The sequence below is a fragment of the Neolewinella litorea genome, from assembly GCF_004803465.1.
Taxonomy (GTDB): domain Bacteria; phylum Bacteroidota; class Bacteroidia; order Chitinophagales; family Saprospiraceae; genus Neolewinella; species Neolewinella litorea.
On record NZ_SRSF01000001.1, the window covers coordinates 749,397 to 807,067 of the forward strand.

Sequence of the window (57,671 nt, forward strand, 5' to 3'; positions counted from 1 at the left end):
GGCGGCCGGCTTGCACGCCCAATCCGAGATCAGCGCAACGGTAGTTGATACTACGGGTACCACCCTGCCGGGTGCCAACGCCATTTTGCTGCGCACTTCGGACACGCTGCTTACTTCCTTCGGTACCACCAACAATAAGGGCGTGTTCATCATGCAGAACGTCCCGGCCGGGGAGTACATCCTGCGGGTATCCTTTCTCGGCTTCGAGCGGCCGGATCAACCCCTCACGATTACCGCTTCCGATCAGTACCTCGGACTTGGCGAACTGCGGATGTACCCGGCGGGCTTCCAACTTACCGGAGTGGAGGTGACGGCCGACCGGATCCCGATACGGATGAAGGGGGACACCATGCTCTACGACGCCGAAGCCTTTGCGGTAGGTGAGAATGCCAAGGTGGAGGACCTGTTGCGGCGGCTGCCCGGCATGAGCATCGACGCCAACGGCCAGCTGACCTGGCGGGGCAAACCGGTGCAGGAGGTGATGATCAACGGTAAGCCCTTCTTCGCCGGGAATTCTACCCTGGTGACGCAAAATCTCGACGCCAAAGCCCTGAAGAACGTCGAGGTATTCGATCAGAAGTCGGACAACGAGGAGATCACCGGCATCGACGACGGAGAGGAAAACACCACCGTCAACCTGGAAATGAAGGAGGAATTCAAAGCCAAGGTATTCGGTGAACTGTACGGCGGCGTGGGCACTTCCGGCAGCACCGACGACCAGCGGTACGATGCCGGGGGCAAGCTGTTCCGCATCAGCGACGCTACCCAGATCGGCGTACTGGCCACCATCAATAATGTCAATCGCGTGGGCTTCACCGGGGATGAACTCATGAACTTCAACCGCAGCTCCGGGCGGGGAAGCTGGTATTCCACGGGCGGGCAGGGCTCCCTACCCTACTACGACGGCGGACAGACGCCCGGCCAGAACCGCAGTATCGCGGCAGGTGTAAACTTCGGGCGCACGGTGGGCGAGAACGGGCAACTGACGATGGACTACACCCTCTTCGACCGGAAACAGGCCCAGCTGGTCGTGGAACGACAGGCCTTTACGCGCGCCAACAACCGCCGCACGGTCAGCTCCGCGCAACGCGACGCCTCGACCAACTATTCCCACCGGGTGAGTTTCGAATACGAGCACGAGTTGGATACCATTTCCCGTCTGACCGTGGAGGGAGCCGGCTACTTTTCCGGCAACGAGAACCGGGGGTTGGCCGTAACGGAGGTGACGAGCGATGACGTACCCAGCGATGAGTACACCGTAGAGGAATTGTCGGACGGCCTGTCGCCCGGGGGAAATGTCGGCATGCGCTACAACACCCGCCTTGGCGGCAAACGGGGCCGCACGTTCGGTGCCAATGCCTCGGGCTCTTACGCCAAAAACCAGACTGACCTGGAGGTACTTACCGAGGGGCTGGACGAAAACGGATCGGGCTCCCTGGCCATCGCGGGCAGTTTGCAGAACGGCCTGCAGTTGCAAAACCGGCGCACGAATTCAGTGAACTTGAACGGGGAGGTAAACTATACCGAACCCCTTACGGAGAAGCTTCGGCTCGAGACCGAGCTGGGCTATGGCTTCGACGAGGATGAGGGTGATTACCGCTTCCGGCTCGATGAGGAAAGTACCGTTAATCTGCTCACCCGCCGGTGGACTTCGCTGCGCGGCGGTACCGGACTCATATACCGCTACGGCGAACGCAACAACCTGCAGGCGGGACTCGACGTCCAAAGAAACAGCCTGCAGATCATGGGCGATACCGCGCGGCTTTCAAACTACACCTACCTGCTGCCGAACCTGGGCTACCGCGTCAACGCCGGAAAGGCGAACATCCGCTTCCGGTACAACAGCCGCGTACAGACGCCCTCAGTACAGCAGCTGCAAACCATCGCCCGACCCAGCCTTACCGGCCGCGTGACGGTGGGCAATCCCGACCTGGACCCCGCCGTGAACCACAATCTGAGCGCCAATTTCTGGTTTAACGACCAGTTCCGGGCCCTGAACTTCTACGGTTCCTTCGGGGGTGGCTATACCGATAACGCCTTCGGCAACAGCCTGACCTTCACCTCCAATCAGCAGATCTACCAGACGGTTAACGTGAGTCACGCCTGGAACAACTACGCCTACGTGGGCTCCACCATCGGCATGGCCTTCATGAACGGGGAACTGCGGCTGAACGCCAACTCGAACGGGAGCCGCGGACAGGGTTTTGTGGAGGGGTTGGCCCGCACCAACATCTCCCGAAATCTTTCCGCCTCCGGTGACCTGACCACCGAATTCAACGAAAAGACCTTTTTGAAGGCCGGGTACACCTACTCCCAGAACGTCAACAGCTTCGACGACGAGGAAAGCGTGGATATCGTGACGGTGACCCACGATCTGCTGGCCCAGTTCGAACTGGAGGTGAGTCCAAAATGGCGGTTGGAAACGCGTTTTCTCTACCGGATCTTCGAAGCCGCATCCTTTGCCGGTGCCACCAACATCCCCGACCTCCGGGCGCGCGTTGAATTGCGCCCCTTCAAGAAGGCTGGCCACTACTTCGTGCTCGGCGGAGAAGACCTCCTCAACCAGAATACCGTGATCAACCGCCAGGCCCAGGCCTTCGTGACCACCGAGACGATCAGCAACGGGCTGGGTCGCTATTTCCTGGCCACCTTCCACTACCAGCTATAGCGCGTGACGGACAAGTTTTTCAAAGTTTTCCGCCTAATGCTTGCACACCTTTCACGGGTCGGCCTATATTTGCAGCGCTTTAGAAATAAAGCATGGCTGAGCAGCCAGCAGACGCGGATGTAGCTCAGTTGGTAGAGCGCAACCTTGCCAAGGTTGAGGTCGCCGGTTCGAACCTGGTCATCCGCTCGAACGAGACAAAGCCGCTTCTCTCCGGAGAAGCGGCTTTTGTCGTTTATTGCGTCCTCACCCAATCCTCGGAGCCATCCCACCCTACCCCAGCCGACGCGCTGTTCTGCTTTCCGTAACCGCCCTGGGCGGTATGCTCTGGCTGATCAATTTGGGGTACAACCGCCCACTGTTCATCGACGAGGCCAACGTGGCGCGCAACCTCTTTGACCGCAGCTACGCCGAACTGTTCCAGCCACTCGATCACGCCCAGTACGCTCCCCCACTCTATCTGGTGCTGACGAAAATTCTGGGTGAGCTTTTCGGTTACCGCGAACTGGTGCTGCGCCTGCCAGCCTTTGCGGGTGGACTGCTGGCGGTCTGCGCCCTTTGGCGGGCCGGAATCCACCTCCGTTTGGGTTACTTCACGGCCGTACCCCTGCTCTTGCTCTTCGTTAATCCCGCCGCCCTGCGCTACGTCACCGAACTCAAGCCGTACGGACTGGATTTGGGCGTTGGTGCCGGACTGCTGGTCCTGGGCATCGTCACGTCTATCGCAACCTCCCGCAGGCAATTAATCATGTGGACAATAGCAGGCATGGTTGCCCCCTGGCTGTCGTTGCCGGCCGTTTTCGTCCTGGCAGCGGTCGGCCTGCGCGGACTCTACCACGATCGCCGGTGGGTGTTTCCGATCGTCGCCTGGCTGTTGTCCTTCGGCTTGCTGTACTTCACGGTGTTGCGGCCGTCCGTGGGCAGCGGCTACCTCAACAGTTTCCACCAGGACTATTTCCTGCCGTGGCCCGACACCCTGGCAGCCCTCGAGCAGTTTGGCCGCATCGGGTGGGGTTTAATGCGGCTGACTTTCGGGGTAACGGCGGTGGCCCTAATCTGGGGAGCCTTGCTGTTGGTGGTCGGATGGCTCCCGCGGCCGCGCCACGCCTGGCTGCTTTTGCCGCTGGGCATTGTGCTGGTGGTATCCGGTTTAAGGTATTACAGCCTTATCGACCGGTTAATGCTCTTCGCTCTGCCGGGTTTATGGCTTATCGCAGGACTGGCAGCCCAACGACTTTGGCGAAAGAGTAGTCGCGTCACCCGGGCAGGTCTGGTGGTTTTGACGCTGATCGCATTGGATGGGAGCCACAGCCTCCGGTATTTCCGGCAGCCCATTACTTTCAGCGACGGTGCGAAACTGGCGGAGGCGGCAAAGGAGGGCGCGTACCGCGTTCACCCCCTCGCAGAACCGGTGGTCGATTATTACTTGCGCATCCATCCGGTAACGTCCGAAAAGGGTCAGGCGTCGGTACGGAAACCGTATGGCGTTTACGGGTCCGGAGAGGAACATTGGTTGTATGATGTATTGACGGCACCCCGACCAAATCAGGACCTTCGGCGCGACAGTATCGGGGCGGCGGAGCGCGGGTGCCGGGTAGATTCCGAACCGCTGTACCGGGCCCGGATCCTGGTTATCAGATGTCCCTGACGGAATTACGATCCGTAACGACCTCAAGTAACTCCCGCAAGAACTGTACCTGGCCGGGACTCAAATGGCTCTTCAGGGCTTCCTTGACGGTGAGAAAGGTACCGGATTCAATTTCCATCAGGCGGTCTTTCAACTCGCCGGCATCTTCGTAAAGCATCTGCTTCAAGCTAGGGATCTCGTGCCAGTCGCCCTCCACGGCAACGGCTTCCTCGCGGTCGTCAGCGGGTTCCAGCTCAATCAGGTCGGGATTATCCATGTTCAGATCGCCCCCGGGAAGCCCCCAGCGCTCGGATTGCTGGGTAAGGAAGACCTCCAGGCCCCGCTCACGAAAACGATAGATGATGAGGCGGGCTTTTTTACGTAGTCCCATAGGTTTGGTAGGTAAAGAATGACCGGAGTGTGCGGGATCGCGCGGCCGGTACAAGCTAAATAACGTATGCCGTATTATTGTTTGGCAACGAAGATACAACGAAGCCTACCCCGGTACCGTTCTGAGCCTACAAACTACCGCAATGAAGTATTTCCTTTTTCTACTATTGCTAAATCCACTGTTGACCTTTGGACAGTCCGCTGACGGGGGCCTGGAAGGGGCCTGGCAGTCGGCCTTCGCCGGAGCCGAAGGGAAAACCAACGAACTATCCATGATCATCCAGGACGGCTATTTCGTCATGACCGCCTACAACCAGGAAGACAAAGCTTTTCTGGCTACCCTGGGCGGGTCCTATGAGGTGGCCGGTGATACCCTCCACGTAACTTACGAATGGGACAGCTCGGTACCCGAGAATGTCGGGATCACCCGCGCCATGCCGTACATGGTGAACGGAAGCCTGTTGGTCTTCAACAACGACAAGGTCTGGCAGCGTGTAGACGACGGAACAGGTCCACTCGCCGGTGCCTGGCAAATTACCGGACGCAAGCAGGATGGGGAAATGCGGCGCCGCGAACCCACCGGTCCACGGCGCACGATGAAGATTTTGTCCGGCAGCCGCTTTCAGTGGATCGCCTACAATACCGAAACGCGCGAAATGCTCGGCACTGGCGGAGGAACCTATTCGGCCGACGAACCCCAGTACATAGAACGGATCGAATTTTTCAGTCGCGACCCGCAGCGGGTCGGCGACCAGCTCAGCTTCGACTTCAAGATCCGCAATGACGAGTGGCACCACATGGGCCTCAGCAGTAAGGGCGACCCCATCTACGAAACCTGGGGCCACCGACCACCGCAGTAATTCACGGCTTCCCACTGACCCCCAAGGGGACCATTCAGTGCTGAATGAGCAGCCGCTGCGATGCAGATGGCGCAGACCCCAGGGGCCGTACCAGGTACATTCCGACCGGCAGCATCTGGACATCGATGCCCCGACTGGCTTCCTCCGCCGTATACACACCCACGCGCTGTCCGCTTGCCTGATAAAGGGCTACGGCCGAAGCTTGCTGGGGAAGAACGACGCGTACCGACGTATTGGCGGGATTGGGGAACAGGGCTAAGGATTCCGCACCGGTCTGGCCGGGGACGAACACCATGTTGCTTAAGCTGAAGGTACCGGCGTAGTCCATTTGTTTCACGCGGTAGTAAGCCCCTTCACTTGGCCACGGCTGGACAGCGGAGTAATTTTTTTCCAGCAATCCATTGTCCAGGAAAGCGATCTCCGCTACCGATTCGAATCCATTGCCATGGTCGGCTTCAAGCAGGTAACCGCGTACGTCAACCTCATCGGCGACCGACCAGTCGAACACCACATTTTCCCCCGCGGGCCGGTAGGAAAGATCCTTTGTCCAGGTTACCGGGAATGCCGAACTGGCAACGATGTTAATGGTGATGATATCGGTCTTAATTTGACCACTGTTGCCCTGCGGGCGCGAGTAAATCAACTGTACGCTTCCTACGGCAAACAGGTCGACGGTTATGCCGAAATCGCCCGAGGGAAGCGGGATGGGCGGGATAAAAGTTCCTTGTTCAATAGGGACAACAACGGGGGCACCGTCGATACTAGGATAAACCGTAATGGTAGCCAGCGTACCTTCACCTTGCACCTGCTGGATGCCGAGGCTACCGGAATTATTTCCAGCAATCTTCACGCAGTCGGAGTAGGTTTCCCCGACTTCGACCGTCGTTTTGAAGTTGTTGAGATAGGACTGCAGCGCCTTGCTGGGGGAGGTCAGACATGGGTTCTGCGCCGCACCGATAAGGGGGAGCAGCATCAGCGCGAGGCTGATACGAAAGTAAAGGTGTTTCATGTTATTAGGTAGTTAGACGAAAGAGGAGACAAAGAATAGACTCGTAACCGTGGCCGAAAGGTTAAACCCTCTCGTCGGTACAATATCTGATGTAAACCCTTTCCTACCCAAATGTTCGGCGGATGGCAGCCAAACGGAGTAGCCCCAGCAAGACTCGAACTTGCATTTTCGGTTTAGGAAACCAACGTTCTATCCCTTGAACTATGGGGCTGCTTCCCGGCGCCCGGCGGCGGGGCGGCAAATATACGTTTTACAGATCGGCTTCGGGCACAAAATTGAGCGCCGCGCCATTGATGCAGTAGCGTAAACCGGTGGGTTCCGGACCGTCGGGAAAGACGTGGCCCTGGTGCCCCCCACAGCGGGCGCAGCTTACCTCTACGCGCTCCATACCAAACTTGCGGTCCACATCCTGCTGGATATAGAGTGAATTGATCGGCTCGTAAAAACTTGGCCAACCTGTGCCGGACTCAAATTTTGTACTGCTGCTGAACAGCGGCAGTCCGCAAGCACGGCAGGCGAATACGCCGGCTTCCTTTACGTCATTAAGTGGACTGCTGAAGCTGGGCTCGGTCCCGTCTTCCCGCAGAACGTGAAACTCCTGGTCGGTTAGGATGCTCTTCCAGTATTTGGTGGTGGTGTCAATCCTGTTTATCTCGCCAGGCTGCGCCGGGGGGTCGTAGCGGTATTCGGGCAAATCCGGCGTAACCCCGGCCGCGACGTCGGAACTCGACGCGGTGGTCTGGGAAGTGGAGTTGCAGGCCAGTACGAAAAGCAGGGCCAGAGAAAGCAGGATACGCATGGTAGAAGATTTGTTGCTATAACGTCCGATTGGGGCGGGAGGGTTTAGGGGTTTCTATCCACTGTCGCCACCCCGGCTACCATTACTCGGCTGCCCCCCCGATCCAGGTGGGTAAACTGGTGGCATTAAACTCCCACAGCCACGGCAGGGCGAAGTAGCACACCAGCGCTATGACCAGAATGGAAATCAGGTTGAGCCAAAGTCCGGCGCGCACCATGTCCGGTATCGTCAGGTACCCCGACCCGAATACCACCGCGTTGGGGGGCGTGGCTACCGGCAGCATGAAGGCACAGGTGCCGGCCAGGCAGGCCGGCACCATCAGGGTGAAGGGGTGAACGCCTAGGGGCAGTGCGGCCGCCGCTAATACCGGCATAAGCATCGAGGTGGTGGCCACGTTGCTCGTAATCTCCGTCATAAAGTTAACGGCCGCGGTGACCGCCAGGACCACCACTAGCAATCCCACGCCCTCCGGTATTCGCAGGGATGCTCCGATGTATTCCGCCAGTCCACTCACGCCAAAACCGGCCGCCAGGGCAAATCCGCTACCCAGCAGCAAAATGATACCCCAGGGCAACTTCACCGCCTCCGACCATTCGAGCAGGGCCCGGTCGTCGCCCCCGGGGCCAGGCACCAGAAAGAGGGCAATACCCCCTATGATCGCGATGATCGGATCATCAAAGCCGGGCAGAAACCGTTCCAGTACGCTGGTCCGAAAGATCCAGGCCAGGGCCGTGACGCTGAAAACCGCCAGCACCTTTTTTTCCTCGGCGGACATAGGCCCCAAAGCGGCCAACTGACGGCGCACCTCTTCCCGCCCGCCGCGAAAGGCCCGCTGCTCGAAGCGGAAAGCCACCCGTGTTAGATACCACCAACACATCAGCAGCAGTATCACGGCAATGGGAAAGCCCAACATGAACCAGCGCGCGAAACTGATCTCGACGCCAAATGCTTCCCGGACCACGCCCGCGAAAACCAGATTGACCGGGGTCCCGATAAGGGTAGCCATGCCCCCGATGGAGGCGCTATACGCCACGGCCAGCATCAGGGCCTTGCCGAATTGCTGGTTCTCGTTCACTTGCGTGGAGGGGTCGTCGCCCAGGTGGGCGGCGATGGCTGTGGCGATGGGGAGCATCATGACGGCAGTGGCCGTATTGGAGATCCACATGGAAAGCAGGGCGGTGGCCGCCATGGCCCCCAGGATGATCATGCGCACGTTGGAACCGATCAGGGCAATGACGCCCAGGGCGATACGCCGGTGCAGGTTCCACTTCTCGATGGCCATCGCAATGAGGAAGCCACCCAGGAAAAGGAACACGTAGCGGTGTCCGTAACCAGCCGTGGTAACATCCAGGTCGGCCGCTCCCGACAGCGGAAAAAGCACAATCGGCAGAAGGGCGGTAACCGCGATGGGCACCGCCTCCGTCACCCACCAGACTGCCATCCAGACCGTAGTGGCCAGTACGGCCGTGCCCGCCGGGGGAAGACCTTCGGGGCGCAGGAACAACTGGCAGGCGATAAACAGTAGCGGCCCGAGGAATAAGCCCAGTGTGCGGGTATTCATGTTCGGGGAGTTGTATCATCCCCGCCCACCTTTCCGTGGCGGTTGGCCAGGTAGTCGTAAACCGTTTCCTCGAGCAGTTCCGCGGCGCGCAACATACTTTCCTCCTTGCTCACGCCCTTTCGGTCCAGGGCGAGGATGGCTTCCGCGCCAAGCTCGGAAGCGGAGAGTTCCGAGGTGCCGCAAACCGCGACGGTTGGCCGGTGATGACGCAGGACTCCAGCAACTACTTTACCATGTAAGGTTTGGCTATCGATTTTTCCTTCCCCCGTCAGTATCAGGTCGGCATGCCGGGCCAGCTTTTCGAACCCTACAGCTGCGAACAGGCCGTCTACCCCGCTTTCCAGTCGCGCGCCGAGAAAGGCCACGGCTCCCGCCCCCAGGCCACCGGCGGCACCCGCACCCTTGAGGTGGCGAACGTCAACCTTCAATTGGTCTGCTATGCAATCGGCAAAATGCGCCTGGTTGCTTTCCAGCGTAGGCAGATCGTCGTCCGTGGCGCCCTTCTGGCGGGCGTAGGTATAAGTGGCGCCCTCGGGGCCCAATAGTGGGTTATCGACGTCGCAGAGGGCCGTGATGGTGGCTTTGGCGAGCCCGGGGTGGCGACCCTCGGTAATGATCCGGTCAACGAATTTCAGACTGTCCGCCATGGGTACGAAATCGTAGCCCTGCTTGCTGATGAATCGATAGCCCAGGGCAGCCGCCATTCCGGCCCCGCAGTCGCTGGTGGAGCTACCACCCAACAGCAGGGTAATATCCGTGGCACCACGGGCCAGCGCGTCGTCAATCAAGGTTCCAACACCCACCGTAGTAGTGTTGCGCGGATCGCGGCGGGGCCCCGGTACCAGGTGCAGCCCGCAGGCGGTGGCTGATTCGATTACGGCCCGCCCGTTGCCGAGCAGGTATTCGGCATCGAGCGGACGGCGCAGGGGGCCGGCCACCGTCAGGCGACGGCGCTTCATCCCCGGCCGCCGGGCCAGCAGGGCAAGACTCCCTTCGCCCCCGTCGGCAAGGGGCTGCACGTTTATGTCTGCGTGGGGCAAGGCACGCCGCACCCCCCGGGACATTGCCCGGGCGGCAGCTTCGGCCGTAAGGCTTCCCTTGAATTTATCGGGGCAGATCAGAATATTCACCGGCGCGACGGGCTAAAGCTCCCGCACCCAGATGTTGCGGTAGGCGACCTTGTTGCTGTGGTCCTGTAGCTTGATCACGTCGTCGCCGTGGGCCACATAATGGGGTAAACCGATGTACTCGGTGGGGCCTTTGACCTCGAAGTGGTTCAGGACCACCACGCCGTTCATGAGCAGGGTGACGTAGGCGGGCCGGATTAGCATGCCGTCGTCGTTGAAGTGGGGCGCATTGTAGATGATGTCGTAGCTCTGCCACTCGCCCTGCGGCTTCAGCGCATTCACCAGCGGTGGCGTTTGCTTGTAGACCGATCCGGCCTGGCCGTTGGTGTAAGTATCGCTGCCTTCGCTTTCCAGCACCTGGATTTCGTAGCGGTTCTGTAGGAAGATACCGCTATTGCCGCGTTGCTGTCCTTCCTTATCGGGTTCGGCCGGCGACTTCCATTCCACGTGAAGTTGCATGTCGCCGAACTTGCGGCGGGTAGCAATATCGCCGGACCCGGGATTGACCACCAGGGTGTTACCTTCTTTCGTCCATTCGGCCGGGCCACCGCCGTTGGCGCTCACCCATTCGCTGGCGTCGGCTCCTTCGCCAAGCAGCACGATCGCGTCGGCGGGGGGGTCACCGAGTTGATTGCCGGGCTTGACCTTCGGCGGTACCGGTTCGTAATATTCCGTGGCTTTGGGGTCCGTAATTTGCCCGTAACACGATACGGCCACAAGGCAAAGCAGGAGAGAAAAGGTATGGCGCATGATTGATGTTCTAGTTCTCGCCAAGGTAGCAACTACCCATCAATTTGTTCCCTACTCACTATTCCGTTCGGTGAAGGGTACCGTGAAGCGGTACAGATCACGGGCGGCGGTGGATGCGGGGAACACCGCCCGTGCCTCGCGCTCGTGCTCATCCACGTTGCGGTACCGGGCGCTGAAGTGTCCCAGAATAAGCTGTCCGACGTCGGCGTTGCGGGCCACGAGCGCCGCCTGATGGGCCGTAGCGTGCCCCTTTTCCGCCGCCTCAACCGCCATGTCGTGCAAGAAGGTTGCTTCGTGGTACAGCAGGTCAACCCCTTGGACGTAATTGCTTAGCTCTGGAAAGTATAGAGTATCCGAACAGTAGGCGTAGCTGCGGGGCGGGGGCGCGGGTGCCGTGAGTTCTCCGTGCGGTATAAACCGGCCTTCCGCGGTGGTATAGCCACTCCCCTGCTTGATAGTGGGAATTGCAGCATAGGGGATGGAGTGAGCCTCGATCATGTCCTTCAAAATTGTGGCGGGGCGGGGCTTTTCCCGGAGAAGGTACCCGTTGGTCACAATGCGGTGGCGTAGCGGGAAAGCGTAGACCTCGAGTTCGCCTACTTCCGCGACGAGCGTCATGTCGTCGGCCGCATGCTCGATAAATTCCAGCGGGAAAGGCATTCCGTAGCGATCCAGTTCCAGCAACGGGGCAAGGCGGTCACGCAGTCCGGGTGGACTCAGGATGCGCAATGGTGCTGTACGCCCGGAGAGGGCCAGGCTGGTCAGTAGCCCCGGCAGCCCGAAGTAGTGGTCGCCGTGCAAATGCGAAATCAGGATAAGGCTGATGCGGCCCACGGACGCCCCCGCGGCCTGTAGCCGGAGTTGGGTTCCCTCCCCGCAGTCTACCAGTACGTCGGTCGATTCACTGTGCAGGAGGTGCCCTGAAGCATAACGACTCGCGCTTGGTACAGCTCCGTTCGAGCCCAGGATAGTAAGTCCGAAGCGCAATCCGGCTATTCGTCGCCGGGTTCGGCCTGCATATCGCGCTGCAGTTCCTCCATGAAAATGAAGTCCACTGCTTCGCTCTTTGTCGGCAGAATGGTCAGCACGGTGTCGACCTTGCTGATTTCGACCAACCGCTTGACGGCGGCGTGCTCTATACCTGTCACCACGAAGGTGCCGAGGTTGCTCCACAGGCGACGCGCCGTAAGGATGGCACTCAGGCCGGAGGAGTCAACGTACTTGACGAGGCTCAAGTCCAGGATAAGGTTCGTGATCCCTTCGTTGGCGAGAATGACGAATTCGGATTTGAGCTGCGGCGCAACGGCGGAGTTGAGATTTTCATCCTCGGGCTTGATGACGCTGTAGCGTTCCTGCTTGTCAATACTGAATTTCATCGGTTTTGATTTTTGTACGTTATCCGGCGCAAATGTAGCCAAAAGGTAAGGAATGTCGGTGCTTGCGCTTAATCTTCCACCCGCAGGTAAAAAGTAGTAATGACCACCAGCACCAACATCAGCAGAGCTACTACGCCCAGGCCCACCCGTAACCCTTCTACTCCCGGAAGCAGCGGCAGGCCCTCCGGCAGCCGACTGCTCTGGAAGTCCGAGACGAAGCCGATCACGGGCGGTCCGAACAGAAAGGCTGCGTATCCGATCGTGCTGACCGAACTGATGCCCACGCCGGGTCGCAGCCCCGGAACCTTGCTGGCCTGACTGAACACCACCGGTACAATATTTGACAAGCCCAGGCCCACCAGTCCAAATCCGGCAATCGCCACGCCCGGAAGCGGAATCAGGATGGCCAGGCTGACCCCGATCAGTGCCAGGGCCGCACCGCTGACCACGATAGTCCGCGACCCCAGGCGGCTGCGGCCAAAATCCCCGAAGGCCCTGCCCAGGAACATGGCACCACTGAAGGAAGCCTGCGCCAGCGGGGCGAGGACCTCAGGACTGCCCGTTACCCGGGTCATGTAGAGCGGCGTCCAATCTGCCATGGCCCCCTCCCCCACCATGGTACAAAGGGAGGCCAGTCCGAGCAACACGATGGCGAAGGTGAACTTGCTACCCGAATTGCCCCCTGCGTCGGCCACCGGACCGGGGCGATCCTGCAGAAAATGGCGCAAGGCGTATACCGACACCAGCATACTGATCAGGCTGACCGTCAAAAGATGAGGACCCAGATCGAGACCCAGCGATATAAACCCGGCCGCGGATCCGGCCCCCACGAACATGCCCCCCGAAAAGCACGCGTGAAAGGAAGAAGTGATGGGCTTACCCCACAGCTTCTCCACCTCTACCGATTGCGCGTTCACCGCGACGTCCATCACGCCGGTGGAAATCCCGATCAGGGGCACTACCGCCAATAAGGCCCAGTAGTTGGGCATGTACGCCATCAGGGGCACGCTCAGCACGAATACAAGGGTGGAAATGATGGCCAATCGACGACTGCCGCTACGCACGATCAGAAAACCCGCCAGCGGCATCGCCACGAGCGCTCCCAGGGCGAGGGACGTAAGGACGAAACCCGTCTCCCCGTTATCGATTCCGTACAATTCCTGCAGCCTCGGCAGCCGGCTCGTCCAGTTGGCGTACACCAGCCCATTGATGGCGAAAGCCAGGGAAACCCCGATACGGGTGCGGAGAAGGGAAGCCGAACGTTGGATCATATTGTATGGAGGCCACGAAACTACGGCAGCCGCAGCACTACCCACGCGCCGTCCGCGAAATCGATCCGGTACCGGTCCCGGCCGGCGATCCGGATATGGCGGGCCTCGCGATGATTGTAGCCGGGACCAAGATCAATAAACTCCACCCTGCCGTCCGGCCGCAGGAGCTGCAGGGCTGCCGCATCCTGCCGACCTACCCGCGGCAGTACGTCGAGCTTGTTGCCCGCCAGGAGGTAACCGGAGGGCGTCGGCAAAATTGAATTAATTGGCGTGAGCTGGGTAGCTACCGGTAAGGATTGCGCTGCCCATTCGCCCTCCGTATTCCGCACGATCCGCACGTGAGCCAGGTTTTCCGCCTGCAGCGGCTCCACCTCCAGGTTGGGGAAGTTCTCGCGGAAGCCCCGGCGACTGAAGTCGGCGTAACTGAGGTTATTGCGCCGCCAGGCGGGGAATTGACCGGCCAGCTCGTCCTTGTCTGCCAGGGTGTATTCCTTCCCTCCCCGCACGTAGGTGATCAACGGATCCCTTCGCCCGTTGCCATCCACGTCTACGAGGTAAAGACGCAGGGGCTCCGCGCTGGTTGGCTCCCCCAGTGAACTGTTCCACCCCCAATTTCCCGCCAGAATTTCTTCCCGGCCCGCTTCCCCGACAATCGCCAGCGACTGCCACCAACCGCGCGTACCCTCCACTACTTCGTACGCCCACTGTCCGTCTACCCTTCGGCCGATGCGAATCGGTAGCCACATGCCGGCCTCTACCCGAAGGTCCGCAGTCTCCACCTGCAGGGTGTACTCCGGTTTACCATCAGGCACGGCGCCAGGGAAGGGTTGCAGCGGGTCGCGGTCGAAAGTGTTGTCCGCGCCCGGTACTGATATCGGGGCGTCACTGCCGTATTCCACGATTGCGTAGGCCGTAGAGTCTGCCGTTGTAGCTGGAACGCCACGGGCCCGGGTGCCCGGCCCGGCATAATCCGACTGGGAGAGGAACCCGCGCTGCCGCGCCATCATAAAGGGGGCTCGAGTGACCGCATCCCGCGCACCCGGTGCCCGCAGGCCCCCTTTCAGCCCTTGAGTATTGTTTGAAGCCGCGCTGTCGGGCTGCTTCCGGTGGCCATCCCGCACCGTATTCTCGTACAGGATTGCCGGGGCGTTGACGTTATTGATCACCAGATCGGGATCACCATCGCCGTCAAAGTCCGCCGTGGCCGCCCCCGTGGTGCTGCCGTGGAAGCTGAGCCCCCACTCGACCGGTCGGTAGCGCAGAGCAGTATCGCGCTTGAAGACCACGTTGGGGACGTGCCCCGAAGGCATCATCTCGGCTACGGCCAAATTGCTGCTTTTGCGGGCCACAGCGCTGCTGATAAATTTCAGGTAATCCAGGTCATTCGGACGCCGCTCAATGCCGTTGGCCACGAATATTTCGTCGGTGCCGTCAAGGTCGAAATCCTCGATGAGCACCGACCAGCTCCAGTCGGTGGCGGCCAGTCCGGACATTTCGCCGATTTCAGAGAAATTCCCTCCCCCGCGGTTCCACTGCACGTTATTGCGCGGCAACTGGTCGTGGTAACCCGCCCGCCGCTTCAGCCGGTAAAGGTTATACGGCTCGGCGCTGACCGTAGCTTTTAGCACTTCTTCATTTTCGGGGCGCATGTCGAGCGTCACGAGGTCGGGCCGTCCGTCGTTGTCCAGGTCCCCCACGTCGCTTCCCATGCTGAAATTCGAGGTGTGACCGGTGCGCTCCCGAATCACTTCTTCAAAGGTCTCACCCGCCCGGTTAAGGTAGTAGTAGTCATTCTCGGAGAAATCGTTGCAGACGTAGATATCCGGGTACCCATTGCCATCGAAATCCGCCACCGCCGCACTCAGTCCGTAACCGATGCGGGAGGAGTAGAGGCCCATTTGCCGGGTCACATCCCGAAAGCTCTCTCCCTCGTTGCGCAGCAAACGGTCCCCAGCCAGAGAATCCGGCACCTCGCGCTCCGCCGCATCGCGGTAGGTCGCGTCGTTGTGCACGGAATGCCGCAGCAGGTAGACGTCCTCGTCTCCATCCAGGTCATAATCGAACCAGTACGCCTGGGTGTTGAAACCCCCGAAGTCCAGTCCATAATTCGCTGCCCGGTCCTGGAAGGTACCGTCGGACTGCTGCACGAAAAGTTCGTTCTTGCCGCTCAGGCCCTTGTAGCCATCGACGTTGCAGACGTAGATATCGGGCAGGCCGTCTGCATTGACGTCGGTGACGCTTACGCCGGTCGACCACTGCCCGGCACCAGCGACGCCGGCTTCTTCGGTAGCATCGCGGAAGCGCCAGTTCCCCTCGTTGATAAAGTAGGCGTTGGGGCGTTGATTATTGGTAAAATAAAGATCCGGAAGCCCGTCGCCGCTGATGTCGGTAGCGGCTACCCCGCCCCCGTTGTAGTAGTAGAGGTATTCCACGATGTTGAGCGATTCCGTGGGACGCAGTTCGTTGATGTTGTTCACGCCGGTGCCCTGGCGCACTTTAAACAGGGGAGCCGGGGCCTCTTCTGCTGCACGGTCGCAGGTGCAAAGCACCGAGATCAGGGACAGTGCAACGATGGTTCCGCTCCCCCACCTCATCGTTCCAGTAGTGCCGGGGCGGCGTTATTTCTTGCAAATACATACCGGCCGTCACTAAGCACGGCGATACCGCGGATTTCGCCGGGGATCTTGAGGCCACTCTCCGCGGCGTCCACGGCCGTAAAGTTGCCCTGCCCGTCGTTGCGCAGCAACAGTCCGCGGCCGGCGTCGTAGCGACCCATTTCGGGTTTGACGTAGTAAAAGTTGCCGCCGAGAATCAGGTCAGGATCCCCATCCGCATCTACGTCATCCACCGCAATGGCGTAAACGGGGGTTTCCTGCGCGGCGTGGGGTAGGAAGCGCACGGCCAGCTCCCCTTCCCCGTGGTTCATCAGCACGAGTGAGCGAAATTCCGTGGCCGCGTAGTAAACGCTCTTGCCCAGCAGTTCGGCTCCAAAAATGTCTTCCATGGTTTCGTCTCCGAAGTCGGTGTATTTCAGGTACCGTTTCCGCAGACCCGGCATTTGCTTCACGAGGTCGTGGAGCAGCGGCGTGGGGTACGCCCGGTCGCCTTCGTACATGGAGACGACCTGCTCGGCCGACCCGTTACCGTCGAAGTCGTTGACGTGCATCATCACGGGGCGGTCGGCCGTGGCGCGGAACCGGCTGTTCAGCCCGTGATTGCCCAGCACGACGTCCTCGCGGCCGTCCCCATCCAGGTCGGCAATCTCCAGGGCGGTGTACCAGCCGGTTAGTTCAGCTATCTCCTCGGGTAGTTCGATTTTCGACAACTGTCCGTCAGCATAGGCAAAGGCCGTCGGGGCCATGAATTCTCCTACCACCAGCAATTCCTTGCGGCTATCACCCGTCAGGTCCACCCAACCGGCGGCGGTCACCATTCCCAGGTTCTCAACCGTTTGCTCCTCAAATTTGCCGTCGCCGTCGTTCAGCAAAAGGTAGCTGTCGGCCGGTACCCCATATACGCCGGAGCGCAGGCGGCTGCCGACAAACAGGTCCAGGTCGCCGTCGCCGTCGATGTCATACGGCGCCACCGCCCCTCCGGCAGAGGTCTGGCGGGCGGAGGGCAGCAGCTGCGTGCTTTTCGTCCACCCCCCGGGTCCGTTGAGGTACAGTCGGTCAAACAGCGCGGTGGAGGCGTTACCGAATTCACTGCTCCCGCTGACGACGTACAGGTCCTCGTCGCCGTCGCCGTCCGCATCAAAGCAGGCACAGGCTACATCCTCGCTCACTTTATCTGCTTCCAGCATTGCCGTGGCCCGGCTGCGGTACCCTTCCCCGGCGGAGACGTAAAGTCCTCCACTCTGGTCTCGCGCACCCCCAAGGTAGAAATCCTCTCGACCGTCGCGGTTGAAATCACCGGCACAGAGCGCGGGTCCGTCGGCGCTCAGCATGTGGTAGATAAGTGGGTCGCGGTCAAAGTCGCTGTAGCGGTTCTCCCGGTGCACGAAGTCGATGCCGCGGAGGGCGGGTGCCACGTCCCGCAGCAGGGCCGGGGGCGGTGGTGGGGGGCTTTCCGCGGGGGAGGTAGCCGACTGTGCCTCCGAAACGATGAGCAATTGATCTACGGCCGGCCCCGGCAGGGAGGACTGTTTGCCGTTAGGCCATACGATATCTACGCGGTCGATGTAATCGATGTCCCCCAGTCCAAAGTGCAGCCGATACTGCATGCTGGATTCAAAGCCGCGCATGGGCATGTGCTCCAGGTAAAATTCCCGATCGCCGGATACGACCGTGGCCTTGGCCCCCACGGCAAAGGGGTTATTGCCCTTCCCCCGCAGTTCAAGTTGCAGCCAGTGATTACCGGAGCTGTGGTTGCGGTAGACTAGCGCGGCGGCGTTGGTATTGTTGATCACCAGATCCAGGTCGCCGTCGTTGTCCAGGTCACCGTAGGCGGCGCCATTGCTAAAACCTTTCAGGTCAAGACCCCATTCCTGCGCCATGTTCCGGAAGCGGTAGTCTCCCGCAGGTCCCAGGTTCTGAAAGGCAAAGTTGCGCACGGGATTGGACGGGATGGCATCGACCAACACACTGAAGTCGACCTTGCCGGTGGCCGTCACCTTTCGCTTGAATTCATCGTCGGCGATGTAGTCCAGGAAGTCCCGGTTGGTCAGGTCCTGGTAGATCCCGTTCGCTACGAACAGGTCTTTGTAGCCATCGTTGTCCATGTCAAAAATCAGCGCGCCCCAGCTCCAATCGGTAGCCTCCACGCCGCTTAGCCGCCCGATTTCGGTGAACGTTCCGTCGCGGTTGTTGCGCTGCAGCACATTGCGGGTAAACTGGTGGAAGTAGTCGTTCTTCAGGTTGTACTGGTAGCGGTTCCAGTTTTCGAAGGTGGTGGCCTCCTTCATCCGCTGATTGGAGGCCGGCAGCATTTCGGTGACGAAGAGCTCGCTGTATCCATCGTTGTCGATATCCGCCAGATCGGCCCCCATGCTGGCGGCACTGATCGACTGCATGGCTTCAGTGAGGGTTTCCCGGAAGGTTCCGTCGCCGTTGTTCATATACAGGTAGTCGCGCTCGAAGAAGTCGTTGCTCACGAAGATGTCCGGCCAGCCGTCCTTGTCGACGTCGCCCACCGTAACCCCCAGTCCGAAGCCGATGATGGAGCCGTAGATACCCGCTTCCTCACTCACGTCGTAGAAGAAGCCATCACGGTTCTGGTACAGACGATCACCCCCGATGGAGTCCCGGACAGGGCGTACGTTGCGCTCCAGATTAAAGGATCCGATAGCCTGGTAACTGTTGTTGAGGAGGTAAAAATCGAGGTCACCGTCCTGGTCGTAATCGAAGAAAACCCCGTGGGTACTCAGGCCTTCGTTGTCCAGACCGAATTCGGCGGCGGCTTCCCGGAAGGTGCCGTCCTGCTGGTTGATAAACAGTTCGTTGCGGCGGTTGTCGCCGTCGATGTCACCGGAGTTGCATACGTACAGGTCCAGAAAACCGTCGGCATTTACGTCCGCCATGGTTACGCCCGTACTCCAGGCAGCCCGTCCCCCTACCCCGGCGGTTTCGGTTACGTCTTCAAAACGCATGTCCCCCCGGTTGAGGAACAGTCGATTGGCTACCCGGTTGCCGCTCAGGTAGATGTCCGTAAGTCCGTCGTTGTTGACGTCGCCCAGGGCTACCCCACCCCCGTTGTAGAAATTACGGTAAGTGTATATGTTGAAGTCCTCGTCGAAGTCCAGGGTATTGGCAAAGAGAACCCCCGAAACCTCCGGGGCCAGGGCCTCGAACCTTCGCTGACCATCCCAGGGCGGAGCATTGTTTTCGATAACCGGATCGGCCTGGCATCCTGCCCACAGGTACAGCACCAGCGCACCCGCCAAAACCTTCGTGAAATGGAATACACGCATCACTGTACCAACCCGAGCGGGTCGCGTTTCAGGGAAGACAAATCAACGATCATGGCCGTCACACTCGTGTCGTCCACTTTCCAGAGGGCCACCAGGCGACTGCCGTCAACGGATGCGAAGGTGCGGCCGTGCTGGGGATGCTCCAGTTCAATGAATTCGGTGGACAGGGTCCGGCTGAGGTAATCGGCCACGTCCGGCAGCAGGTTCTCGGCGTACGCGGCCTTGTTCCAGGGCGACCAGTCCTGGTAAATAAATTCCGTCTGCATAGCCTGGACGATGCGCGGGTTCTGCTGGGTGAAGATGGGGCGGAACGACAATTTCGCCGGGCGGTCAAGGTCGTTTTCCATCAGGTGATCCGCCTCGGTGCCCCCGCGGCCCATGGTGATCAATTGCTGACGGTTCAATTCGGTGCAGCGGTCGAAGTAGGCCGTGTCGGTGATTCCGAGGTTAAGGCCGAGCACCGTTTCCCTGGCTTCCAGATCGGCGTTCAGCCCCTCAGTAACGGCAGACCGGTAGCGACCGACGGGGCTTTCGTCCTTGGGCTGGCACGACCAGCAAAAGCCGAGGAGCATGAGGCAGCAGAGAAAAAGGGTTGGCTTCATTTGGTGATGGTTTGCAATTTCGATAGCGGGCCATTCGAACGCGCGATCAGAAAGGCCGGCGGGGCAGTCTCACGTCCGGGTAGTACGGCGATCGCCCGCACGTCGCCCGCAAGGTACAGGGCTGCGCTTTGGGGCTCTACGGTTATGAACGTTCCATCCCCCCGGCCAAGCAGCATGGCACCGAATCCGGCGGCGTAAATTCCCACTTCCGGTCGTCCGACCGACTGGTTGCCGGCCAGTAGCAGGTCGGGTACGTCATCACCGTTGATATCGGCGGCAGCAATGGCGTATACGGGTGCGAACTGGACCTCGGTGGGCAGGGGGTGAACGTCCGGCGCCGAACCCCTATTCAGCACAACTACTGAGCGCAGTTCCTCGGCTCGGTTGATGATGGATCTTTCCAGCAGGCTCGCCCCGAACAGATCATGCAACGTCTTGCCGGGGTAGTCAGCGTAGCGTTGCAGTTGTTTGCGTAGGCCGGGGAGTTGCTTGACCAGGTCGTCGCGCAATACGAGCGGCAATGGTATTCCCTCCGGGCCGTAGTGGGTCAGAATCTGTTCCGGCTTTCCGTTGCCGTCGAAATCGTTCACGTAAAGTTCCAGGGGCCGTTCCGCGGTGGCGGTCAGCCGGGAGTTCAGGCCGTGGTTACCCGCCACTACGTCCTCGCGCCCGTCGCCGTCTAGGTCAGTAGCCACTACGGCGTGCCACAATCCGGACGTTCCCGCTACGACCTGCAGTTCGCGGTATTCACCGTCTGGTGAAAAGTGCAGGTAACGGATGGGGCTCCATTCGCCGACCACCACCAGCTCCAGTTCCGGGTCGTCGTCGACATTGGCCCATACGGCATCCGTGATCATGCCCAGGTGGTCGAGCGCCGAGAGATCGGCAGGGCGGAACTGGCCGTCGCCTTCGTTAAGCAAGAGGTAGCTGGTGGCGGGGACGCCATAGGTGCCGGGGCGCAGGCGGCCGCCTACAAACAGGTCCGTATCTCCGTCGCCATCCACATCGTGCGCGGCTACGCATCCGCTCGCCACAAACTGTGAGCCCAGCGGCAGCAGCTGTTCGTTGCGGCGCCACCGACCGCCGCCGAGGTTGAAGTACAAGTCATCCAGTAAATTGGCTGAGGCCGGTCCGAACTGATTACTCCCGTTGGCAACGTAGAGGTCCTGATCACCGTCACCGTCCGCGTCGAAGAAGGCAGCAGCCACGTTCTCCGCGGCGGACCGTTCAGCAAATATCTCCGGCGCTACCGCTTCGAAGGTTCCGTCTGCAAGGCCTCGCAGAAGCCGGCCAGCTTCACCGGCCGCTCCTCCGAGGTACACATACCGGCGACCGTCTGATTCCAAATCACTTACCGCCAGGGCCGGACCTTCGTTGTTAAGGCCGATAAACAGCAGGGGATCGCGGTCGAAATCCACGGCAGGGTCTTCGCGGTGTACGATAGCCGCCCCGCCAGCCGTCGCGTCCGTGAGTTGCCATTGGGGAACCATGGGGGCTTCCGTTTTTACCGGGCGGGCGATCTGCGCCTGGTCAGAAATCGTCCTGCCCTCCCCCTGCACGACTGCCGCGACCGATCCGGTATCGAAGCGCGAAAAACTTTCCGCTTGGCCGTCCGACCAGTACACCGTGACCGAATCAAGGGGGCCGGGGGCGTGAATCCGTTTGTCCACCGTACTCTGAAATCCGCGCATGGGGTGCAGTTCAGCGTAACCGGCCAGGCTGTCGCTGCGGTGTAATATCAGGCGGGCACCGATGCCATCCGGATTACCCGGTATCGAGGAACGAAGATGGAGCATCTTGCCGGCCCGCTTACTGTTGTTGCGGTAGAGGCCGGCTACGGCATCGACGTTGTTGATCACGAGGTCGAGGTCGCCGTCGTTGTCCAGGTCCGCATAGGCGGATCCGTTGCTGAAGCCGGGCTGATCGAGCCCCCAGGCTTGCGCGGTTTCTTCAAAGGTCAGGTCGCCCCGGTTACGGAAGATGGCATTCGGTAGCGGTTCCGAAGGAATCAGGTCGATCAGATCGGTCATCCCTTTACCTTCTTCGTGGATCATCCGGCGCACGGCGGCGGGGTTGCCGTTGAAGTTGATGTAATCCTGGTCAAGCAGGTCCTTGCCGGTGCCGTTCGCCACGAATATGTCGCGCCATCCGTCGTTGTCAAAATCGGCCAACAGCGCTCCCCAGCTCCAATCGGTGGCCTCGACCCCCGAAAGACGACCGACTTCCGAAAAGTATCCGTTTCCGCGATTGAGTTGCAGTACGTTACGACTGAACTGCTGGTGGTAGCCTTTATCCCGGTACAGCTGGTAGCGGTTCCAACCGTCGAAGGCGGCCTTGGTCTTGTATCGCCGGTCGTCGGCCGGCAGCATCTCGGTTACGAAAAGGTCAGGCAGGCCGTCGTTGTTGATATCGGCCAGATCGGCGCCCATGCTGCCCTTACTGATCTCCGCCAGGTGGCCGGGGAGGGTTTCCACAAATGTGCCGTTGCCCTGGTTGACGTAGAGGTAGTCGCGCTCGAAGTAATCGTTGCTGATGAAGAGATCGGAAAAGCCGTCAAGGTTGATATCGCCCACCGTGACGCCAAGACCGAAGCCGATGTTGGATGAGTAGATGCCCGCCTCCTGCGTGACGTCCGTAAAACGGTTTTCTCCGCTTTCAACCAGTTGGTTGCGGTACAGTCGATTGCCGCCCTCCTGATCCGGGATGTCGCGCAGCCCCTCCTTCAGGTCATAACCGGTGGTCGCTCGGGTGGAGTTATTGAGGAGGTAGCAGTCGAGATCACCGTCTCCGTCGTAGTCGAAGAAGGCGGAGTGTACCGAAAGGCCCACGACGTCTAGTCCGTAGGCGGTCGCGGATTCGGTGAAGGTTCCGTCGCCGTTATTGATGAATAGCTCGTTGTGGCGTACTCCCGTCATGCCAGGAATTGCTTCCCCGGCGGGCGGGCCGGCCTTGCAGACGTAGATATCCTGCCAGCCGTCGGCGTTGATGTCCGCTACGGCCACCCCGGTGCTCCAGCTGTCGGGCGCACCTACGCCGGCTGCGGCGGTGACGTCCTCGAACTGCCAGTCGCCGCGGTTGAGGTACAGGCGGTTTTGTACCAGGTTTCCGGTGAAGTACAGATCCGCCAGCCCGTCGTTGTTAAAGTCGCCAATGCCCACCCCGCCTCCGTTGTAGAAGTTGCGGTAGGTATAGGGGTTGAGTTGGTCAGTATAGTCCAGGTCGTTGCTGAATTCTACTCCGGTTGTCGCGGCACCCGGCGCGGTCATCCAGGAAAACAGTTTGTCCGCAGGCACGTCGAGGGCGTCCGTTCGCTCGGACGAGCAGCCGAGCACCAGTCCACAACAACAAAGTATAAAGGTTAGCGTACGCACGGGCTGCGAAGATAGCGTGCCGTCGGGGGCCGTCGTAGCGTGCGGGCGGGGGTATGTCTTAGTACCGCCACATATCGAGCAGCTTGCAGAATATCTTGACGGTGTTCTCCGCGTCGTCCAGGGCGCGATGCTGCTCGCCCGTCCACTCAAACCCCTCGTGGCGTATGGCCGAGGCTAATCCACGCTTTTTGGGCAGGCTGCGGATGTCCCGGTACTGTGCCTTGAGATTGATGTGGGGATCAAGCCAGTAATCGTCCATGCGGTGCAGGTCACAATCTTGGCGCAGCTGTCGTTCGTCAAAACTGCCCCAGGCCGCCAGGGCGTAGGGCTCACCATCGACGTCGATCCAGTCCTGGAAAGCCTGAATCACCCGTGAAAAGTCACGGGAACGGTTGATGTCGGATTGGTCGATATTGGTCAGTTGCCGGCAGAAATGACTGAGCTGAGGGTGCAGGATGGGCTTGATCAGGCGGCTGAAAGCCGCACCGACCTCGCCGTAAGCATTGACCTCGAAGGCTCCGATTTCAATCGTTTCCTGGACCATTCCGGGGGGACGGCCTTCCCAGCAGGTAGCCTCAATGTCGTAGATGATGAATCGCACGGAGAGAGAACCCTCGTGCCGCCACTACGTTCATTGACCGAACGCCCGGAGCCGCTCCTATAGCCTGGGCATTCGGGCCTTGATGTCGGAATGGTACGCCTTGCCCAGCTTCAGTTGGTGATTGTTCAATTCGAGAACACCTTCGGCAAAACTGATCCGGCTCACCTGCGTGAAATTCACCAGCAGGCCCCGGCTTACCCGGACGAAGTCGCCTCCGTCCAGCTCTTCGGCGATCGCCGCCAGGCTCCGCTTGATGGCAAAACGCTTGTCGGTGGTCTGGATGTGGGCGTAGTTTCCGTCTGCCTCGATGTACTGGATGTCGCTGAGAGGGATTTTGAGGTAATCGGTGCCGTCGCGCAGGAAGAGGTGGTCCAGTTTCGGGCGGTTGTAAGAATTCATACGTGGAAGTTGGATTGAGATTTGGTTAGGGGTAGGGTTAACCGGATTTTCGCGGATGCGGTCATATGGCAAATATGCGCAAACCACACAATTCTTTACGAAGTCACCTGAACCCTCGGTTTTTTACTTCATCACATTTATCAGTCGCAATAAACGTTATTACATGCATAATCTCCCCCTTTACCAAGTAGACGCCTTTACCAATCGCCTCTTCGGCGGCAACCCCGCCGCCGTGGTGCCGGTCCCGGAATTTCCTTCCGACAAGCTTATGCAGCAGATTGCGACGGAGAACAACCTGTCCGAAACCGCCTTCGTGGTGATCCGTGGCAAGGGTAAATTTGACATCCGCTGGTTCACCCCCACTACCGAAGTGCGGCTGTGCGGTCACGCTACCCTGGCGGCCGCGCACGTGCTCTACCGCTCCGGGGGCAACGACCTGCAAAAACTCAGGTTCAAAACGCGGGAAGCCGGCAACATCACCGTATCCCCCACGGATGAAGACGGTACGTACCAACTTGACTTCCCGGTAGACAAACCCAAAAAAACCCGGTCTTCGAAAAAGCTGCGCGGGGCACTAGCCGGTCTCAAGCCCGTGGAAGTATACGAGGGGCAGGACGATCTGGTCGCCGTGCTGAAAAATCAGGATCAACTGGAAAGTCTGGACCCCAATTACCACGTCATCGCCCGACTGAAGCGGCGGGGATTGATCGTCACCGCCCCCGGAAAAAAAGTGGACTTCGTCAGTCGGTGTTTCTATCCCGCCTACGGCATTAACGAAGATCCGGTCACCGGATCGGCACACACCCTCCTTACGCCGCTTTGGGCCAAGCGATTGAATAAAAAGAAGCTTACCGCCCGACAACTCTCCACCCGGGGCGGAAGCATGACCTGCGAGTTGCGGGGCAAAAAAGTGCGCCTAACCGGACAGGCCATCACTTTCCTGGCCGGGCAGATTTTGCTGGATCGTCTGTAGACCGAAGGTCCGCCAGTTCTTCGGGACTGGCCACCTGAATCGGCCGGTCGATCGTCTCCTCCAGGGAGATGAAGGTTTCCGTACGCTGGATGCCCTCGAAGGCCTGGATCCGCTGCAGGACGTCACGCAAATGGTCCGTATCCCGGCACACCACGCGGGCGAAAATGCTGTACACTCCCGTAGTGTAGTGGGCGGAAACGATCTCCTGGATACCCTTGAGGTATTCGGCGGCCTGGTTGTACAATCCACTGCCTTTCAGGTATATACCTAAAAAGGCGGATACGTCGTAGCCCAGCTTGGTGTGATCGACCACCAGAGTCTGGCCCTTCACCACGCCGGCGGCGATGAGCTTGTTCATCCGTACGTGAATGGTGCCGCCGGAAACGAATAGTTTGGCCCCCAGTTCCGTGTAGGGCCGTTTGGCATTTTCCATCAGGAGGGCCAGAATCTTCCGGTCCAGATCGTCCAGTTCGTAGGCTGCAGCCATAGTCAGTTTTGCTTGCGGATTACCGTAACCGGAACGCCCGCGGGTCGCTGGGTTTCGGCGAGTTTAAGTTCATTGCCCGGCTCCAACCATTCTTCCAGCGCCTCGGCGGTCGCCGCTTCGTAGTCCGGATTCAATTCGGGGGTTTCCAACCACAGCAGACATACGAGTTTGCGCGGATTGGCCAGCCGCCGTTCGGCTTCCGCCCAGAACCAATAGTGCGAGCGCGGGCGGTCGATCTTTCGGAGGTCGTACCAGAGCAGCTGAAGGCCGATCCACCAGTTGCGGCGCATGGCCCTGTTGACGACCCGGATAAGTCGTTTGGTATCTACGAACTTGCGTCCTACGTGTTCGGCGAGGGCCTCGGGATTTCTGCGGTGCGTTTTGTGGCGCTCCTCCCGCCGGCGATAATTCTTTACCTCCACCAACCAGAGCCGGCCGTCCGGCGCCAGGCAAAGAAAGTCCACGCCTTTCAGCCCGTGGCCGCTGACGCTGTGGTAAGCGGTGGTTTCATCGTACTTGCGGACCAACCACGATTCCGGGAAGGTGATTTGTAAGTCGCTTTCTTCAAAGGTATTCACTAAAGCGAAAATAGTACATCGCCGGTTATGGCTAGCCGACAACGAAATTGACCATCCGTTTCGGCACTACGATCACCTTACGCACCGATTTGCCCGACAGGTGGCCCTGTACTTGTTCGTCGGCACGCACCGCCTGTTCGATCTCCTGCCGGCTCGCCGCGGCGGGTAGCTCAAGCGTCAAACGGGTTTTGCCGTTAAAGGCGATGGGGTAAGTGATGCTCTCCTCCACGAGGTAGCGTTCTTCCCAATCCGGCCAGACGGCATGGTGTACACTACCGCTTCCGCCCAGGGCCGCGAAGAGTTCTTCGGAAAGGTGCGGGGCGAAGGGGGCAATTAGGCGTACCATAGGCTCCAGGACTTCCCGCTTGCGGCATCCCGATTTGGTCAGTTCGTTGGTCGCTACCATGAAGGCACTGACGCAGGTATTGAAACTCAACTTGTCAATGTCCTCCGTGACTTTCCGGATCAGGGTATGCAATACCTTCATCTCATCCTTCGTGCCACTTTCGTCGCTTACGTTGAGCCGGTCGCCCTCACCCACGAACAGGTTCCAGAACCGACGCAGGAAACGGTATACCCCGTCGATGCCGGACACGCTCCAGGGCTTGGCCTGATCGATTGGACCGAGAAACATCTCGTACATCCGGAAGCAGTCCGCGCCGTACCGCTCACAGATGTCATCCGGGTTCACGGCATTGTATTTACGCTTCGACATCTTGCCCTGCTCCACGCTGAGTTCCAGGTACTGACGTCCTTCGCGGTCGGTGACCCAGGCAAAAGCCGAAGCCTGCTGAAGTATCGTCCGGAAATAGGAAGCATCCTGGTGCTCCAGCCGCTGGGCTTCGTCCACCGAAGACCGATACAGTCGGTAACTGCTCTCGTTGTTGACGGAGGTTTCCGTCACGAAGCGCAGGGGGGTCAGTCGCGTACCCGTACTTTCATCGAGCACGAGATATCCACTGCCCACGCCTTCCACGGTCAGGGGAGTTCCTTCGGCAACGTCGCTGCTTACCCACACGGGGTGGCGCTGTCCGTCGTCCGTCAGCAATATGCCCAGGTGGATGTAGCTGATGGGACCGCCGATCATGCCCTGGTTGAGCAGTTTCTTGTACGGCTCCCTGGTTGGCACCTGGCCGATGTCGAACAAAAACTTATGGATGAGGCGGCTGTAGAGGATATGGCTCACCGCATGCTCCGCTCCGCCCACGTACAGGTCGACGTCGCGCCAGTAATTGACCGCTTCCTGGCCCACGAACGCTTCTTCGTTACGCGGATCCATGTACCGCAGGTAGTACCAGTTCGAGCCGGCGGTGGCGGGCATGGTGTCGGTTTCCCGACGCCCCTTCGGGGTGGCTACCCATTCTTTGGCCCGCTCCAGCGGCGAGGCACCGCTCACGGCGCGGAAGTCTTCCATCTCCGGCAGGGTCACCGGCAGTTCGTCCAGCGGCACCAGGTGGGGTACGTCGTTTTCGTCGTAGATGATGGGCCAGGGTTCTCCCCAGTAGCGTTGGCGACTAAAGACGAGGTCGCGGATGCGGTAATTGACCTGCCGCTTGCCCCGGCCCAGGGATTCAATGCGCTCGGTGGCAGCCTCTATGGCTTCCGGCACTTCCATCCCGTTCATGAAATCGGAATTGATGATGCGCCCGACTTTATCTTTCAGGGTTGCTCCCGGGTAGTCGGACTTATCGACCACGTCAATGATCTTGATCCCGAATTTTTCGGCAAACCGCTTGTCGCGATCATCGTCGCTGGGCACCGCCATGATTGCGCCCGTACCGTAATCCCGCAGTACGTATTCCGCGATGTAGATCGGCACCCGCTCCCCGTTCAGCGGGTGAATGGCGTAGGCACCGGTGAAGGCACCGGTCACCCGGTTTTCACTTACCCGGTCCAGTTCACTGCGGCGGCCTACGTAGTCGAGGTATTCATCTATCTCGGTGCGCTGTTCGGCCGTGGTCAGGCGGTCCACAAGTTCGTGTTCGGGAGCGATCACCATAAAGGTGGTGCCGTAGATGGTATCCGGACGGGTAGTAAAGATGTTCAGTTTTTCGTCGTGGCCCTCAATGTCGAAATGCACCAGCGCGCCGGTGGATTTACCGATCCAGTTCACCTGCTGGGCTTTCAGTCCCTCGCTGTAGTCGACCTCCTCGAGTCCGGCAAGCAGGCGCTCGGCGTAGGCGGTGATCCGCAGGCTCCACTGCAGCATCGGGCGCTGCTCGACGGGGTGGTTGCCCCGTTCGCTCCGTCCGTCCTTCACCTCGTCGTTCGCCAGTACCGTGCCCAGTGCCTCGCACCAGTTTACGTAGCTCACGCTGCGGAAAGCCAGTCGGTAGTTCATCAACAGGTCGCTGCGCTCCTTGTCGCTCAAGGCATTGAATGCATCGGCCGTCAGCTCCAGGGCTTCGGTTTCGGCCGCTTCCAGTCCTTCGGTTCCGTGAGCCGCCAGATGGTCGATCAACTCCTGGATTGGCCGTGCGCGGTCTTCCTTACAGTCGTACCAATGCTCGAATACCCGCCCGATGATCCACTGCGTCCATTTAAAATAGTCAGGGTCCGATGTGTTTACGCTGCGGTCCCAGTCGAAACTGAGGCCCAGCCGCTCCATCTGTTCCCGGTAGCGCGCGGTGTTCAGGGCTGTGGATTCGGAAGGATGGACCCCCGTATCGATCGCGTATTGCTCGGCGGGCAGTCCAAAAGCGTCAAAACCCATGGGGTGGAGTACATTGTACCCCGCCTGCCGCTTGTGCCTGGCCACGATGTCCGATCCGATGTAGCCAAGGGGGTGACCTACGTGCAGGCCGGACCCCGAGGGGTAGGGAAACATGTCCAGTACGTAGTACTTCGGGCGGTCCGTATCGTTGCTCGTCCGGTAGGTCTTTTGCTCCTGCCAGTACTTCTGCCACTTGCGGTCAATGGCCTGTACATCAAATTTCATCGGGGCTAATACTTAGTGAGGGCGCAAAGGTAGTGTATTGGGCGGGTGCGCGGGTGCCATGTTGGGCAATCGCCGGGGCTAGCGCGTGCGGGAACCACAATGTTGCGAATGACCCGGCACCGGGCAAGGTGGTATTACCAGAGGTAGATCTTCCGCCGACGGTAATCAATACCCACGGTGTAGCGACTAAGGAAGGAAGAGCCCAGGATCCCGGCCAGTGGCGGGGCACCCGGCTCCTGCAGGTGAGTAAGGTCGGTAGTGACCAATTGCAGCGGCTCGTCACCCGGGAAATATTCCGGCAGGGTGATGCTGAGGGCAGGACAATCCACCTCTCGGCCATCTAATCCCTGTACGTTAACCGAACTACCGGCCCGTTCCGCCGGCAACTTTTCTGCCGCCCATTCGGCGAGCAGGTTCAGCCCCGCCCCGGTATCGATGGCGAAGCGGTAGCGCTTACCGTCAATTTTTAACTCCACTATGGGCAGGTGGTCCACCAGGGCAAACCGCAGTTCGGTATGGGGCGATTTACCCATATGCTTGGGGCGCCGCTCGGAGGCCAGCAACTGGAAGGTCTGACGGTCGTAATCGATGCGCAGTTCTCCGTCATTCAGCAGGTCGTAACCCACGAATCCATCGATGCGCTTGCCGGTCCGGGCTTCCATGTCGCGCAGGTCCAGGCCGATAGCCCAGTAGTTGTCGACCGAGCGGTCGAGCATTTCAAAGTGGTCCACCCGGTGATCCGACAGCGAGACCTGTCCACCAGAGCCGAATCCGGTGAAGCGACTGTCGCTGTCACCTTCCCCCCGGTTGTTGACTACAAGACTGGGGACACCGGTATCCAGGATAAAACTTCCCGGCGTGCCGTTTACGGAGGCTTCGAAAAAAATAAGATTCCGATCCAGGATAAACGCCTCGCTGGCCGCGGTGGCGCGGGGATTCGTCGCTGCGTTGACCGATCGCTCCCCCACCCCGCCCAAAAGGTTAACGCTGCGTTGCCCGGTCAAGGACATAGCCCACAGCAAACCCACTACCGCCAGTAGGCAGGTAAAGCAGGAGGTGATGAAAGGGCGTGCTTGCACGGGGGTGGTGGTTTGTCCAGCTAAAGTTAACCATTAATTTACACACAGTTAACATTGATTGTTGGCCTTACCCCCGACTTATTCAGAATTAATTCACGGGCCACCCTGGTTGCCCCCCGTTGTGTACCTTTGTGTCCCGTAATCGCAGAATATGACCAAGTATATTTTTGTTACGGGCGGGGTGACTTCGTCCCTCGGTAAAGGCATCATTGCCGCTTCGCTGGCCAAGCTCCTACAGGCGCGCGGGCTCTCGGTCACCATCCAGAAGTTCGACCCCTACCTAAATGTCGACCCCGGCACCCTCAATCCCTACGAGCACGGTGAGTGCTACGTGACCGACGACGGGGCTGAAACGGACCTCGACCTGGGTCATTACGAGCGATTTCTTAACACCCCGACCAGCCAGGCCAACAACGTGACCACCGGACGGATCTACCAAAGCGTGATCGAGAAGGAGCGGCGTGGCGATTACCTCGGCAAGACGGTGCAGGTCATTCCCCACGTCACGGATGAGATCAAGCGGCGTATCCAGCTCCTCGGCAATACGGGTGAATACGACATCGTAATCACCGAACTTGGCGGCACCGTCGGCGACATCGAAAGCCTACCCTATTTGGAAAGCCTCCGGCAGTTACGCTGGGAACTGGGCGTGGACAATTGCATCACCGTTCACCTGACCCTCATCCCTTACCTCGCCGCCGCCAAGGAACTCAAAACCAAGCCGACCCAGCACAGTGTCAAGGAGTTGCTGCAGACAGGTATCCAACCCGATATCCTGGTGGTCCGTACCGAGCACGAGATCGACGACTCCATCCGCCGCAAACTGGCCCTGTTCTGCAACGTGGAAAAGAGCTGTATCGTCGAAGCCCTCGACGCCTCCACCATCTACGACGTACCCCTCCACATGCTCAAGGAGGGTCTGGACGCGACGGTCGTAAGCAAGCTGCGGCTGCCCGACCGTAGGGCACCGGACCTGACTCGCTGGAAAGACTTTCTCGGCAAACTGAAGAACAGCACCCACGAAGTGACCATCGGTCTGGTGGGTAAATACAACGAATTACAGGACGCCTACAAGTCCATCTATGAGGCCTTCATCCACGCCGGAGCCATGAACGAGTGCCGGGTGAAGGTTGTGCCGATCCATTCCGAACAGTTGGAAGGGGAATCGCGGGACGTGGGAAGTTTCCTGGAACGCTTTGACGGAATCCTGGTCGCTCCCGGATTCGGTGAGCGCGGTATCGAAGGCAAGATCGAGGCCGTGCGGTATGTACGTGAGAACGGCATTCCCTTCTTCGGCATTTGCCTGGGGATGCAATGCGCCGTTGTGGAATTCAGCCGCAACGTGGCCGGGATCGCCGGAGCGGGGAGCTCGGAAGTTGACGAGTTGTCCGATTCACCCGTCATCGACATCATGGAGGATCAAAAGGACATCTCCACCAAAGGAGGAACCATGCGCCTCGGTGCCTACGATTGCCGGCTGAAGGAGGGGTCGCTAGCGGCCCGCGCCTACGGCACCACTGAAATCAGCGAGCGCCACCGGCACCGTTACGAGTTCAACAATAAGTACTTGCAGCAGCTCACCGACGCCGGCCTGACGATCGCGGGCGTTAACCCGAAGACCCAACTGGTAGAGGTGATCGAGATCGCTGACCATCCCTACTTCGTCGGTGTACAGTACCACCCGGAGTTAAAGAGTACCGTGGAGCGTCCGCACCCCCTGTTCGTATCGTTCGTGGCCGCTGCCCTCAAAAAGCGGCAGAGCCCCGAATAGCTTACGACAGGCCGAAAGCGGACTTGACGCGGTCGACGTAATCGAGTTTTTCCCAGGTGAAGGTTTCCACCGTGAGGGTTTTGCTCTCACCCGACCCGTTGCGGAAGGTGATCTCCTTGACTTCACTCTGGCGACCCATGTGACCGTAAGCGGCCGTATCGAGGTAGATCGGATTGCGCAGTTTCAGACGCTGTTCAATGGCGTAAGGACGCATATCAAACAAGGAACTTACCTGCTGGGCAATTTCCGAATCGGTCATATCCACCTTGGCGCTACCATTGGTGTTGACGTAGATGTTGGTCGGTTTGGCCACCCCGATAGCGTAACTCACCTGGACCAGAATTTCGTCGGCTACGCCTGCCGCTACCAGGTTTTTGGCGATGTGGCGGGTCGCGTAGGCTGCGGAGCGGTCTACCTTGCTGGGATCCTTTCCGCTGAAGGCACCACCGCCGTGGGCACCCTTGCCGCCGTAGGTATCGACGATGATCTTGCGGCCGGTGAGGCCGGTATCACCGTGAGGGCCGCCGATCACGAATTTGCCGGTGGGGTTGACGTGATAGGTAATGGTATCGGTAAAGAGTCCCTGTAATTCGGGCTTCACCTGCTCCCGTACGGCCGGGATGATATAATCAATAACGTCCTGCCGGATGGTGGCCAGCATCATCTCGTCGTCTCCGAAGTCATCATGTTGCGTGGATACCACAATCGAATCGATGCGCACCGGACGGTGATTGTCGTCGTATTCGATAGTGACCTGCGACTTCGCATCCGGACGCAGGTAAGTCATTCTTTCTCCCGCCCGGCGCACGGCGGCCAGTTCCTTCAGGATCCGGTGGCTCAGGTCGAGGGCCAATGGCATGTAATTTTCCGTTTCGTTGGTGGCGTAGCCGAACATCATTCCTTGGTCTCCGGCGCCCTGCTCTTCGGCGGACTGCCGTTCAACGCCCTGGTTGATGTCGGGCGACTGCTCGTGGATGGCACTCAACACCCCGCAGCTGTGGGCTTCAAACATATATTCCGACTTCGTGTACCCGATTTTGCGGATCACGTCGCGCGCCAGGGTCTGAACGTCGAGGTAGGTATCGGATTTTACTTCACCGGCGAGTACCACCTGGCCGGTGGTCACCAAGGTTTCACAGGCCACTTTTGAGTTGGGGTCGAAGGCGAGAAAGTGGTCTACGAGGTTGTCGCTGATCTGATCGGCAACCTTGTCGGGATGGCCTTCGGATACGGACTCGGAAGTAAATAGATAGGGCATGTACTGCGGTTTTACGGAAAGTGGCGCAAGGTAGGTATTTTGACCTAATACAGTATGCGCCCTACGCGCAGTCAGCTGACCCTTCCGCCGGCTCGAAACTCGGCACGGTGGTGGCGGCTTGTACCACACTCATCTACCGGCGGGAGTACGCAAAAGCAGGCCGCTGACCGAATCAGAGCCCGCCGGCTCGTTGCAAAGGAAGTATCATTGCGTCAAAATATATCAAACCGTGTCTCAACTCTATCCCTTCGACGGAATCATTCAGCATTATGCCTGGGGAGGCTACGAATACCTGCCCCGCCTCCTGCAACGTGAAAACCCGCAACATGAACCATGGGCAGAGCTCTGGATGGGTGCCCACGAAAAAGGACCCGGGAATTTGCGGGACGACGATCGCACCCTGGCCGATCTGATCGCGGCCAATCCGCGTGCCATGCTGGGTGCGGCGGTAGCCGGACGGTTCGACAGTCGACTACCCTTTCTGTTCAAGATTCTCGACGTTCGGGAAATGTTATCCATACAGGTCCACCCCACAAAAGCTGCCGCGGAAAAAGGGTTTGCGGCCGAGGAAAGGGACGGTCCCGCGCGCGACGCACCCGACCGAAATTACCGCGACGACAACCATAAGCCCGAACTAGGTGTGGCCCTTACCGATTTTTACCTGCTTCACGGCTTCCGCCCACTGGAAGCCATCCGCACCACACTGGCCGATGTTCCGGGCTGGCAAACACTACGGCCTACTCTTGATAAACGAGGAATCGACGGACTCTATGAGCGCGTGATGGCGGCCGATCAAAATGAGATCGACGCCCTGCTGTCCCCTTTGGTTGAGGAGGTAAGCGACGGTACGTACGACCGCGACCAACCCCGCTTCTGGGCTAAGCGTGCTGTCGAACAGTATACCCAAGATGGTCACCACGACCGCGGCATGTTCTCCATCTTCTGGTTCAATCTCGTTAAACTGACGCCGGGCCAGGGTATTTTTCAGGCGGCGGGTATCCCCCACGCTTACCTCGAAGGCTGCTGTATTGAATTAATGGCCAACAGCGATAACGTCTTGCGCGGCGGGCTGACCCCCAAGCACATCGACGTGGAAGAACTGCTGCGGCATACCACTTTCGAGTCTGTCGATCCGGAGCTCCTCCTGCCGGTACCCGCTGACAACCCATGGCGGGAGTACCCTACCCCGGCTCCGGATTTTTCCCTTTCGGTGGCCAAGGTGCCGACAGGATATCCGATCACCGTGGACGCCAGGAAAGCACCAGGAATTCTGTTGTTGCTATCTGGGATCTTGGAATCGGGACAGTACCGTCTGAACGAGGAGCACCGTACCATATTCATTCCGGCGGGTGAGACCGTGGAATGGTCCTGCATCTCGGATGCTGAGATATACTGGTCAACGGTGGGTGAAATAAAATAAAGGCCCGCCGGAACCAACCGACGAGCCTTTCAACAGGGATAGACCTACTCTGTGGCCCTGGATCTAGCGCAATAGCGCTATATCGCCAGTAAAAATCTGACTGCTTCCGTCGACAAATTCGACTTCCGCTGCCCAGAGATAGACGCTGCTCTGTAGGGGCTTGCCGCCCAATGTTCCGTCCCAACCGGTACCCACGGTCCCGGTGTTGCAGTCCGTACATTCATATACAAGCGCTCCGTAGCGTGACATCACGCGCAGCGCGCGGATGGAGCGGACGGTATTGCTCTTTACTTCGAGGCCGAAGGTTTCATTGTACCCATCACCGTTGGGGCTGAAGGCATTCGGGGCGTAGATGCGGTCCTCGTAGTTCTTGCGCACGCTCACACGCAATGAATCGCTGGCCGTGCAACCGTGCTCATCCGTTAGGTTGATAGTATAGAATCCATCATCCAGTGGCAGGGCCGTAGTATAGGGTGAGGAAGCATTCTGGATGCTGTCGCCATACCACTGCACCTTAGTGATATTCCGGGGGGGATAGACCTGCACACGTAGATCCAGTTCGTCGCCCAGTTCTACCAGGGTGTCGCGGTTGGCCGTGCGGATCGTAGCATCGAAGGAGGGAAATACCTTCACGGTGGTGGTGCTGTCGATCTGACAGCCGTTGGCTGAGGTAGCCGTAAGTTTCATCACGTAAGTCCCCTCGTCAAAGTAAGGACGCTCAATGGGGGTCTCTGCAATCATTCCGTTTCCGTAGTCAATTGTCCATCCGGTGAGCGGCGCACTCAATTCCAGTTCGAAGGGGGAATCCATACAGGTCGTGGAAGGCAGGCTGAAAGACATCGGTGCCCCATCGTACGTGCCGATGGAAAGATCGAAGCTGTCGACCGCCGTGCAGCCATTTTCGCTAACGGCTTCGGCGTATACCGTATAGGTACCGGCTTGTTCGTAAGCATAGACCGGGTTTCTCTCCTGAGAGTTCTGTCCGTCGCCGAAGTCCCAGTTCAGTCCAAACGGTGCGGTTTCCGCGGTGGAAGAGAAGACCATATCCTTACCCTCGCAATTGGCATCAACCGCGGTGATTTCGAAGGATGGATCCGGGGAAGGCCGGACCGTGATCTCGTTGCGGAACGTATCGATGCCACAGAGCTGGGCCGAAAGGCTGATTTGGTATTCGGTATCCTCTTTAACCCGGTAGGTGTGCGTGATAGACTCCAGTTCGTCAATCAGTTGGGGGGAAGAATTATCGCCCCAGTGAACGAAAGTAAGGGCACCCGGGGTGGAGGCATTTGTCAGGGTTACCTCCGTGGAGGAGCAGATGTTGTCGTAGTCGAGGCTGAAAGCAGCATCGGTAGTAATGGGGAGTACGTAGATGGTATCGGTCACCTCCTCATCCGGACAGCTGATGTTCGAGCCTTGTAGGGTGATGGGGTACTTCAGGACTTTCTTTTCTTCATTGCGTAGCACCAGTTCGGAAGGCAGGAAAGTAGCCTGGCGTCCATCAGGGTAAGATACCCGGAAGTTATCCGCATTGACGGATGTATTGGCCAGGAAGATCGTATCGTCCGAGCAAACGGTATTGTTATCGTTGAGGACGTCGAAGGACACCCGAAAACGTAGTGGCAGGACCACACCGAAGGTATCGGCGGTAGTGTAACAGCTGTTCATAACGCTGACGTCTACTCCTAGTACTTCCGGTGCGAGTGGCCGAAGCAGGTGGACCCGCGGTGCGGCCTCTTCGCTGCGGTCGGTGCTGCTGAACGCCCAGCGGTAGGAAACGCCCGGGGGTTGATTGCCAGCGGAAAAGTCAATGGTGAGGGAATCACACACGGTACTGTCCATTACGTAGGAGAAGTTGACCGTAGGAGGGAAGAGGACTTCGATGGAGCGGGTTATCGTATCCGTACACACACCACCCGGGAATGCAACCACCTGTTCGATGGTGTACACACCCGGTTCCAGGAAAGTAAACTTGGCTTTTTCACGATTCTGGGCGGTTTGCCCGGTTTCGAGCACCGTGAAACTGCGCGTCTGAGCCGAAGAACGGTTCTCGATCAGGATCGACTCCAGGCCTGCATACATGGCACCTGCGGCCCCGCCCCCGCAGCTGTCGGTAACGATTTCAAAAGCGGCCGTAGGATATTCCTGGACCTTGATGTAAAGCGTATCTTCCCCACCGCAGTAACTGAGGCTGGTGTAGGTGATCTCATAGGTACCAATGGCCAGTCCGGCGGATTCGAAGACGTTGTTGGTGACCCCGGTACCGCTGTAATTACCCGCTTGCAGGGCGGCCAGGTCCACGGTTCCTCCCACACATACCTCGGGCTGGATGCCGCTGTACTTCTCCTGGGGGATGACGAGGAATTCGAGTGGGTAAACCGCACCGCAACTGTCGACCACGGTAACTTCGGTTTTACCTTCTACCACGGAAGGGTCGAAGATATTGTCAACTACGCCCGGTCCGGTGATTCGGCTGACCTTGAAGGAAGGTTGGATGTAATCGAGCAAGGCGATGGGTGCCTCGGTGGTACATAGGGTATCGATGCTCGATATATCGATCTCGAGGCGGGCTCCGTCGCGGACGCGGACGTCGACCGGGATGGCGAAAGATTCACCACATGCATCGGTGCCGGAGGCGGTAAGGACCACTTCACCTACGTCCTGGAAGGTCACCAGGGGGCAAAGGGCCGTGGAATCGCTGAAGCTTACGTTGGGCACGTTGGCCGACCACCGGATATTGTCGGGGGTAGGCGTGAACTCCAGGTAGGAACACAAGTCCAGTACGTATCCGGTACAGGTGATTATTTCTTCCAGTACAGCGATGCGCTGTCCGCGGGAAGTGGTGATCTCGATCGTCTGCGGTTTGGCGGAGCAGTTTTGGTTGGAGGCAAGAACGGTGATCGTCTTGGTGCCCGCCTGGTTGTTCTGGATGGTGATGACGGGGTTTGGCGCGCTCGGATCCGAGAAGGAGACGTCTTCGGAATCGGAAGACCACTTGAAGGAGGTGGCGTACTTATAGGTACTGTTCGGGAAAACCTGGATGGTTTCGTTACAAAGCTGGGTGGTGTCTACCATATAGGAGAGCTCCACCTGGGGCATCGGCTGAATGACGATCGTCTTTTCGTAATAGTACTTATCGCACCCTTTGTAGGGCGTAACCTCCAATTTTACGACGTAGGTACCGGGCTCACCAAACTCGTAGCCGCTGAATTTCTTTTGGGTTGCCCCCTCGATCAACTCGCCGTCGATGTACCACTGGTAGGATTCCACCAGTTTGTCGCTGCACATTTTTCCCTCGAAGTTCACCTTGAAGGGCTCCTCGATACATTTGAGGTTGCTGTGCTTGATGTTGACGATGGGGTTGGGTACGACACGGAAATCGTAGGTACCCTTCTGGTTGTCTCCCCGCTCATCGACGCAATCTTCGCGTACAACGGTAAGCGCGCCGGCGTACTCGAAGTACAGCGCGCCGTCACTCGGCGGAGTGGGCTTGCCGGGAGGCGCGCCGCAGTCGAAGAGAAAGCGCTTGGAAACGTCGACGGTGTTTACCACGCCGGTGTATAGGGTATCGCTGCCGTCGGGGAATTTGACGCGGTAGGTACCGGGGTCGCCGTTGTTGTAAATTTTAAAATTTACGGTGACCATACCCACGCTATCGGCACAGAAGGTGCTGGTAGGTGGAAGGAGGAAGGGTTCTTCCTGGCCGCAGCTCGTTTGGGCCAAAAGGCCGATCGAAAATGCGTTTAGGGTAATTAGGAGAACAAGCTTTGTAAAATTCGACATGCAAGACTAGGATTATAGTCAATGCTGCCATGGCCCTACTAAAAGTGTACGACATAAGTGCCAGCCACCGACAACGGTAGCAGTCACGAAATCAGGCGAAATACGTTTGCCCGACTATGTAATTTTCTTTTGAGAGAGACGCTGGCTAGTAATTGACCAGGAAGTAAAAAAATCCAAATCAAACCCCGAAGGGTAAAAAGAGCAACACAACAGCCAGGACCGGCTGCCTTACAGACATATCGGTGTCGGAGCCGGATATATTGTAGTTCGTGGGAAAAGTTTTCCCCTTCCGCCAAAAAAATGAATCATCACGGGTGCCCTTACCCGCAGGTTGATTTCGCTCAGCGGAGCAGGGTCACGTCACCGGTAAAGGTCTCCTCCGTTCCGTCCACGAACTCCACCTTCGCCGCCCAGATGTATACGCCGGTTTTGGCTGGATTGCCTCCGATGTTACCGTCCCAGCCGTGCGCGAGGTCATCGGTGCCGCAGTTGCTGCACTCGTAGACAACCGTCCCCCACCGGGAGATAACCTTCAGCGACTCGATAGCGCGTACCGTATTCGGTTTGATGAAGAGGGCAAACGATTCATTGTAGCCATCTCCATTTGGGGTAAACACATTGGGGGTATAGATGCGATCACGATAATCGGTACGGATCCGCACCATGAGTGAATCGGCGGCCCGGCAGCCAAATTCGTCCATCACCTGCAGACGGTACAGGTTATCGGTGGTTGGCATGGCCAGCACCTTTTTATTCAGGGGGTCATCAATACCTTCCCCGAACCAAGATATGCTGTCCAACGAGCGCTGGGGCGACACGCTGAAGGTGAGGTCCAGACTATTTCCTAGATCGAGCGTGGTATCCCGACGGTCGGGCTCAATCTTTACTGATAACTTGGGGTGTACCGTTACCAGTACCGTAGTGTCGATCTGGCAACCCTGCGCGTCGGTCGCGGTAAGGGTGAAGGGGTGTACACCTACCGTTTGAAAGGGCCTGGACATTGCCCCGGCGGTTTGGGTGCCGGCTCCGTAGGAATAACTAAGCCCCGTACCGGGTGAGCCTACATCAACCGTAAAATCTCCCCCAACACAGGTTTCCTCCGGGATGGCGGCGCTCAGATTCTTACCATTATACGTATCCACCGTTACCATCACCGTATCGGAGGTGACACAACCTGAGGTAGTGGTGACTTCCAGAATTACCGGATATTGACCCGGGCGGTCGTAAACATGGGTAGGCCGGTGGTGCTGACTAAAGTTGCCGTCGCCAAAATCCCAATCGAAGCCTTCCGCTCCCCCGGCGATATTCGGGACGAACACCAAGGAATCGCCCACGCAGGACGATTGTGGCGTCTGCACGGTGAAGGTGGCATTGGGGGCTGCCCGGACCCGGAAGTCTGTTTGATAAGTATGGGTGCCGCACAGCGTGGCTTCCAGGGAAATTGTAAAGGTGGTATCACGATTGACATTGTACCGATGCCGGAGTGTATCTCCGGCGACGGTCCACTGGGGAGTGGAACCATCGCCCCAGAACACGCGCCCGCGGCTGCCACTGGTAGAGAGGTTGACCAAAGACACTTCTCTTACGGCGCAGTTGTCTGCATAGACAAGGTTAAATCCGGCGCGGGTGGTGGTAGGCAGCACGAACACTGTATCGGTAGCCGTCTCGACCCCACAGGAAGAATTCATTCCGGTCATGGTTATTGGATACGCCATGATTTTATCGCCGGGATTGGAGAGAATCAGGTGCCCCGGCAGGGTGGTCGAAGTTTTACCGTCTGGATAAGTTACCGTAAGCCGCTCGGCATTGAATGAATTGTTCTTCAGCAGGACGGTATCTCCGGAACAGACGGTCCGGTTGTCATTCAGGATTCCGAACCCGACCTGGAAGCGGCGGGGCACTTCTAGGTTGAAGGTGTCCTGGTACTTAAAGCATCCGTTGGAAGCCGTGACCGCTACCGTCATCCACTGTTCATTTCTCGGCCTAGCCACACGAATGGTATGGGATTTAGCTTTCAGCACCTTTCCGGTGGATAAGGTCCAGCCAGGCACTACCGCCTCCGGCAGCCCACCCGAAGAGAGCGTAATCGAAACGGAGTCGCAGCCGTCTTCCAGGATCTCGTAACTGAAATTGGGGTTAAAGGCACTCCTTACTTCAATCTGCCGGCGCAGGGTATCGGTACAATCGGTGCCCCGCGAGCCTACAACCTGCTGGATGGTATAAGTTCCCGGTGATGAGATGGTGAAGTCTGCCGCATTGGTGTCACACTGCCGCTGCCCGGTTTCTTCCACGGTATAGCATAGCACTTGCGACGTGGACAGGTTGACGACCTGAATGGGCTGTCCCGCCCGAAAGATCGTACCGGCTTCCCCGCCTACACAACTCGGTGTTGCAATGGAAAAGTCGGCATGTGGAGGATTCTGCAAGGTGAGGTTGAAGGACCCCGCCCCTCCGCAGTACGCGTCGCTCACGAAACTGATCTGGTATGATCCGGCTTCCAGTTCATCGGAGTTGAACACATTATCGGTGACGCCTTCCCCGGTATACGTTCCTGGCTGAAGGGTAGTCAAATCTAGGGTCTCACCGAGACACAGGACGGGATTAATTCCTGTAAAACCTCCTTCACGCAGTACGAAGACAGGTACCGGATAAAGTGCTCCGCAGCTGTCGGTGACGGATAGATTGACCTTCCCGTAGAGCCCGGATGGATCGAAGCGCTTTCCAACCACCCCGGGTCCAGATATTGCGGCCACATTGCGGAAGGGCTTTATGTAATCCGATAAATCAAGGGGTGGTTCCTGATCGCAGATGGTGTCCAGTTCATTGAACTGGATCGACAAGGGTAAATTGTCGCGAACCCGAACGGTCATGGAATAAGCAAAAGGTTGTCCGCATACGTCGGTTCCCTCCGCACGTAGCGTGTGTACCCCGGCAGTGGCAAAGTTTACCACTGGGCAACTGCGGTTACCGTTTTTGAAAATTGTTGTTTCGTCTGTATCGGACCAGGTTATGGTTTCCACCGTGAGGGGTTCCGAGATAAAATCACAAACCTCGAACGTCTCACTAACACAGGTTGATGGTGAACCTATAACATTGAACTCCTGGTCGTTGTAGGTGGTCAGGGTGAAGGATTCCTGTACGGTACCGCAGGCGTCACTGTTAGCGGTAAGCGTAATTACGCGGGTGCCCCCCTGGCGATTGTCTACGGTAATGAGCGGAGTGGCTGCCTTGGGGTCGGAAAAGGTAACATCGGGGGAGTCCGACGTCCATTTGAAGGAGGAAACGTGGGCAGCGGTGGTAATGGTAGCGATGGTAACTACCGGCGAGCACAAAGCTGCCGAATCAACCTGAAATTCCACGTCCAGCACGGGACCTTCGGTTACCTCGATCTCCTTCTCCAGAAAGAATGGACCGCATCCATCTTTGGCGGTGGTAGCCTCAACGCGGATCTTGTGTTTTCCAGCCTTGGTGATGAGCAGTGACTTCACTTCGGCAGCATTCGAGTTCGTTATAGGGGAACCGTCCAGGTACCATTGGTAAGTATCAACCAGGTCGTCCTGGCAGAGCAACACATCCAGATCAAGGAGGTAGGGGGCTTCCAGACAGGTCAACTGACTGGTTTCAATCCTTTCCAAAGGATTGGGAATGATGTTAAAATCATAACTTCCACGTTGGGCATCTCCCTGGCTGTCAACGCAATCCGTGCGCACAATTGAAAGTTCACCCTGATAGGCGTAGAAAGGAGATTCGGCGTTGGGTAGTGACGGGGATCCGGGAGGATTGCTGCACAAGAATTCAAGTTCGTGAATTACAGTCACCGTATCCGCAATACCTTTATAGTCCGCCGTGGCGCCGTCGGGAAAGCTCACCGTATAGTTGCCGGGAGCGCCCAGGTTTAGCAATTTAAATGAAACGGTAGCAATACCGTTAGAATCCACGCAGAAGGTCCTGGAAGGGGGTAGCCAGAACGGATCCTGCTCTCCACAAAGCGACTGCGCGAAAGCGGAGGAAAATCCAAAGAAAAGCGGTAGAGCTACTATTATAAATTTTAGTATGTGTGCCATCAGTGTTCTTGAGTAGACGAAATCATCCGTCAAAATCTGACACCAGGGGACACACCTAAGCCAGTCGGTGCAACAACTGGCAACGTGTTTGAATGAAGTAGATCAGCGCCGTAAAAAAACGGAGCAAAATCAGCCAACCTAGTTTTTCATTATCCAGGCCCAATGGGGGCAAACCTGTGTCAAACCTTAACCTTGTTATCTACGAAGATACACTATCTACTTTACACTGTCAATACCTTAACACTCAGTACCGGGAAAAGGCGATTCTAAGACGGTCTGGCAGTTTGCCTTCCTGACTTATTTGCAGATAATCTTCGTAACTGCAGGATACCAGTCGGTTACGTTCTTCTCCTTCTTCGTCGGGAACCGGTACCTGTACCCACCATCGGTTGCTGCGGTCCGACCGCCAGAAGGTCAACCGGTCGGTAACTTTGCTGTCAACCACGTATTCGTGCAGGCCCGCCGTCGTGACCGGGAAGTCCCCCTTTCGCTGACTGACCCCATAGAGGAAATACCAGATCAGCTGTGCCTGGGCCGCCTGGGTGACTTTCTGTTCGTGGTGCGAGCAATTACCCGGCTCATAACCGTACAGCCCGAAGGAGGAGAGGCGGTCGCTACTGCCCGCATAAAATGCGAGCTGCCCGGCCTCTTGCACCGAAAACCCCGACGGATGAAAGCCGCGCCTCGCCGGGGCTTCCCCGGCCGCAAGAGCTGCCAGATCAAATGCGAATACGTCGGCGTCGCGGATGGTAGGCTCCAGGTCGCTGAGCTTGCCGCGGCTCTGACCCAGGGTGTACCTCTCGAAGTGACGGCGCAGGAACAGAGCATCCAGACGAGGGCCTACCAACTGACGCTGGGACCCCAGATGCGCCAGGTGGTATACCGGAGAACGGTCACGGTAAATCGCAGCATCAAGGTTGCCCGCCGATTCAGTAGAGGTGCCCGGTGAATCCGACAGATGCATGTCGCTGTCGGCTACGCAAATCCCTACCTGCCGGTTCAGCTCTCCGAACGCGAGATATTGCGCCGTGAGGAGCGTGGGATGCCGCCCCACCAGAACCGGCAGAATACCGGCACCGTGCAGTTCCTTCAGCAGCGGAACCGCGAAGTTGACGGTCTGTTTTCGGAAATTCCCCAGGTCGGACAGCGTGAGACCGTCAAAGTCCCAGGCCAGCGGGTACAAATGTTCGCGCACCGCATCGGCGGTCGCCGCGTCCCATCCCAATAGTGCTACCCGGGGGGTGGCATCGGGAGAGGCCATTAGCCGAGTGCCTATAGCGTGCGCGGAGAACCCGGAGGGTAATTGTCGGGGGGGAAGTAGCCAGTGTTTGTACATATTTGCGGTGCCGCGAAGGTAAAGAAAGCGTGCGCTTTTACGAACAACTACTACCTTTGACCGATATACACAGGATTGTGAAAGAAACCCCTATTCACCAAACCTTGCTAGATCCACCTCTATGAAATTAATTAAGACTTCTCTGACCGGCCTGTTGCTCTGCATTTGTGGAGCGCTTTCCGCTCAAGGCACCCCTTTACCTACAACCACCAGCCCGGATTCCACCATGGCGGTCGGCATGGCCGAAGAAGGCGCCCTGAACAAGCGAGACCAGCCTTCCATGCTGGAAATCGGCATCTCGCCCTACTATTCATGGCTATCCGGCGACGTTACCTCCAAGGGGGGCTTCGGTGGTGGTATACACCTGCGTAAATCGCTGGATCACCTCTTCTCCCTACGAGTCGATGGTGTATTCGCCGTGAGTAAGGGTGACGACGAGACTGGTGACAACTCCAACAACCGGCGCTTCGAAACCAATTGGCTCAGCGGCACGGGATACGGGGTAGTCACGCTCAACAACTTCACCTTCAAGGGCGACATCCGCAACATGAACCTGTTCATGATGGCGGGTGCCGGCGGTAACTTCTACGCCACCGAGTTTCAGTGCAACGGCAATGTTCGTGGTAACGGATGCGCAAGCAACCCCAATGGTTCTCCCTTCGAAGAAGGCCGCAACGGTGAGATCGACCAGTCTTTCCGCACCCACGCTGCCTTCGGTACCGGCATTAACTTCCGCATCAACGAGCGGTTTAATATCGGCGCCGAATACCAAGTATACGTGCCTTTCGGCAACCGTGCCGACCTGGTAGACGGTTACGATGACGGCGACTTCCGCGACGTTCAGCACGTTGCTGGGATTGCGCTGAACTTCAACATCGGCAACCCCAATACTCACACCGAACCCCGCTACTGGACCAACGCCTTCACCCCCGTGAAGGAAGACATCGCCACCCTGAACCGTCGCGTGGATGAGGTTACTACCGATACCGACAACGACGGTATCGCCGACGCCGTAGACCAGGAGCCCAACACGCCCGCCGGCGCCACCGTAGACAGCCGCGGTCGTACCCTTGACAGCGACTCTGACGGCGTGCCCGATTTCCGCGACAAGGAGCCCTTCTTCCCCCCCCGCGTTGGTGAGGTAGTCGACGCCGACGGTGTCGTCGTAGAGCGCATCGACGCCCCACTTAGTGAGGATGAGGTACAGACCATGATCGACAACAGCCTCAGCACGGCTATGTCGGAAAGGGATCAGAAAGACATTACCCGCATCAACACCCCCGGCGGTGCCATCTACCTGCCGATGCTGTACTTCCCGCTCAATGGTTCGAATATCCAGTACGAGGATTACGGTATGCTGGCCAGCATCGCCCGTGTATTGGATGCCAACCCCGGAATGCGTCTGATCGTCCGCGGATACACCGACCGCACCGGTGACATGGAATACAACCAGAAACTTTCCTACCGCCGCGCCCTTAACGTGATCAATCACCTGGTAGACAACTTCAGCATCGCTCGCGATCGCCTGATCCTGCAGTACCGTGGTGAAGATGAAGCCATCGTTCCCCTGGATCGTAGCCGCGTCAACCGTCGTGTAGAGTTCCTCACCGGCGTACCCGATGCACAGGAAGACCCCGCTCCGGAGGGTGTCGAAGTGCCTGAAGGAAACTAATTTTTCCTAAGCTTAATTACGCAGAAGAGCCAGTCGGGACTTTCCCGACTGGCTCTTCTGCTTCTGCGAAAGGTGACGCCCGCAAGACTATTGTCTCCGGGCGCCCTAACATTCGCTCTAAATCAACGCGGTAATCACTCACTTGATACCGCTTGGCCGAAAAACGTGGCTACCCCCGACCAATCTTTTCCCCACACCCCCTTTCTTTGCCCTATGAAACGCTTATTCACCCTCACGCTTCTGCTGCTACCCATATTGGCCTTCGGCCAGTGGAGGTCGGATATATCGGGTAGCTGGACCGGATTGCTTCTTCAGAATGAGGGCGGATTTGCCGAACAGTTCGAACTGTATATGAACCTGGAACAGATCGGCCTCAGCGTGAAGGGCACCGCCTACGTCCGTCTGGGAGAACTACAGGCAGAAATGAAAGTGAGCGGCTTTCAAACCCCGGACGGGAGCTGGCGCATCTCGGAATTGGAAATTCTTCGGAATAATAAGGCCGGACTGACGGTGGCCTGGTGCCTGAAGGAGTACGACCTGAGGGCGGATTATCGCGATGGTGAACTCGTACTGACCGGCCCATGGTGGGGAAACAGCGAATACGGTCCCTGTGTCCCCGGCTCAATCACCCTTCGCAAGCGAATAAAGGTTGCCTCACTCTTCCGCGGCGAGAACCCCGTTGATGTCGAACCGCATGGCTAGGTCCATAACGGTGACCACTCCCTCTACCGGCGCTTCCTTGTCTGGTGAGATTAGCATGCTGTAACCTCTTCCGGCACTGGGCTGCAATTGCAGTTCCAGCTCCTCGGCGCTAATCCGGCGATCGTTGAAGTAAAGCGCACCGGCATCGTCGATGCGCACCTCATCCAGACGGTCCGTGGAAGGACTGGCGGGCGTATCTGATCGGCCCGGCAGTTTGAGATTGAGGGCGTTGGGGGCCACCACCGTGGAGGTCAACATGAAAAAGATCAGGAGCAGGAAAATGATGTCCGTTAGGGACGACATATTGAATTCCGCACTGACTTTAGATCGCTTCTTGAGGGCCATGGCTTTAGGTGTTTAACCCCGACGGGGTTGGGTCGCGATGATGGCGCGGGCTCGATGCTGAGCGGCCAGGTTCATGATGGGCGTAATTCGGTTGAACGGTACCCCAGTCTCAGCCACAATCGTCACAGTAGCATCCTCCTGATTGTCGGCCTGGTCCAGGGCGTCGTTGAGGGCCTGCGCAACCGCTGCACCCCGTACCTCAAGATTATTGACGCGGACTACCCCACCCTTTTCCAGTTCGACCACGATATTCGTGGGGGCCACGGTCTGACTGTCCGACTCCGGAAGATCGAAGGGGCGGATCTGCACGAAGTTGGACGTAAGCATAAAGAAGATCAGCAACAGGAAGATAATGTCCGTCAGAGAGGACATATTGAATTGGGCGTTCGCCCGATTTGATCGTTTTAGACCCATGTTGCTTGCGAATGATACTACCGTGAAAGGGAAGATCTGTTATCCAGGCTCCTGGAGCAGGTCCATAAACTCGGTAGTTGACCGTTCCATCTTGTAAACGACCCGCTCGACCTGCGCCACCAGTAGGTTATAGCCTACGAAGGCCAGGATGCCAATGAAGAGCCCGGCTGCCGTAGTCAGCAGGGCGGAATAGATGCCGCCGGCCAGTACGTCGGGAGTGATGTTCTGGGCGTTGGACATTTCGTAGAATGCATTGATCATGCCCGTAACGGTGCCGAAGAATCCGATCATGGGGGCGGCACCGGCAATGCTGGCCAGGGTACTGAGTCCTTTCTCAAGGCGGAAGACCTCCAGGTTGCCAACATTCTCGACCGCGGCGTCGATGTCCCGCAGAGGCCGTCCAATACGTTGCAGCCCCTTGTCAACCATTCGGGCTACCGGGCTATCGGTGGTCGTACACAAGGCCCGGGCGTTGGCCATGTTTCCGGTCGAGATTTCCCGCCGGATCCGCTCCATGAACCCCTCGTCGTCCGCACCGGCGGCCTTGATGGTGATGTACCGCTCGGAAAAAATGTACAACCCGATGATGAACAGCAGCAACAGGATGCCAACAATAATCATGGTGAGGATGCCGGACTGCAGGAGTACGTCCAGCAAGCTTTCGCTTTCCACGACGGGTTCCGGTGTATCAAGGTTGAGGTCACCCTGCGCTTGCAGGAGTAAATGAAAGAGGTTCAGAAACATTCGGGTTGCTTTAGCGCTTGCTTAACGTCGCCCACCGCCGGGATATGTTTGGGGGCCGGCCACAAATGTAAAAAATTTGCCGGGCCGGTCGGACGCAACCTTCTGATGACGCTGCCGCATCCCCGGGGGCCGGGGTATCTTTGCGCCCTAAATGATGACTATGCGATTGCTTTTTTCCGTACTTTTTCTTGCCCTTCTCCTTGTGGGCTGCGAATCCGACGGCCGGGCCGGCTACCGGGATCTCGACCTCACCCAGTACAACATTCCAGTCGTCATCCAGGCACCCGACAGTGCCAAGGTGGTGGTCTCCAATCTCTCCGGCGTGATGGACGACGTGACAATCAACAGTCCGGCCGACCGTTACGCCGTACAGGTTTTGGCCAGTGACGCTACCACCAACGATATGGCCCGCCTCAAGGCCGAAGAACTGGAGTACGTACGCGACAACCGCTACTTCGAACAGATCGTGCGGGAGGAACCCCAGGGCTTCATTTTTGAAAATAAGATCGACACCACCAGCGCCTACGGTTTCCGCTACATCATCTACCGCGGCGACCGGGAATTCGTTTTTCAAAACTCCTTCGACGGCGTCTTCACCCTGCCGGAGGTGGAAGCGATGTACGAAAGCGTAAAATTTGCCGAATAAATGAATATTTCCTTGATTCTCAAAGGGATGGCCATGGGCATTGCCGAAGCCATCCCCGGCGTCAGCGGCGGTACGATCGCCTTCATCACGGGCATTTACGAGCGGCTGTTGGAAGCCATCGGGGCCATTCTCGGCACCCGCGTAGCCGGCACCTTCCGACGCGAAGGCTTCCGACCCGCCTGGCACGTCGCCGACGGCGCTTTCTTGCTTCAACTCGGGTTGGGCATGGTCGTCGGTCTCGGTTTTGCTGTGGTGGCGATCACGTGGCTGCTCGAGAACTATCCTCCCGTCGTCTGGGCCTTCTTCTTCGGCCTTATTGTCAGTTCGGCCATTTACGTAGCTCGGCAAATCCGTCACTGGGGCAAATCTGCGGTCACCCTCCTGATCGTCGGGGCCGTCTTTGCGTACTTCCTGACCACGATCAATCCGCTCGCCGGAAGCACCTCTCCCCTGCTCGTTTTCTTTTCCGGAGTGGTGGCCATCTCCGCCCTGATTCTGCCGGGCGTTTCCGGCAGTTTTATCCTGGTGCTCCTGGGAATGTATACGGTCGTGTTTGGTGCAGTGCGTGGTCTGGCCAGCGGGGAAGATGGATCCCTTTTGATTGTTGCGTGTTTCGCGGCGGGCTGCATCGTCGGACTGGCCGCCTTCGCCAGGGTACTCACCTGGACCTTTAAAACTTACCCGGACCGCACCTTTGCCCTGCTCACGGGCTTCATGCTAGGTTCTCTCAACCAACTCTGGCCCTGGCGCAATGCCCTCACCACCCGCATCGACAGCAGCGGAGAGATCGTACCCGTTCTGGAAGCCCGGGTAATGCCTGCGCAGTACCTGGGCGGCGAACCCTACGTCCTGGCGGTGGTACTTTCCATGGCCGCGGGACTGGCCATCGTATTTGTGCTTGAAGCCTTTGCCACCAACAAGCAGGCCGAAACCGAGTTGGGCAACACCCCATCTCCGGACAAAACCTAGCCTATGCCCACTTTCGGACTCCTGGGGTTCCCCCTGTCTCATTCTTTCAGTCGCGGATACTTCACGGCCAAGTTCGTAGATCTCGGAATCGACCACACCCATCGCTACCTGAACTTCGAGTACCGGTCCGCTGACCAATTTCGGAAAATTCTGAATGAGTATCCTGACCTCCGCGGCGTCAACGTTACCATCCCCCACAAACAGGCGATACTTTCTCTACTGGACGAGGTAGACCCGGTCGCCAAGAGGATAGGGGCCGTAAATACTATTCTGGTCAAGGGAGGCAGAACCAGTGGATTCAACACCGACTACCAGGGGTTTAGCCAGGACTTGATCCGCCAGTTGGCCGCTCAACAACGATTCACCAACCTGCGTGGCGAATCGGCCCTCATACTCGGGACCGGCGGGGCGGCCCGCGCCGTTTGGGAAGCATTAGTGGGGATGGGCGTAAAGCCTAAGATGGTCAGTCGTACTCCCTCTCCGGAGGGATATTCCTACGACCACCTGGATAAACAGACGATTAAAGATCATCGGCTGATAGTAAATACTACCCCTCTGGGCATGCACCCTAATACGGACGCCTCCCCGAATATCCCCTATCAGCACCTCTCACCAGCGCATTTTTGCTACGACCTGGTGTATAACCCCTCCGAAACCTCCTTTATGAAGCGTGCCCGGGGCGCGGGCGCGGGTGCCTCGAATGGCCTGGGAATGCTGTACGCGCAGGCTGAAGCCGCCTGGGAAATCTGGAATCGCGAATAAACACGATCTTCCACGACCACCAATCCGTTCAGTCGTGCGCCTGCTCCTGTCTCTCCTTCCATTTCTTATTGGTTCCGTACTCGTGGCCCAGGACCTTTCGTTTTTCGCGGTCTTCACCGACCACGCGGTGCTACAGCGTAATGTTCCGCATCCGGTTTGGGGCGAGAATAGCCCCAATCGGAAAGTGACCCTGAGCCTGGATGACCAATCCTTTACGGTTCGTACCGATCGCAACGGGAAATGGAGCATCACCCTGCCGCCCACGCCCGCCGGCGGCCCCCACACCCTTACCGTTTCCGATGGCTCAAGCACCATTGCTTTGCGAGACATCTACTTCGGAGATGTATATCTGCTGTCCGGTCAGTCGAATATGGAATGGCGACTAGCACAGTCGGATCCCGACAGCGCCCGCGCCCGCACCATCGCCGATCCGCTGATCCGGCAGATCCTGGTGGCAAAATCAAGCAGCGATAGTCCGGCCGAGACCCTCGCACTGGACGAAAAATGGGTACCCGGCACCCCCGAGGAGATGGCTGACTTCAGCGGTGTCGGAGCCTACTTTGCCCATTATTTACGTGAATCTGGCGTGCGGGTGCCAATCGGGCTGCTGCACTCTTCCTGGGGTGGTAGCCGTATCGAAGCGTGGCTCCCGGATGCTGCCCTTACTCTAAACGACCGGAACGCAGCTTCCGGTCAAAGGGCCCGGCTGGAAGCCGCCGCCTTAACCACTTTGCAAACCTACCGCAACACCTTCGGTAGTACGGACCCTCCCCCCACGGAAGACCGTGGCCGGGAAGAAGGCTTCCTGGCCGACGATACGGATTTGTCCGATTGGGGTACCATGAGCCTTCCCGCGCACTGGGAGTCCCAGGGCTATCCTGACGTAGACGGGGTGTTCTACTTCCGAAAAACCTTTTCCCTTACCGCCGAGCAGGCGAGCGGGGAGGCCACACTCCACCTCGGTGCCATCGACGATGGGGACCTGACGTACATCAACGGAGAAGTCATCGGGACCACCCCCAATGCCTACGCCCAACCGCGGCATTACTCCGTACCCGCCACCACCCTGCGGGCGGGCCGTAATTCGCTAGCAATCCGGGTGTCAGACACGGGCGGCAACGGTGGGTTCGCCGATCCCGCGGAAGCGCTATATCTGGAAACGGAAAGCAGTGACAAAATCCCCCTGCATGGGGACTACCACTACCGGATTGGTGTCCTCAAAATGGCGGACGCCCGTGCCAACCACACCCCTACCCTGCTTTATAATGCCATGATTGCCCCCCTCCAAAATCTGCCAGTATCGGCTGTGCTTTGGTACCAGGGGGAATCCAACGCCGGCGCGGATGATGCCCCGCGGTATGCACACCAACTGCGGGCGCTGGTAAGTTCATGGCGCCGACAGCTCCAATCCGACACCCTGCCATTCTACTGGGTCCAGCTGGCCGACTACCAGGCACCTCCACAACAACCCGACGAGCCGGGATGGGCAGTCATACGGGAACAGCAAAGCCGTGCACTCGACCTACCGCGTACCGGGCAGGCAGTTATCACCGATATCGGAGATGCCGATGACATCCACCCCTTGAACAAGTGGGAAGTGGGGCGACGCCTCTCGCTGCACGCCCGCAAAGACATCTACGGACATGACGTGCAGGCCCGCAGCCCGATTGCCACCATGCTTGAAGTCTTCGACCGGTATTCCGTGGTGCATTTTTCCGAAGTCGGCGAGGGTCTAACGCTACGGCAAACCCCGGCCCAGCGCTATCCCCTGGTTGGATCGCTGACGGTGGAGGACGACGCCGGCGCATGGCATTGGGCGGTAAGCACCCTCGATGCAGAATCGAATACCTTAATCATTCTCAACCCGGGCGGGAGGCCAATCCGCCGGGTCCGGTACGCCTGGTTCAACAATCCGGACGACGCCAATCTCTTCTCTCGGCAGGGACTCCCCGTAACGCCCTTTGAAATCGGACCGGACGGCAAATAGTACTCGGATAGTGTCGTAGATTTGGCACCCTTGAAACTGAGTACCTCATACCGGAGCATCTGGAATATTAGTCTTCCGATCATCATCGGAAGCGCGGCCCAGAACGTGGTGGCCATGACCGACTCCATATTCCTGTATTACCGGAGCGAAGAAGATTTTGCCGCTATTGGCTTCGTCGCGGCCTTCTATATCATCGTGGCCGCCATCGGATTCGGATTCAGCAGGGGCGGTCAGATCCTGATTGCCCACTACACGGGCCGCGACGATTCCCGCGCCGTGGGTCGGGCCTTCTTTAGTACCGTTTATTTTGAGTTGGTCCTGTCTTTCGTAGTGTTTCTGTTCATGACCTACGGCGCGTATTGGTTGTTTGCCCTTTTGGTGGACTCAGACGTGATATTCTATAAGTCACTTGAGTACCTGGAAACCCGCAAATGGGGCGTTTTCGCCAGCTACCTGGGCGTTGCCTGCATCGCGCTGTATACGGGCATTGCGCGACCGGTATTTATCGTAGTCGACACGGTAATCCTTGCGGTGACGAATATCTTTCTGGACCGCGCCCTCATCTTCGGGATGTACGGCTTTCCGGAAATGGGCATAGCCGGCGCGGGGCTGGCCAGTACCATCGCGGAATTCGTAGCATTGGTGGTCTTCCTGATTTACATGTTCTTCGACCGCAAGAACCGCCAGTACCTTGCGGGCAAGCTGCCCCGCTGGGACAAACGACTGATTCGCGAAATTGTCGGTTTGTCCGTCCCGATCGTAGCCATGTCGATCGTAGGACTTGGTAGCGCTTTCTTCTTTTTCGGCATCGTAGAAAACTTTGGGGAGCGCGACCTGGCCGTAACCAATATCGTACGCATTGCCTACCTGATCCTTAGCATCCCCGCCTGGGGATTCTGTACGGGTGTGAATACTTTGGTCAGCTACTTCATCGGTCGTGGCGAGCGGTACAACGTCAAGGTGGTGTTGTGGAAGACGGCTTACCTCTGCCTAGGGGTTTCCCTGGTTATGGGCCTGCCCATCATCTTGTTCCCCCGAGAGGTCTTATACCCCATTTTAGGTGATGAGCGGGCCTATTTGATCGAGGCGGCCTATCCGATATTTTGGGTACTGCTCGGCATCCTGACCACCTTCAGCTTTGGCAGCATTTTCTTCAACGGGCTTATCGGTGCCGGACAAACGAAGAAAGCGCTCATCTACCAGACCTTTTGCGCCGGAGTGTATATGTTGCTCGTCTTCGCGGTGGTCAGGAGCGGATGGGGAAACCTTACGGCGGCCTGGAGCACGGAGATCGTCTACTGGGTACTCATGTTTGGCCTGAGTTGGCGGTACTTCCGGAAACCCCGCTGGAGATCGTTGCGTGCTCAGCATTCGGCCGCTGCATCCAGTGTCGCCCCGGCTTCCAACGAGGAGATCGAGCAGCTGCCCTAAACACAACCGTCGCTGCCACCCGGAGGCGACAGCGACGGTATTTGATCTGAATCGCGGTAGTAGTCAAAAGCGAGCCCTCCTAGCTTGCTTCGAGGGCAGCAGCTCCGCCAACGATCTCGAGGATTTCGTTGGTGATGGCTTCCTGACGGGCCTTATTGTAGCTGATCTTGAGCTCGCGCAGCAGTTCTTGTGCGTTCTCCGTAGCCTTGTCCATGGCTGTCATACGGGCACCGTGCTCGGAAGCGTGGGTATCCAGCAGAGCGGCTTGAAACTTGGTTTCGAGAATGCTCGGCACCAGGTAGTGCAGCAGCTCTTCCTTGTCCGGCTCGAAGATGTAATCCGCGCGATACCGGGACTCGGGCTTCGTGGTGCCTTGCTGGTTGGTGGTTACGTCCTCCACGGGCAAAAACTGCTCACTGGTGGCAAACTGTACGGCGGCGTTCTTGAAGCGGGCGTAGGCGATGTACACCTTGTCGTAGCGTCCTACCCGGAAACGGTCCATCAGCAGTTCGGGCACCTCACGGGTGTTGTCAAAGCTCAGGTCGTCGAACAACTTCTGGAAATCGGTAACAACCTTGACGTTCTCCCGCTTGCCGTAGTGCTTGCGAAAATATTCCGCGCCTTTGCGACCGATGCAGATGATGTCGAGGGGGCCGGAGAGGGGTCCCATTTCCCGGATACTGGCTTCTGCGGCCTTGATCACGTTGGTGTTGAAGGCCCCGGCGAGTCCTCGATTCGAAGTGACCACCACCACGGCGGCGCCTACAACGGGTCGTACCTTGTTGAAGGTGGTATCGGCGTCCCCTTCCAGGTTGGTGAGGATGTTGCGCAGCATTTCATCGAGCTTGTCGGCGTAGGGCCGCAGTTCGGTGATGGCCTGCTGTGCACGTCGCAACTTGGCGGCGGATACCATCTTCATGGCGCTGGTGATCTGCTGGGTGTTCTTGACCGAGCGGATCCGTTCGCGTACTTCCTTGAGGTTTGCCATGGGGTATTATTGCGGGGTTGGGGGTTGGGGCCGCGGGGAGGCCTGCTGAACAGGCCACCCCGCGGGGCGCAACTTACTTTTTGAACTGGGGAGTAAGTTCCTTCGACAGGGTTTCGAGCTTCTGCAGGTCCTCGTCCTGGTATTTCCGGTCGCGGAAGTTCTGCAGTACCTCGGGGTACTTGCGACCGAGTTCGCCCAGGAAAAGCTTCTCAAACTCCTTGACACGGATGACGGGTACGTCGCGCATTAGGTTCTTGGTACCCAGGTAGATGATGGCCACCTGCTGCTCGACCGGTACGGGACTGTACTGGGGCTGCTTGAGGATCTCCACGTTCCGCTGACCCTTGTCCAGGATGCTCATGGTAGAAGCGTCGAGGTCAGAGCCGAACTTGGCAAATGCTTCCAGCTCGCGGTAGGAAGCCTGGTCAAGCTTCAACGTACCGGATACCTTCTTCATGGGTTTGATCTGCGCCGAGCCGCCTACCCGCGATACCGAAACTCCGACGTTGATGGCCGGGCGAATACCGTTGTTGAAGAGACTGGACTCCAGGAAGATCTGTCCGTCGGTGATCGAAATTACGTTGGTAGGAATGTAGGCAGAAACGTCACCGGCCTGCGTCTCGATGATGGGCAGGGCGGTAAGTGAACCACCACCCTTTACGATACCGGCCTCGCTGAGGCTGGTGGGCAGGTCGTTCATATTCTGTGCCAGTGCGTCGTCGTTGATAACCTTGGCGGCACGCTCGAGAAGACGGCTGTGCAGGTAGAAAACGTCACCGGGGTAAGCCTCACGTCCCGGGGGGCGGCGCAGCAGCAGCGACACCTCACGGTAGGCTACGGCCTGCTTGGAGAGGTCGTCGTAGATGATTAGGGCGGGACGGCCCGTATCGCGGAAGTACTCCCCGATGGCCGCACCGGCGAAGGGTGCGTAAAACTGAAGCGGGGCCGGCTCGGAAGCGGAAGCGGCAACGATGATGGAGTAATCCATGGCACCGTTATCCTCCAAGGTCTTGGCCACCTGCGCTACCGTCGAGGCCTTCTGGCCACAGGCTACGTAGATGCAGTAGACGGGTTCGCCGCGTTCGTAGAACTCACGCTGGTTGAGGATGGTATCGATGGCGATGGCCGACTTTCCGGTCTGGCGGTCACCGATAATGAGTTCCCGCTGTCCACGACCGATGGGGATCATGGCGTCGATGGCCTTTACACCGGTCTGCAGCGGCTCGTTTACCGGCTGGCGGTAGATTACCCCGGGGGCCTTACGCTCCAGCGGCATATTGTAGGTGGTGCCGGTAATGTCACCTTTGCCGTCGATGGGCTGACCGAGCGAGTTTACCACGCGGCCGACCATACCTTCACCTACGTTGATGGAGGCGATACGTCCGGTACGCGAAACGCGGCTTCCCTCGTGGATGCCGGCGGCGCTCCCCATCAGTACTACACCGACGTTATCTTCTTCCAGGTTCAGGACGATTGCCTCCGTACCCGTTTCAAAGGTTACGAGTTCTCCGGCCTGGGCATTGTTAAGTCCGTACACGCGGGCGATACCGTCGCCGACCTGCAGTACGGTGCCGTACTCCTCGAGTTCGGTAGCCGTATCGAATCCGGAAAGCTGCTGCTTGAGGATTGCGGAGATTTCGTCAGGTTTTACGTCAGCCATGGTTGTTTATTCTTGATAATTGATTTAGGCCCTGCTATGCGGGCCGACTATATGGGGTGCCGGCGGCGTGCCGCTAACTGGCCAGTTGGGTTTGGTAAAGATTGGGTTTGCGGAGTTCATCCTTCATATTCTTCAGCTTGTGGGCAACACTGGCGTCGTACACTTTGCCGTCGAATTCCAGGATGATGCCCCCGATCAGGTCCGGATCGATCTTGGTGTGCAGTTCGATACGGTCCTCGGTCATGCCACTGGAGATCAGTTGCTGCTTGATGGCCTCCAGCGTAGCGGCGGTCAGGGGGGCGGCACTGGTCAGTTGGACCGTGGAGATATTCTTGAGCCGCTTGTACTGCTCATTAAATTCCTTAAGAATACCCAGCATGTCGACCTCACGACCCTTGTCGATCAGCAACTTCACGTACAGTCGGGTAAGCTTGTCCGCTTTGGCTTTTTCCAGCAATTGCGTAAGCACGGCCTGCTTCTTGCTGGGCGGAACGACCGGGCTGCTCAGCAGCAGCGCGAAATCGCGGTTGCGGCCCATTGCCAGCAGGGTGTCCACGTCGGCCTTGATCACTTCCAGTTGGTTGCGTTCCTGGGCGAGTTCGATGAGGGACTGGGCGTAGCGGGCGGCTACTCTGGAATTGGTCATGGGGGCTTAGTTTAGGTCGCGTACCAGCTCCCGAACGAAAGCTTCCTGGTTGGCGTCGCTTTTCAGGTCCTTCTGCAGGATCTTTTCGGCGATCTCGATGGCCATGGACCCTACCTCTTTCTTCAGGTCGACCATGGCGGCTTTGCGCATGTTGTCGATGTCGCGGCGGGCGTCGCTGGCCACTTTCTGGGCCGCTTCGCGGGCTTCGTTCTTGGCGGCGGCAATCATCTCCTTGCTTTGGCGCTCGGCCTCGGTGATGATACGGGTGCGCTCTTCGCGGGCTTCGATCAGCAAACGCTGGTTCTCGTCGGCCTGGGCCTGCATTTCCGCACGGGCACGCTTGGCCTCGTCAATGCTGGTCTGAATCTCGTCGTCACGACGGCGCAGGGCACGCTGGATGGGTTTCCAGGCCAGCTTGCCCAGAATAGCGTAGAGAACGAGGAAGATGATGACGGTCCAGAAAATCAGACCGAAGTCGGGTTTAATGACACTGAAATCAGCAAGGAAGAGCGTAGTCATTATATATAGGTTGTTTTACAACTCGACAGTCGAAGGTAAAGTAAGCCGGCAGCGCTGCCAAGCGCAGTTCGCTGCCGGCTTGTGGTGTGGCCTGGACGGCGCCGCTGCTAGAGCAGCTTGTCCAAAAGACCTACGATGATCGCGAACAGCGCGGCACCTTCTACGAAGGCGGCGGTAAGGATCATG

44 protein-coding genes and 2 tRNA genes (2 of these 46 cut by a window edge) are annotated in these 57,671 nt (G+C 58.3%); 14 read left to right on the plus strand and 32 right to left on the minus strand.

Annotated features, from left to right (window positions below):
• The 3 genes from E4021_RS03185 to E4021_RS03195 all read left to right on the plus strand — a co-directional run.
• On the plus strand, nt 1-2,668 hold the 3' portion of the coding sequence (locus tag E4021_RS03185) for an outer membrane beta-barrel protein (RefSeq protein ID WP_136456457.1). 35 nt of this gene lie to the left of the window's left edge; 2,668 of the gene's 2,703 nt are visible here — the last part of the coding sequence; the start codon falls outside the window, past its left edge; its stop codon occupies nt 2,666-2,668.
• 113 nt (nt 2,669-2,781) lie between these two features.
• Nucleotides 2,782-2,854: transfer RNA gene (locus E4021_RS03190), tRNA-Gly, on the plus strand.
• A gap of 49 nt (nt 2,855-2,903) precedes the next feature.
• Nucleotides 2,904-4,313 (plus strand): glycosyltransferase family protein, encoded by a 1,410-nt coding sequence (locus tag E4021_RS03195; protein ID WP_136456458.1) that lies wholly within the window; start codon nt 2,904-2,906, stop codon nt 4,311-4,313.
• On the opposite strand, the gene E4021_RS03200 is transcribed toward E4021_RS03195, so the two are convergent.
• Nucleotides 4,300-4,683 (minus strand): hypothetical protein, encoded by a 384-nt coding sequence (locus E4021_RS03200; protein ID WP_136456459.1) that lies wholly within the window; start codon nt 4,681-4,683, stop codon nt 4,300-4,302. The two genes, E4021_RS03195 and E4021_RS03200, sit on opposite strands and share 14 nt — an antisense overlap.
• 142 nt (nt 4,684-4,825) lie before the next feature.
• Between E4021_RS03200 and E4021_RS03205 the strand changes: the two genes are divergently transcribed.
• Nucleotides 4,826-5,542 (plus strand): membrane or secreted protein, encoded by a 717-nt coding sequence (locus E4021_RS03205; protein ID WP_136456460.1) that lies wholly within the window; start codon nt 4,826-4,828, stop codon nt 5,540-5,542.
• 34 nt (nt 5,543-5,576) lie between these two features.
• Here the strand turns inward: E4021_RS03205 and E4021_RS03210 are convergent, their stop codons facing one another.
• The 15 genes from E4021_RS03210 to E4021_RS03280 form a co-directional block, all read right to left on the minus strand.
• Nucleotides 5,577-6,551: a T9SS type A sorting domain-containing protein gene (locus tag E4021_RS03210; protein WP_136456461.1), complete on the minus strand. Its 975-nt coding sequence runs from the start codon at nt 6,549-6,551 to the stop codon at nt 5,577-5,579.
• 139 nt (nt 6,552-6,690) lie between these two features.
• Nucleotides 6,691-6,762: transfer RNA gene (locus E4021_RS03215), tRNA-Arg, on the minus strand.
• 39 nt (nt 6,763-6,801) lie between these two features.
• Complete coding sequence (gene msrB / locus E4021_RS03220; protein WP_136456462.1) at nt 6,802-7,350, minus strand: peptide-methionine (R)-S-oxide reductase MsrB; 549 nt, start codon at nt 7,348-7,350, stop codon at nt 6,802-6,804.
• 82 nt (nt 7,351-7,432) lie between these two features.
• Nucleotides 7,433-8,911: an SLC13 family permease gene (locus tag E4021_RS03225; protein WP_136456463.1), complete on the minus strand. Its 1,479-nt coding sequence runs from the start codon at nt 8,909-8,911 to the stop codon at nt 7,433-7,435.
• Complete coding sequence (locus E4021_RS03230; protein ID WP_136456464.1) at nt 8,908-10,041, minus strand: glycerate kinase family protein; 1,134 nt, start codon at nt 10,039-10,041, stop codon at nt 8,908-8,910. The genes E4021_RS03225 and E4021_RS03230 overlap by 4 nt, the downstream gene beginning before the upstream one ends.
• Nucleotides 10,042-10,053: 12 nt before the next feature.
• Nucleotides 10,054-10,788: a 3-keto-disaccharide hydrolase gene (locus E4021_RS03235; RefSeq protein ID WP_136456465.1), complete on the minus strand. Its 735-nt coding sequence runs from the start codon at nt 10,786-10,788 to the stop codon at nt 10,054-10,056.
• A gap of 51 nt (nt 10,789-10,839) precedes the next feature.
• Entirely contained in the window at nt 10,840-11,775 is a 936-nt protein-coding gene (locus E4021_RS03240; RefSeq protein WP_168797446.1) for a ribonuclease Z, read from the minus strand.
• A 5-nt stretch (nt 11,776-11,780) separates the two neighbouring features.
• Entirely contained in the window at nt 11,781-12,164 is a 384-nt protein-coding gene (locus E4021_RS03245) for an STAS domain-containing protein (protein ID WP_136456467.1), read from the minus strand.
• A 68-nt stretch (nt 12,165-12,232) separates the two neighbouring features.
• Nucleotides 12,233-13,435 carry an MFS transporter gene (locus tag E4021_RS03250; protein WP_136456468.1) on the minus strand — a complete coding sequence of 401 codons (1,203 nt, stop codon included), beginning with the start codon at nt 13,433-13,435 and terminating at the stop codon, nt 12,233-12,235.
• A gap of 20 nt (nt 13,436-13,455) precedes the next feature.
• Nucleotides 13,456-16,029, minus strand: a complete 2,574-nt coding sequence (locus E4021_RS03255; RefSeq protein WP_136456469.1) for an FG-GAP repeat domain-containing protein — start codon at nt 16,027-16,029, stop codon at nt 13,456-13,458.
• Complete coding sequence (locus tag E4021_RS03260; protein WP_136456470.1) at nt 16,026-19,343, minus strand: CRTAC1 family protein; 3,318 nt, start codon at nt 19,341-19,343, stop codon at nt 16,026-16,028. The genes E4021_RS03255 and E4021_RS03260 overlap by 4 nt, the downstream gene beginning before the upstream one ends.
• The gene (locus E4021_RS03265) at nt 19,343-19,945 is read right to left on the minus strand and encodes a hypothetical protein (RefSeq protein WP_136456471.1); all 603 of its coding nucleotides are present in this window, start codon (nt 19,943-19,945) and stop codon (nt 19,343-19,345) included. The genes E4021_RS03260 and E4021_RS03265 overlap by 1 nt, the downstream gene beginning before the upstream one ends.
• Entirely contained in the window at nt 19,942-23,316 is a 3,375-nt protein-coding gene (locus E4021_RS03270) for a VCBS repeat-containing protein (RefSeq protein ID WP_136456472.1), read from the minus strand. Before E4021_RS03270 ends, E4021_RS03265 begins: the two co-directional genes overlap by 4 nt.
• A gap of 58 nt (nt 23,317-23,374) precedes the next feature.
• A complete protein-coding gene (locus E4021_RS03275; RefSeq protein ID WP_136456473.1) occupies nt 23,375-23,917 on the minus strand; it encodes a 3'-5' exonuclease in 543 nt (180 codons plus the stop codon).
• A 57-nt stretch (nt 23,918-23,974) separates the two neighbouring features.
• Entirely contained in the window at nt 23,975-24,316 is a 342-nt protein-coding gene (locus tag E4021_RS03280) for a LytR/AlgR family response regulator transcription factor (RefSeq protein WP_136456474.1), read from the minus strand.
• Nucleotides 24,317-24,479: 163 nt separating this feature from the next.
• Between E4021_RS03280 and E4021_RS03285 the strand changes: the two genes are divergently transcribed.
• Nucleotides 24,480-25,289 carry a PhzF family phenazine biosynthesis protein gene (locus tag E4021_RS03285; protein WP_136456475.1) on the plus strand — a complete coding sequence of 270 codons (810 nt, stop codon included), beginning with the start codon at nt 24,480-24,482 and terminating at the stop codon, nt 25,287-25,289.
• Here E4021_RS03285 and E4021_RS03290 read toward each other — a convergent pair.
• The 4 genes from E4021_RS03290 to E4021_RS03305 form a co-directional block, all read right to left on the minus strand.
• Entirely contained in the window at nt 25,249-25,776 is a 528-nt protein-coding gene (locus E4021_RS03290; RefSeq protein WP_136456476.1) for an Lrp/AsnC ligand binding domain-containing protein, read from the minus strand. The genes E4021_RS03285 and E4021_RS03290 overlap by 41 nt on opposite strands.
• A 2-nt stretch (nt 25,777-25,778) precedes the next feature.
• The gene (locus tag E4021_RS03295; protein WP_136456477.1) at nt 25,779-26,354 is read right to left on the minus strand and encodes a hypothetical protein; all 576 of its coding nucleotides are present in this window, start codon (nt 26,352-26,354) and stop codon (nt 25,779-25,781) included.
• Between the two features lie 31 nt (nt 26,355-26,385).
• Nucleotides 26,386-29,292, minus strand: a complete 2,907-nt coding sequence (locus E4021_RS03300) for a leucine--tRNA ligase (RefSeq protein WP_136456478.1) — start codon at nt 29,290-29,292, stop codon at nt 26,386-26,388.
• Between the two features lie 134 nt (nt 29,293-29,426).
• Nucleotides 29,427-30,371, minus strand: a complete 945-nt coding sequence (locus tag E4021_RS03305; RefSeq protein WP_136456479.1) for a pepsin/retropepsin-like aspartic protease family protein — start codon at nt 30,369-30,371, stop codon at nt 29,427-29,429.
• Nucleotides 30,372-30,522: 151 nt separating this feature from the next.
• Between E4021_RS03305 and E4021_RS03310 the strand changes: the two genes are divergently transcribed.
• Nucleotides 30,523-32,142: a CTP synthase gene (locus E4021_RS03310; RefSeq protein WP_136456480.1), complete on the plus strand. Its 1,620-nt coding sequence runs from the start codon at nt 30,523-30,525 to the stop codon at nt 32,140-32,142.
• Nucleotide 32,143: 1 nt separating this feature from the next.
• On the opposite strand, the gene metK is transcribed toward E4021_RS03310, so the two are convergent.
• Nucleotides 32,144-33,400 carry a methionine adenosyltransferase gene (gene metK / locus E4021_RS03315; RefSeq protein WP_136456481.1) on the minus strand — a complete coding sequence of 419 codons (1,257 nt, stop codon included), beginning with the start codon at nt 33,398-33,400 and terminating at the stop codon, nt 32,144-32,146.
• Between the two features lie 229 nt (nt 33,401-33,629).
• Here metK and manA point away from each other — a divergent pair, with 229 nt between their 5' ends.
• Nucleotides 33,630-34,820, plus strand: a complete 1,191-nt coding sequence (manA, locus tag E4021_RS03320; protein ID WP_168797447.1) for a mannose-6-phosphate isomerase, class I — start codon at nt 33,630-33,632, stop codon at nt 34,818-34,820.
• Between the two features lie 63 nt (nt 34,821-34,883).
• On the opposite strand, the gene E4021_RS03325 is transcribed toward manA, so the two are convergent.
• From E4021_RS03325 to E4021_RS03335, 3 genes are all read right to left on the minus strand, one after another.
• On the minus strand, nt 34,884-38,540 hold the full coding sequence (locus E4021_RS03325; protein WP_168797448.1) for a PKD domain-containing protein: 3,657 nt from the start codon (nt 38,538-38,540) through the stop codon (nt 34,884-34,886).
• Between the two features lie 401 nt (nt 38,541-38,941).
• Entirely contained in the window at nt 38,942-42,235 is a 3,294-nt protein-coding gene (locus tag E4021_RS03330) for a PKD domain-containing protein (protein WP_168797449.1), read from the minus strand.
• Nucleotides 42,236-42,908: 673 nt separating this feature from the next.
• Nucleotides 42,909-43,925 carry an arginase family protein gene (locus E4021_RS03335; RefSeq protein ID WP_136456485.1) on the minus strand — a complete coding sequence of 339 codons (1,017 nt, stop codon included), beginning with the start codon at nt 43,923-43,925 and terminating at the stop codon, nt 42,909-42,911.
• Between the two features lie 196 nt (nt 43,926-44,121).
• Between E4021_RS03335 and E4021_RS03340 the strand changes: the two genes are divergently transcribed.
• Both E4021_RS03340 and E4021_RS03345 read left to right on the plus strand, forming a co-directional pair.
• Nucleotides 44,122-45,672, plus strand: coding sequence for an OmpA family protein (locus E4021_RS03340; RefSeq protein WP_136456486.1), 1,551 nt, complete (start codon nt 44,122-44,124; stop codon nt 45,670-45,672).
• Between the two features lie 213 nt (nt 45,673-45,885).
• A complete protein-coding gene (locus tag E4021_RS03345; protein WP_136456487.1) occupies nt 45,886-46,374 on the plus strand; it encodes a hypothetical protein in 489 nt (162 codons plus the stop codon).
• Here E4021_RS03345 and E4021_RS03350 read toward each other — a convergent pair.
• The 3 genes from E4021_RS03350 to E4021_RS03360 are packed head-to-tail and all read right to left on the minus strand — an operon-like array spanning nt 46,327 to nt 47,877.
• A complete protein-coding gene (locus E4021_RS03350; protein WP_136456488.1) occupies nt 46,327-46,719 on the minus strand; it encodes an ExbD/TolR family protein in 393 nt (130 codons plus the stop codon). The two genes, E4021_RS03345 and E4021_RS03350, sit on opposite strands and share 48 nt — an antisense overlap.
• A 12-nt stretch (nt 46,720-46,731) precedes the next feature.
• Nucleotides 46,732-47,133: an ExbD/TolR family protein gene (locus E4021_RS03355; RefSeq protein WP_136456489.1), complete on the minus strand. Its 402-nt coding sequence runs from the start codon at nt 47,131-47,133 to the stop codon at nt 46,732-46,734.
• Nucleotides 47,134-47,172: 39 nt separating this feature from the next.
• Nucleotides 47,173-47,877 carry a MotA/TolQ/ExbB proton channel family protein gene (locus tag E4021_RS03360; protein WP_136456490.1) on the minus strand — a complete coding sequence of 235 codons (705 nt, stop codon included), beginning with the start codon at nt 47,875-47,877 and terminating at the stop codon, nt 47,173-47,175.
• 160 nt (nt 47,878-48,037) lie between these two features.
• On the opposite strand from E4021_RS03360, the gene E4021_RS03365 reads away from it, so the two are divergent.
• Genes E4021_RS03365 through E4021_RS03385 form a run of 5 tightly spaced genes read left to right on the plus strand, consistent with a single transcriptional unit; the run spans nt 48,038 to nt 53,672 of the window.
• Nucleotides 48,038-48,523, plus strand: coding sequence for a hypothetical protein (locus tag E4021_RS03365; protein WP_136456491.1), 486 nt, complete (start codon nt 48,038-48,040; stop codon nt 48,521-48,523).
• Nucleotides 48,524-49,492 (plus strand): DUF368 domain-containing protein, encoded by a 969-nt coding sequence (locus tag E4021_RS03370; protein WP_136456492.1) that lies wholly within the window; start codon nt 48,524-48,526, stop codon nt 49,490-49,492.
• Between the two features lie 3 nt (nt 49,493-49,495).
• Nucleotides 49,496-50,254, plus strand: a complete 759-nt coding sequence (locus E4021_RS03375; RefSeq protein ID WP_136456493.1) for a shikimate dehydrogenase family protein — start codon at nt 49,496-49,498, stop codon at nt 50,252-50,254.
• 34 nt (nt 50,255-50,288) lie between these two features.
• Nucleotides 50,289-52,241 carry a sialate O-acetylesterase gene (locus E4021_RS03380; protein WP_168797450.1) on the plus strand — a complete coding sequence of 651 codons (1,953 nt, stop codon included), beginning with the start codon at nt 50,289-50,291 and terminating at the stop codon, nt 52,239-52,241.
• A 30-nt stretch (nt 52,242-52,271) separates the two neighbouring features.
• Nucleotides 52,272-53,672, plus strand: a complete 1,401-nt coding sequence (locus E4021_RS03385) for an MATE family efflux transporter (RefSeq protein WP_136456495.1) — start codon at nt 52,272-52,274, stop codon at nt 53,670-53,672.
• Between the two features lie 79 nt (nt 53,673-53,751).
• Here the strand turns inward: E4021_RS03385 and atpG are convergent, their stop codons facing one another.
• The 5 genes from atpG to atpE all read right to left on the minus strand — a co-directional run.
• Nucleotides 53,752-54,660 (minus strand): ATP synthase F1 subunit gamma, encoded by a 909-nt coding sequence (gene atpG / locus E4021_RS03390; protein WP_136456496.1) that lies wholly within the window; start codon nt 54,658-54,660, stop codon nt 53,752-53,754.
• Nucleotides 54,661-54,733: 73 nt separating this feature from the next.
• Complete coding sequence (atpA, locus tag E4021_RS03395; protein ID WP_136456497.1) at nt 54,734-56,320, minus strand: F0F1 ATP synthase subunit alpha; 1,587 nt, start codon at nt 56,318-56,320, stop codon at nt 54,734-54,736.
• A gap of 73 nt (nt 56,321-56,393) precedes the next feature.
• A complete protein-coding gene (gene atpH / locus E4021_RS03400; RefSeq protein WP_136456498.1) occupies nt 56,394-56,966 on the minus strand; it encodes an ATP synthase F1 subunit delta in 573 nt (190 codons plus the stop codon).
• 6 nt (nt 56,967-56,972) lie between these two features.
• On the minus strand, nt 56,973-57,485 hold the full coding sequence (atpF, locus tag E4021_RS03405) for a F0F1 ATP synthase subunit B (RefSeq protein ID WP_136456499.1): 513 nt from the start codon (nt 57,483-57,485) through the stop codon (nt 56,973-56,975).
• Between the two features lie 107 nt (nt 57,486-57,592).
• Nucleotides 57,593-57,671, minus strand: partial view of an ATP synthase F0 subunit C gene (gene atpE / locus E4021_RS03410; RefSeq protein WP_099104686.1) — the 3' end only. The gene runs 122 nt beyond the window's last position; only the last 79 of its 201 coding nucleotides appear in the window; its start codon lies off the right edge, out of view; its stop codon occupies nt 57,593-57,595.

What these genes read in the sequence shown, in the direction of transcription:
- E4021_RS03200 (WP_136456459.1), bottom strand. Translation starts at nt 4,683, where the DNA reads ATGGGACTACGTAAAAAAGCCCGCCTCATCATCTATCGTTTTCGTGAG.
- E4021_RS03205 (WP_136456460.1), top strand. Translation starts at nt 4,826, where the DNA reads ATGAAGTATTTCCTTTTTCTACTATTGCTAAATCCACTGTTGACCTTT.
- E4021_RS03210 (WP_136456461.1), bottom strand. Translation starts at nt 6,551, where the DNA reads ATGAAACACCTTTACTTTCGTATCAGCCTCGCGCTGATGCTGCTCCCC.
- msrB (WP_136456462.1), bottom strand. Translation starts at nt 7,350, where the DNA reads ATGCGTATCCTGCTTTCTCTGGCCCTGCTTTTCGTACTGGCCTGCAAC.
- E4021_RS03225 (WP_136456463.1), bottom strand. Translation starts at nt 8,911, where the DNA reads ATGAATACCCGCACACTGGGCTTATTCCTCGGGCCGCTACTGTTTATC.
- E4021_RS03235 (WP_136456465.1), bottom strand. Translation starts at nt 10,788, where the DNA reads ATGCGCCATACCTTTTCTCTCCTGCTTTGCCTTGTGGCCGTATCGTGT.
- E4021_RS03245 (WP_136456467.1), bottom strand. Translation starts at nt 12,164, where the DNA reads ATGAAATTCAGTATTGACAAGCAGGAACGCTACAGCGTCATCAAGCCC.
- E4021_RS03250 (WP_136456468.1), bottom strand. Translation starts at nt 13,435, where the DNA reads ATGATCCAACGTTCGGCTTCCCTTCTCCGCACCCGTATCGGGGTTTCC.
- E4021_RS03255 (WP_136456469.1), bottom strand. Translation starts at nt 16,029, where the DNA reads ATGAGGTGGGGGAGCGGAACCATCGTTGCACTGTCCCTGATCTCGGTG.
- E4021_RS03260 (WP_136456470.1), bottom strand. Translation starts at nt 19,343, where the DNA reads ATGCGTGTATTCCATTTCACGAAGGTTTTGGCGGGTGCGCTGGTGCTG.
- E4021_RS03265 (WP_136456471.1), bottom strand. Translation starts at nt 19,945, where the DNA reads ATGAAGCCAACCCTTTTTCTCTGCTGCCTCATGCTCCTCGGCTTTTGC.
- E4021_RS03280 (WP_136456474.1), bottom strand. Translation starts at nt 24,316, where the DNA reads ATGAATTCTTACAACCGCCCGAAACTGGACCACCTCTTCCTGCGCGAC.
- E4021_RS03285 (WP_136456475.1), top strand. Translation starts at nt 24,480, where the DNA reads ATGCATAATCTCCCCCTTTACCAAGTAGACGCCTTTACCAATCGCCTC.
- E4021_RS03290 (WP_136456476.1), bottom strand. Translation starts at nt 25,776, where the DNA reads ATGGCTGCAGCCTACGAACTGGACGATCTGGACCGGAAGATTCTGGCC.
- E4021_RS03300 (WP_136456478.1), bottom strand. Translation starts at nt 29,292, where the DNA reads ATGAAATTTGATGTACAGGCCATTGACCGCAAGTGGCAGAAGTACTGG.
- E4021_RS03310 (WP_136456480.1), top strand. Translation starts at nt 30,523, where the DNA reads ATGACCAAGTATATTTTTGTTACGGGCGGGGTGACTTCGTCCCTCGGT.
- metK (WP_136456481.1), bottom strand. Translation starts at nt 33,400, where the DNA reads ATGCCCTATCTATTTACTTCCGAGTCCGTATCCGAAGGCCATCCCGAC.
- E4021_RS03335 (WP_136456485.1), bottom strand. Translation starts at nt 43,925, where the DNA reads ATGGCCTCTCCCGATGCCACCCCCCGGGTAGCACTATTGGGATGGGAC.
- E4021_RS03340 (WP_136456486.1), top strand. Translation starts at nt 44,122, where the DNA reads ATGAAATTAATTAAGACTTCTCTGACCGGCCTGTTGCTCTGCATTTGT.
- E4021_RS03345 (WP_136456487.1), top strand. Translation starts at nt 45,886, where the DNA reads ATGAAACGCTTATTCACCCTCACGCTTCTGCTGCTACCCATATTGGCC.
- E4021_RS03350 (WP_136456488.1), bottom strand. Translation starts at nt 46,719, where the DNA reads ATGGCCCTCAAGAAGCGATCTAAAGTCAGTGCGGAATTCAATATGTCG.
- E4021_RS03355 (WP_136456489.1), bottom strand. Translation starts at nt 47,133, where the DNA reads ATGGGTCTAAAACGATCAAATCGGGCGAACGCCCAATTCAATATGTCC.
- E4021_RS03360 (WP_136456490.1), bottom strand. Translation starts at nt 47,877, where the DNA reads ATGTTTCTGAACCTCTTTCATTTACTCCTGCAAGCGCAGGGTGACCTC.
- E4021_RS03365 (WP_136456491.1), top strand. Translation starts at nt 48,038, where the DNA reads ATGCGATTGCTTTTTTCCGTACTTTTTCTTGCCCTTCTCCTTGTGGGC.
- E4021_RS03370 (WP_136456492.1), top strand. Translation starts at nt 48,524, where the DNA reads ATGAATATTTCCTTGATTCTCAAAGGGATGGCCATGGGCATTGCCGAA.
- E4021_RS03375 (WP_136456493.1), top strand. Translation starts at nt 49,496, where the DNA reads ATGCCCACTTTCGGACTCCTGGGGTTCCCCCTGTCTCATTCTTTCAGT.
- atpG (WP_136456496.1), bottom strand. Translation starts at nt 54,660, where the DNA reads ATGGCAAACCTCAAGGAAGTACGCGAACGGATCCGCTCGGTCAAGAAC.
- atpA (WP_136456497.1), bottom strand. Translation starts at nt 56,320, where the DNA reads ATGGCTGACGTAAAACCTGACGAAATCTCCGCAATCCTCAAGCAGCAG.
- atpH (WP_136456498.1), bottom strand. Translation starts at nt 56,966, where the DNA reads ATGACCAATTCCAGAGTAGCCGCCCGCTACGCCCAGTCCCTCATCGAA.
- atpF (WP_136456499.1), bottom strand. Translation starts at nt 57,485, where the DNA reads ATGACTACGCTCTTCCTTGCTGATTTCAGTGTCATTAAACCCGACTTC.